Origin of the sequence: Stenotrophomonas sp. GD03958 (assembly GCF_029839005.1) — a bacterium.
GTDB lineage: Bacteria > Pseudomonadota > Gammaproteobacteria > Xanthomonadales > Xanthomonadaceae > Stenotrophomonas > Stenotrophomonas hibiscicola.
Map to the genome: position 1 here is coordinate 1 of NZ_JAOBZT010000033.1, position 42,291 is coordinate 42,291.

Annotated in this window: 47 protein-coding genes and 4 tRNA genes; 29 read left to right on the top strand and 22 right to left on the bottom strand. The window is 66.3% G+C overall.

Translation table 11 applies throughout. The annotated features are described in order from the left end of the window. The 5 genes from rbfA to N5C25_RS11335 form a co-directional block, all read left to right on the top strand. A partial coding sequence (gene rbfA, locus N5C25_RS11315; RefSeq protein WP_279936951.1) for a 30S ribosome-binding factor RbfA occupies nt 1–362 on the top strand: 362 nt, incomplete at its 5' end. 108 nt (nt 363–470) lie between these two features. Continuing rightward, complete coding sequence (truB, locus tag N5C25_RS11320) at nt 471–1,379, top strand: tRNA pseudouridine(55) synthase TruB (protein WP_021202194.1); 909 nt, start codon at nt 471–473, stop codon at nt 1,377–1,379. A 174-nt stretch (nt 1,380–1,553) separates the two neighbouring features. Then, nucleotides 1,554–1,814 (top strand): 30S ribosomal protein S15, encoded by a 261-nt coding sequence (gene rpsO, locus N5C25_RS11325; protein ID WP_005417886.1) that lies wholly within the window; start codon nt 1,554–1,556, stop codon nt 1,812–1,814. Between the two features lie 151 nt (nt 1,815–1,965). Then, nucleotides 1,966–4,074, top strand: coding sequence for a polyribonucleotide nucleotidyltransferase (gene pnp / locus N5C25_RS11330; RefSeq protein WP_005417884.1), 2,109 nt, complete (start codon nt 1,966–1,968; stop codon nt 4,072–4,074). Nucleotides 4,075–4,355: 281 nt separating this feature from the next. After that, on the top strand, nt 4,356–5,546 hold the full coding sequence (locus tag N5C25_RS11335) for a glycoside hydrolase family 18 protein (protein ID WP_279936952.1): 1,191 nt from the start codon (nt 4,356–4,358) through the stop codon (nt 5,544–5,546). Between the two features lie 36 nt (nt 5,547–5,582). On the opposite strand, the gene N5C25_RS11340 is transcribed toward N5C25_RS11335, so the two are convergent. Genes N5C25_RS11340 through N5C25_RS11350 form a run of 3 tightly spaced genes read right to left on the bottom strand, consistent with a single transcriptional unit; the run spans nt 5,583 to nt 7,712 of the window. After that, nucleotides 5,583–7,142 (bottom strand): PepSY-associated TM helix domain-containing protein, encoded by a 1,560-nt coding sequence (locus N5C25_RS11340; RefSeq protein ID WP_279936953.1) that lies wholly within the window; start codon nt 7,140–7,142, stop codon nt 5,583–5,585. 10 nt (nt 7,143–7,152) lie between these two features. Next, complete coding sequence (locus tag N5C25_RS11345; protein ID WP_111097927.1) at nt 7,153–7,416, bottom strand: hypothetical protein; 264 nt, start codon at nt 7,414–7,416, stop codon at nt 7,153–7,155. Then, nucleotides 7,416–7,712, bottom strand: a complete 297-nt coding sequence (locus N5C25_RS11350) for a hypothetical protein (protein WP_233653904.1) — start codon at nt 7,710–7,712, stop codon at nt 7,416–7,418. The genes N5C25_RS11345 and N5C25_RS11350 overlap by 1 nt, the downstream gene beginning before the upstream one ends. Before the next feature lie 429 nt (nt 7,713–8,141). Here N5C25_RS11350 and thrS point away from each other — a divergent pair, with 429 nt between their 5' ends. The 9 genes from thrS (at nt 8,142) to N5C25_RS11395 (ending at nt 15,985) form a co-directional block, all read left to right on the top strand. Then, a complete protein-coding gene (thrS, locus tag N5C25_RS11355) occupies nt 8,142–10,043 on the top strand; it encodes a threonine--tRNA ligase (RefSeq protein ID WP_019660569.1) in 1,902 nt (633 codons plus the stop codon). A 48-nt stretch (nt 10,044–10,091) separates the two neighbouring features. Then, nucleotides 10,092–10,634, top strand: a complete 543-nt coding sequence (gene infC, locus N5C25_RS11360; protein ID WP_019660568.1) for a translation initiation factor IF-3 — start codon at nt 10,092–10,094, stop codon at nt 10,632–10,634. Between the two features lie 266 nt (nt 10,635–10,900). Beyond that, nucleotides 10,901–11,098, top strand: a complete 198-nt coding sequence (gene rpmI / locus N5C25_RS11365; RefSeq protein WP_005410436.1) for a 50S ribosomal protein L35 — start codon at nt 10,901–10,903, stop codon at nt 11,096–11,098. An 11-nt stretch (nt 11,099–11,109) separates the two neighbouring features. Then, entirely contained in the window at nt 11,110–11,469 is a 360-nt protein-coding gene (gene rplT / locus N5C25_RS11370) for a 50S ribosomal protein L20 (protein WP_005410435.1), read from the top strand. Between the two features lie 193 nt (nt 11,470–11,662). Next, nucleotides 11,663–12,658, top strand: coding sequence for a phenylalanine--tRNA ligase subunit alpha (gene pheS / locus N5C25_RS11375; RefSeq protein ID WP_164145054.1), 996 nt, complete (start codon nt 11,663–11,665; stop codon nt 12,656–12,658). A 121-nt stretch (nt 12,659–12,779) separates the two neighbouring features. After that, complete coding sequence (gene pheT / locus N5C25_RS11380) at nt 12,780–15,176, top strand: phenylalanine--tRNA ligase subunit beta (RefSeq protein WP_279936954.1); 2,397 nt, start codon at nt 12,780–12,782, stop codon at nt 15,174–15,176. A gap of 27 nt (nt 15,177–15,203) precedes the next feature. Beyond that, nucleotides 15,204–15,503, top strand: coding sequence for an integration host factor subunit alpha (locus N5C25_RS11385; RefSeq protein WP_005410432.1), 300 nt, complete (start codon nt 15,204–15,206; stop codon nt 15,501–15,503). Then, a complete protein-coding gene (locus N5C25_RS11390) occupies nt 15,484–15,840 on the top strand; it encodes a MerR family transcriptional regulator (RefSeq protein WP_005410431.1) in 357 nt (118 codons plus the stop codon). The genes N5C25_RS11385 and N5C25_RS11390 overlap by 20 nt, the downstream gene beginning before the upstream one ends. Before the next feature lie 68 nt (nt 15,841–15,908). Beyond that, nucleotides 15,909–15,985: transfer RNA gene (locus N5C25_RS11395), tRNA-Pro, on the top strand. A gap of 68 nt (nt 15,986–16,053) precedes the next feature. Here the strand turns inward: N5C25_RS11395 and N5C25_RS11400 are convergent. The 3 genes from N5C25_RS11400 to N5C25_RS11410 form a co-directional block, all read right to left on the bottom strand. Next, nucleotides 16,054–16,494, bottom strand: coding sequence for a GNAT family N-acetyltransferase (locus N5C25_RS11400; protein ID WP_227845068.1), 441 nt, complete (start codon nt 16,492–16,494; stop codon nt 16,054–16,056). Beyond that, a complete protein-coding gene (locus N5C25_RS11405; protein ID WP_134735697.1) occupies nt 16,491–16,844 on the bottom strand; it encodes a DUF6713 family protein in 354 nt (117 codons plus the stop codon). Before N5C25_RS11405 ends, N5C25_RS11400 begins: the two co-directional genes overlap by 4 nt. An 86-nt stretch (nt 16,845–16,930) precedes the next feature. Beyond that, the gene (locus N5C25_RS11410; protein ID WP_279936955.1) at nt 16,931–17,440 is read right to left on the bottom strand and encodes a DUF3011 domain-containing protein; all 510 of its coding nucleotides are present in this window, start codon (nt 17,438–17,440) and stop codon (nt 16,931–16,933) included. Nucleotides 17,441–17,683: 243 nt separating this feature from the next. Between N5C25_RS11410 and N5C25_RS11415 the strand changes: the two genes are divergently transcribed. Further along, complete coding sequence (locus N5C25_RS11415) at nt 17,684–18,079, top strand: hypothetical protein (protein ID WP_019660558.1); 396 nt, start codon at nt 17,684–17,686, stop codon at nt 18,077–18,079. Between the two features lie 24 nt (nt 18,080–18,103). Here the strand turns inward: N5C25_RS11415 and N5C25_RS11420 are convergent, their stop codons facing one another. Next, entirely contained in the window at nt 18,104–18,796 is a 693-nt protein-coding gene (locus tag N5C25_RS11420; protein WP_279936956.1) for an aspartate/glutamate racemase family protein, read from the bottom strand. A gap of 86 nt (nt 18,797–18,882) precedes the next feature. On the opposite strand from N5C25_RS11420, the gene N5C25_RS11425 reads away from it, so the two are divergent. The 5 genes from N5C25_RS11425 (at nt 18,883) to N5C25_RS11445 (ending at nt 21,198) form a co-directional block, all read left to right on the top strand. Further along, on the top strand, nt 18,883–19,194 hold the full coding sequence (locus N5C25_RS11425) for a metalloregulator ArsR/SmtB family transcription factor (RefSeq protein ID WP_019660556.1): 312 nt from the start codon (nt 18,883–18,885) through the stop codon (nt 19,192–19,194). Continuing rightward, a complete protein-coding gene (locus tag N5C25_RS11430; protein WP_262213249.1) occupies nt 19,194–19,544 on the top strand; it encodes a polyketide cyclase in 351 nt (116 codons plus the stop codon). Before N5C25_RS11425 ends, N5C25_RS11430 begins: the two co-directional genes overlap by 1 nt. Nucleotides 19,545–19,581: 37 nt before the next feature. Further along, nucleotides 19,582–20,190 (top strand): ATP-dependent Clp protease proteolytic subunit, encoded by a 609-nt coding sequence (locus tag N5C25_RS11435; protein WP_021202179.1) that lies wholly within the window; start codon nt 19,582–19,584, stop codon nt 20,188–20,190. A gap of 98 nt (nt 20,191–20,288) precedes the next feature. Further along, nucleotides 20,289–20,930, top strand: coding sequence for a LysE family translocator (locus N5C25_RS11440; protein WP_279936957.1), 642 nt, complete (start codon nt 20,289–20,291; stop codon nt 20,928–20,930). 94 nt (nt 20,931–21,024) lie between these two features. Continuing rightward, nucleotides 21,025–21,198, top strand: coding sequence for a DUF1328 domain-containing protein (locus tag N5C25_RS11445; RefSeq protein WP_021202178.1), 174 nt, complete (start codon nt 21,025–21,027; stop codon nt 21,196–21,198). Nucleotides 21,199–21,220: 22 nt separating this feature from the next. Here the strand turns inward: N5C25_RS11445 and N5C25_RS11450 are convergent, their stop codons facing one another. The 3 genes from N5C25_RS11450 to N5C25_RS11460 all read right to left on the bottom strand — a co-directional run bounded on the left by N5C25_RS11450 (nt 21,221) and on the right by N5C25_RS11460 (nt 22,395). Further along, a complete protein-coding gene (locus tag N5C25_RS11450) occupies nt 21,221–21,553 on the bottom strand; it encodes an SMR family transporter (RefSeq protein ID WP_019660551.1) in 333 nt (110 codons plus the stop codon). Between the two features lie 311 nt (nt 21,554–21,864). Further along, nucleotides 21,865–22,098, bottom strand: coding sequence for a DUF1653 domain-containing protein (locus tag N5C25_RS11455; RefSeq protein ID WP_019660549.1), 234 nt, complete (start codon nt 22,096–22,098; stop codon nt 21,865–21,867). Nucleotides 22,099–22,110: 12 nt separating this feature from the next. Beyond that, entirely contained in the window at nt 22,111–22,395 is a 285-nt protein-coding gene (locus N5C25_RS11460; RefSeq protein WP_005410420.1) for a hypothetical protein, read from the bottom strand. A gap of 401 nt (nt 22,396–22,796) precedes the next feature. On the opposite strand from N5C25_RS11460, the gene N5C25_RS11465 reads away from it, so the two are divergent. From N5C25_RS11465 to N5C25_RS11475, 3 genes are all read left to right on the top strand, one after another. Next, nucleotides 22,797–23,003: a hypothetical protein gene (locus N5C25_RS11465; RefSeq protein WP_058979621.1), complete on the top strand. Its 207-nt coding sequence runs from the start codon at nt 22,797–22,799 to the stop codon at nt 23,001–23,003. Nucleotides 23,004–23,136: 133 nt separating this feature from the next. Continuing rightward, nucleotides 23,137–23,700 (top strand): DUF3011 domain-containing protein, encoded by a 564-nt coding sequence (locus N5C25_RS11470; protein WP_197575166.1) that lies wholly within the window; start codon nt 23,137–23,139, stop codon nt 23,698–23,700. A gap of 168 nt (nt 23,701–23,868) precedes the next feature. After that, on the top strand, nt 23,869–24,072 hold the full coding sequence (locus N5C25_RS11475) for a hypothetical protein (RefSeq protein WP_005417823.1): 204 nt from the start codon (nt 23,869–23,871) through the stop codon (nt 24,070–24,072). Nucleotides 24,073–24,215: 143 nt separating this feature from the next. Here the strand turns inward: N5C25_RS11475 and dxs are convergent, their stop codons facing one another. The 8 genes from dxs to N5C25_RS11515 all read right to left on the bottom strand — a co-directional run bounded on the left by dxs (nt 24,216) and on the right by N5C25_RS11515 (nt 31,348). Further along, complete coding sequence (dxs, locus tag N5C25_RS11480) at nt 24,216–26,123, bottom strand: 1-deoxy-D-xylulose-5-phosphate synthase (protein WP_032953273.1); 1,908 nt, start codon at nt 26,121–26,123, stop codon at nt 24,216–24,218. A 105-nt stretch (nt 26,124–26,228) separates the two neighbouring features. Then, the gene (locus N5C25_RS11485) at nt 26,229–26,894 is read right to left on the bottom strand and encodes an HNH endonuclease (RefSeq protein ID WP_019660544.1); all 666 of its coding nucleotides are present in this window, start codon (nt 26,892–26,894) and stop codon (nt 26,229–26,231) included. Between the two features lie 411 nt (nt 26,895–27,305). Further along, nucleotides 27,306–29,096: an acyl-CoA dehydrogenase C-terminal domain-containing protein gene (locus N5C25_RS11490; RefSeq protein WP_279936958.1), complete on the bottom strand. Its 1,791-nt coding sequence runs from the start codon at nt 29,094–29,096 to the stop codon at nt 27,306–27,308. Nucleotides 29,097–29,161: 65 nt separating this feature from the next. Next, entirely contained in the window at nt 29,162–29,638 is a 477-nt protein-coding gene (locus tag N5C25_RS11495) for an LEA type 2 family protein (RefSeq protein WP_010486516.1), read from the bottom strand. Nucleotides 29,639–29,800: 162 nt separating this feature from the next. Beyond that, the gene (locus N5C25_RS11500) at nt 29,801–30,352 is read right to left on the bottom strand and encodes a lipocalin family protein (protein WP_279936959.1); all 552 of its coding nucleotides are present in this window, start codon (nt 30,350–30,352) and stop codon (nt 29,801–29,803) included. 97 nt (nt 30,353–30,449) lie between these two features. After that, a complete protein-coding gene (locus N5C25_RS11505) occupies nt 30,450–31,025 on the bottom strand; it encodes a hypothetical protein (RefSeq protein WP_058979630.1) in 576 nt (191 codons plus the stop codon). Between the two features lie 100 nt (nt 31,026–31,125). Next, a tRNA-Phe gene (locus tag N5C25_RS11510) sits at nt 31,126–31,201 on the bottom strand. 71 nt (nt 31,202–31,272) lie between these two features. Then, nucleotides 31,273–31,348, bottom strand: a tRNA-Phe gene (locus tag N5C25_RS11515). Nucleotides 31,349–31,713: 365 nt separating this feature from the next. Between N5C25_RS11515 and N5C25_RS11520 the strand changes: the two genes are divergently transcribed. Then, nucleotides 31,714–32,739, top strand: coding sequence for an NADP-dependent oxidoreductase (locus N5C25_RS11520; protein ID WP_279936960.1), 1,026 nt, complete (start codon nt 31,714–31,716; stop codon nt 32,737–32,739). A 37-nt stretch (nt 32,740–32,776) separates the two neighbouring features. Here the strand turns inward: N5C25_RS11520 and N5C25_RS11525 are convergent, their stop codons facing one another. After that, nucleotides 32,777–33,616 (bottom strand): methylated-DNA--[protein]-cysteine S-methyltransferase, encoded by an 840-nt coding sequence (locus N5C25_RS11525; protein ID WP_279936961.1) that lies wholly within the window; start codon nt 33,614–33,616, stop codon nt 32,777–32,779. Between the two features lie 132 nt (nt 33,617–33,748). On the opposite strand from N5C25_RS11525, the gene N5C25_RS11530 reads away from it, so the two are divergent. Next, nucleotides 33,749–34,510, top strand: a complete 762-nt coding sequence (locus N5C25_RS11530) for an SDR family oxidoreductase (RefSeq protein ID WP_279936962.1) — start codon at nt 33,749–33,751, stop codon at nt 34,508–34,510. 6 nt (nt 34,511–34,516) lie between these two features. On the opposite strand, the gene N5C25_RS11535 is transcribed toward N5C25_RS11530, so the two are convergent. Then, nucleotides 34,517–35,002 carry a hypothetical protein gene (locus N5C25_RS11535; protein WP_251102668.1) on the bottom strand — a complete coding sequence of 162 codons (486 nt, stop codon included), beginning with the start codon at nt 35,000–35,002 and terminating at the stop codon, nt 34,517–34,519. A gap of 160 nt (nt 35,003–35,162) precedes the next feature. On the opposite strand from N5C25_RS11535, the gene N5C25_RS11540 reads away from it, so the two are divergent. After that, nucleotides 35,163–35,333, top strand: coding sequence for a hypothetical protein (locus N5C25_RS11540; protein WP_251102669.1), 171 nt, complete (start codon nt 35,163–35,165; stop codon nt 35,331–35,333). A gap of 62 nt (nt 35,334–35,395) precedes the next feature. On the opposite strand, the gene N5C25_RS11545 is transcribed toward N5C25_RS11540, so the two are convergent. After that, a tRNA-Ala gene (locus N5C25_RS11545) sits at nt 35,396–35,471 on the bottom strand. 229 nt (nt 35,472–35,700) lie between these two features. On the opposite strand from N5C25_RS11545, the gene N5C25_RS11550 reads away from it, so the two are divergent. Then, nucleotides 35,701–38,031: a TonB-dependent receptor gene (locus N5C25_RS11550; RefSeq protein WP_279936963.1), complete on the top strand. Its 2,331-nt coding sequence runs from the start codon at nt 35,701–35,703 to the stop codon at nt 38,029–38,031. Between the two features lie 132 nt (nt 38,032–38,163). Here the strand turns inward: N5C25_RS11550 and rnd are convergent, their stop codons facing one another. Beyond that, a complete protein-coding gene (gene rnd / locus N5C25_RS11555; protein ID WP_019660532.1) occupies nt 38,164–39,243 on the bottom strand; it encodes a ribonuclease D in 1,080 nt (359 codons plus the stop codon). 84 nt (nt 39,244–39,327) lie between these two features. Here rnd and N5C25_RS11560 point away from each other — a divergent pair, with 84 nt between their 5' ends. Next, the gene (locus N5C25_RS11560) at nt 39,328–41,214 is read left to right on the top strand and encodes a formylglycine-generating enzyme family protein (RefSeq protein ID WP_279936964.1); all 1,887 of its coding nucleotides are present in this window, start codon (nt 39,328–39,330) and stop codon (nt 41,212–41,214) included. Between the two features lie 88 nt (nt 41,215–41,302). After that, nucleotides 41,303–42,199: a M48 family metallopeptidase gene (locus tag N5C25_RS11565; protein ID WP_279936965.1), complete on the top strand. Its 897-nt coding sequence runs from the start codon at nt 41,303–41,305 to the stop codon at nt 42,197–42,199. Nucleotides 42,200–42,291 lie beyond the last annotated feature (92 nt).

Genomic DNA, 42,291 nt, shown 5'->3' on the forward strand with positions numbered 1-42,291 from the left:
CCGACCGTGTCTCTGCCCAGCTGCGCCGCGAACTCGGCACCCTGGTGCACAACGCCGTGCGCGAGCACGGGTTGCCCTCGGTGAGCGTGTCCGACGTGGAAATCACCCGCGACATGGCTCATGCCAAGGTCTTCGTCACCGCGCTGATGCCGGAGCGTTCGGCGGAAGCGGTGGCCGGCCTGAAGGAACTGGGCTACCGCCTGCGCATGGACCTGGCCCGGGCGATGAAGCTGCGCCATGTGCCGGAGCTGCATTTCCACTACGACGACTCGGTCGATCGTGGCGAGCATATCGACAACCTCCTGCGCGACCTGCCCGATACGCTGGCCGCGGAGAAGCGTCGCGAGAGCGACGAAGAATAAGCCAGCGCCGGGCCCATGCCCGGCGTCTTTTCATTCTGACCGTGCGAGGCCGGACGCTGGCCGCGCTTCGCGCTCGCCGGGCATGGCCCGGCGCTACCCGTATCTGTCATGACCCGAATTCAGTTCCGCCGCCTGGATGGCATCCTGCTGCTCGACAAGTCGACCGGCATGAGCTCCAACGCCGCCCTGCAGGTGGCCCGTCGCCTGTTCCGTGCCGAGAAGGGCGGCCACACCGGCAGCCTCGACCCGCTGGCCACCGGTCTGCTGCCGCTGTGCTTCGGCGAGGCGACCAAGATCGCTGGGCTGCTGCTGGGGTCGGCCAAGGCCTACGATGCCGAGATCGTGCTCGGCCAGACGACCGATACCGACGATTCCGAGGGCCAGGTGCTGCTGCAGCGCCCGGTACCGGCGATCGGTGCCGAGGCCCTGCAGGCCGCGTTGGCGCCGCTGACCGGCAACATCCGCCAGCGTGCCCCGGTCTATTCGGCACTGAAGCAGGGTGGTGAGCCGCTGTATGTGAAGGCCCGCCGCGGTGACGTCATCGAGGCGCCGGAACGCGAGGTGCAGGTGCACGCCATCGACGTGCTGGAGCAGCAGCCTGAGCGCTTGCGGCTGCGCGTGACCTGCGGTTCGGGCACCTACATCCGCAGCCTGGCCCGCGACCTGGGCGAGGCGCTGGGATGTGGCGCACACATCAGTGCGCTGCGCCGGCTCTGGGTGGAGCCGTTCCGCGAACCGGCGATGGTCACCCTGGACCAGCTGCGGGCGATGGCCGAGGCCGGCGACGAGGCGGCCATGGATGCGCTGCTGCTGCCGCTGGCGGCCGGCCTGGCTGAATACCCGCGGGTCGATCTCGATGCCGACCAGACCCATCGCTTCTGCGTCGGCCAGCGCCAGCGCGACCCGTCCTGGCCCCACGGCCTGGTGGCGGTGTTCGGTCCGGGCGATACTGTCCAGGGGCTGGGCCAGGTCGATGACAGTGGCCTGCTGGCTCCGCAGCGTCGTTTCAACCTCTGACCGGGGCCAGGGCGGTTCAGCCCCGGTCCTTGTCCCGGAAGCCCCTGGCCGTTACAATTTCGCGGCCGTTTTCCGGCAGCCTGCCTCGTGCAGGTTTCATCCTCGTAGTCCACGGCGAGCCTGGCGGTGCGCGAAGCGCGTTCCTGCCGGCCACGCATCACAGAGAAAAAAGAAATGTCGATCGACACCCAGAAGGTCATTGAAGACAACAAGCGCAGCGCCGCTGACACCGGCTCCCCGGAAGTCCAGGTGGCCCTGCTGACCGCCCGCATCGAACTGCTGACCGGCCACTTCAAGACCCACAAGAAGGACCACCACAGCCGCCGCGGCCTGCTGCAGATGGTCAACCGCCGTCGCAGCCTGCTCGACTACCTGAAGAAGAAGGACGTCGAGCGTTACAAGGCCCTGATCGAGAAGCTTGGCCTGCGTCGCTAAGCAACGAATTCCCCGCGGCGCAGCGATGCGCCGCGGTTTTGTTTTGTAGTACCGCAATCCCCGATTCAGGCCGGAACGATCCGGTCACCCGCTGGCGGCAAGGGTCGCCGACGGTCCAAATTCGCAGACAGCATCCCCAAGGACACCCTCCGTGGCAAAAATCACCAAAACCTTCCAGTACGGCAAGCACACCGTCACGCTTGAGACCGGCGAAGTCGCCCGCCAGGCCAGCGGTGCCGTCATCGTCAAGATGGACGACACCGTACTGCTGGTCACCGCCGTCGCCGCCAAGAGCGCGCGCGAAGGCCAGGACTTCTTCCCGCTGACCGTCGATTATCAGGAAAAGTTCTACGCCGGCGGCCGTATCCCGGGTGGTTTCTTCAAGCGTGAAGGCCGTGCGACCGAGAAGGAAACGCTGATCTCGCGCCTGATCGACCGTCCGATCCGCCCGCTGTTCCCGGAGGACTACAAGAACGAAGTGCAGATCATCGCCACGGTGATGTCGCTGAACCCGGACGTGGACGGTGACATCCCGGCCCTGATCGGTGCCTCGGCTGCCCTGGCCCTGGCCGGTACCCCGTTCATGGGTCCGATCGGCGCTGCCAAGGTCGGTTACAAGAACGGCGAGTACATCCTGAACCCGACCGTCAGCGAACTGGCTGACTCGCAGCTGGAACTGGTCGTCGCCGGTACCTCCAACGCCGTGCTGATGGTCGAATCCGAAGCCGCGCTGCTGTCCGAAGAAGTGATGCTGGGCGCCGTGACCTTCGGTCACCGCGAAATGCAGAAGGTCATCAACGCGATCAACGAGCTGACCGTCGAAGCCGGCACCAAGCCGTCGACCTGGGAAGCCCCGGCCAAGAACGACGCGCTGATCTCCGCCCTGAAGGAAGCCATCGGCCCGCGCCTGGGCGAAGCCTTCCAGGTGCGTGACAAGCTGCAGCGCCGCGACGCCATCTCGGCGATCAAGAAGGACGTATTCGAAGCCCTGGCGGGCCGCGTGGCCGCCGAAGGCTGGAACCCGGCCGAGCTGTCGAAGGAATTCGGCGAGCTGGAATACCGCACCATGCGTGACTCGGTGCTGGACACCAAGGTCCGCATCGACGGCCGTGCGCTGGACACCGTCCGCCCGATCACCGTGAAGACCGGCGTGCTGCCGCGTACCCACGGTTCCTCGCTGTTCACCCGCGGCGAAACCCAGGCCATCGTGACCATCACCCTGGGCACCGCCCGTGATGGCCAGGTCATCGACGCCGTTGCCGGTGAGTACAAGGAAAACTTCCTGTTCCACTACAACTTCCCTCCGTTCTCGGTGGGCGAGTGCGGCCGCATGATGGGCCCGAAGCGCCGCGAAATCGGCCACGGTCGTCTGGCCAAGCGCGGCGTGCTGGCTGTCATGCCGTCGCTGGAAGCCTTCCCGTACACCATCCGCGTCGTTTCGGAAATCACCGAGTCGAACGGTTCCTCGTCGATGGCCTCGGTCTGCGGCTCGTCGCTGGCCCTGATGGACGCCGGCGTGCCGGTGAAGGCCCCGGTGGCCGGTATCGCCATGGGTCTGGTCAAGGAAGGCGATCGTTTCGTGGTCCTGTCCGACATCCTGGGTGACGAAGATCACCTGGGCGACATGGACTTCAAGGTGGCCGGTACCGCTGAGGGCATCTCCGCCCTGCAGATGGACATCAAGATCGAAGGCATCACCGAAGAAATCATGAAGCAGGCCCTGCAGCAGGCCAAGGCTGGCCGCCTGCACATCCTGGGCGAGATGGCCCACGGCCTGACCGCTCCGCGTGAAGAGCTGTCGGACTACGCGCCGCGCCTGCTGACCATCAAGATCCACCCGGACAAGATCCGCGAAGTGATCGGCAAGGGCGGCTCGACCATCCAGGCCATCACCAAGGAAACCGGCACCCAGATCGACATCCAGGACGACGGCACCATCGTCATCGCGTCGGTCAACGCCATCGCTGCCCAGGCTGCCAAGGCCCGCATCGAGCAGATCACCTCGGACGTCGAGCCGGGCCGCATCTACGAAGGCAAGGTCGCCAAGATCATGGACTTCGGTGCGTTCGTCACCATCCTGCCGGGCAAGGATGGCCTGGTCCACGTCTCGCAGATCTCCAGCGAGCGCGTCGAGAAGGTCGGCGACAAGCTGAAGGAAGGCGATGTGGTCAAGGTCAAGGTGCTGGAAGTCGACAAGCAGGGCCGTATCCGCCTGTCGATGAAGGCCGTCGAAGAAGGCGAAGGCGCCAGCGCCGAATAATCGGTATTGCTGATCGTGCGGTGGGTGAGGACCGTTGGTCCTCACGCTTTCGCAAATGAAAAAGCGGGCTTCGGCCCGCTTTTTCTTTGCCTCGATGTTGCGAAGAGAAGCTCATCCAGGTCGCTGCATGTCCTGCTGCAGTGCATGAGGGCCGCCACGCGGCCATCGTTCTGTCTCGGTTGCACGGATCGCGCCTGTCCATGGGACGACATGCCGCGACACCCGTACCGCAGCCCCATCGGTTTGCTAACGTGGCGGCGCCTTCGAACCGGGAGATCTCCATGTTCCGCCAGACCGTGGCCGTCCTTGCCGTGCTGATTGCCGGTGTCTTGCCCATCGCCGCGCACGCGGCGCCCGCACAGCCGCCGATCTTCGGTGCCTACTATCCCGGTGGATCGGCCGAGCGCTACCCGGTGTCGAGCATTCCGGCCGAGCGCCTCACCCACCTGTTCTACGCGTTCTCGACCATCGAGGACGGGCGGTGCACGATCGGTGCGGAAGCACCGAAGAACTTCGCCGCCCTGGCCGAGCTGAAGAAGGCACACCCGCACCTGCGCACGCTGATTTCGATCGGTGGCTGGGGTGCGGGTGGGTTCTCCGATGCAGCGCTGACCGAGGCCAGCCGCAAGCGCTTGGTCGATTCGTGCATGGCGCTGTTCTTCGATCGCCATGCCGGCAGCTTCGACGGCGTGGACATCGATTGGGAGTTCCCGGTCAGTGGCGGACCGAAGGAGCTGGCGCATCGCCCGCAGGATCGCGTCAATCTGACCCGGCTTGCCCAGGCCTTCCGCGCGGCACTCGATGCGCGCGGCCGCAGGACGGGGCAGTCGATGCTGCTGACTGCCGCGCTGGCCGCCGGTCGCCTGCAGACCGATGGCCCCTACGATCCAGCAGCGAGCTATGACCTGCCGGCGCTGGCCAAGGTGTTCGATTTCATCAACCTCATGAGCTACGACATGGGCACCGGCTTCTCCTCGGTGTCGACCTTCAATGCGCCTCTGCATGAAGTGCCGGCCGATCCGCTGGCGCCGGAGCTGCGGCGCTGGAACAACGTGGCCGGCGCGGTGCAGTTCTACCGCGAGCACGGCGTGCCGGCCGGGAAGCTGGTGCTGGGCGTACCGTTCTACGGGCGCGGCTTCAAGGTCACCGGCGACGCCCCGGATGGGCTGTACCAGGCCTACAGTGCGCCGGCTGATGCCGGCGACTGGCGGGTGATAAAGGCGCGCTATCTCGACCAGCCGGGTTGGACGAAACACTGGCAGCCGCAGGCGCAGAGCCCGTGGCTGTACAACGCCGCGCAGAAGGTCTTCATCAGCTATGAAGACCCGCGCTCGATCGGGCTGCGTGCGCAGTTCGCCCGTGAGCAGGGCCTGGCCGGGGTGTTCATGTGGGAACTGACCGGCGATGACGAACAGGCCAGCCTGCTCAACGCCATGCTCGCCCCGTGGCAGAAGGCGCGCATCGGCGATTGAGTCGCCTGCTGGCGCCGGGCCATGCTCGGCGACGCTTCAGTTCGCCCAGACGCTGTTCGGATCGCCGTTGCTGGCGCGGCGTTGGCTGGCCACGGCCAGACGCGCGAAGCCGAAGGCCATCGCCAGCGCGATGGCATCGACCCAGAACAGCGGCCAGTGCCCCCCTGCGGCGGCGCGCCACAGCCAGTCACCATTGAGTGCGCCGTGCAGCACCGGCACCAGTGCAGTGCTGAGCGCAGCGGCCCACAGCAGTTCGCGTGCCGCCTGCGCCGGGCGGCGCAGCGCGGCCCATAGCGCGCAGGCCGCCCAACTGCCGAAGCAGGCCCAGCGGATGCCGTGGTCGATCGCCGACGGTGCCAGCCGCTCAAGCACCAGTGCGGTGCCGAACGCGATCGAGATCGCCACGCACAGGCCGATGCACACGCCGACCGTGGCCCGCGCCATGTTCACACCGGCACGTGGCTGTTGCGGCTGGCGACGCTTGCGCCGTGACTCGATCCACAGCAGGTTGCCGGAGTAGAACAGGAACGCACCGCCGAGTCCGAGCAGGAAGTACAGCCAGACCACCACGCCATTGCCGAATTCGCCGAAGTGCAACGCGTAGGCGGCGCTGAGCGTGGCGTGGTTGGCGTCGCGCTGGCCCGGCAGCTGCGACGCGAGCAGATTGCCGGTGGCGACGTCCAATGCCACGGCACCAAGCGGGCCGAGGGTGCCACTGGCCTCGCCGGTGATCTCGATCGTCGCGTTGGCATCGCCGCCATTGGCCAGCTTCAGATAGGCCGGTTCGAAGTTGGCCACGCCCTGTGCGCGGGCCACTTCAAGTGCGCGCGCATGCAGCACGCGCAGGCTGCCCGGCGGCGCTGGAATGCCACTGGCATTGCGCACCGGCGCGGTGTCCATCGCAGTCGGTACTGCCTGTAGCGCTTTGCCGTCGTAGATCAGCGGATTGAGCAGGGCCATCTGCACGAACACCAGGCAGAGCAGGGCGCCGGTGACCGCGAACATCAGGTGGAAGGGCAGGCTGAGCACACCGACCACGTTGTGCGCGTCCTGCCACAGCTGCTTCAGGTTGCGCCCCGGCCGCAGTGCGAACAGGTCGCCGAGCAGCCTGGGCAGGTGGATCACCAGGCCGCTCAGCAACGCCATGCCATACAGCAGGCTGACGATGCCCATCACGTAGATGCCGGCCACCGGCAGGCCGAGACTGTAGTGCAGTTCGTTGACCAGTTCGGCCAGTCCGGACTGCGGCGGCGCGGGGCTGCCGGCGATCTGCCCCGGCCACGCATAGCGCCAGCTGCCGTCATCGGCCTGCCAGTAGGCCAGAGGCTGCGGGTGTTCGGTGCCGGGGAAGGTCATGCCGACGTGGCGGCGCGCTTCCGGATGCGCCGCCAGCACGTCCTCCAGCAGGTACTGGGCGTCATCCAGGCTGGCCGGGAGTGCCGTGGCGGCGCCCGGTGTCTGCCACCGCGGCAGGTCATGGTGGAACAGGGTCAGCGAGCCTGCGTAGAAAGCCACGAACAGGCCGAAGCCGGCCACCAGGCCGACCCAGGTGTGCAGGGTGGTGAACGTGCGCAGGGTCTGCGAACTGAACTTCATGGCGTGGATCTCATTGCACCGCGCCGGTCAGGCGCAGCAGCCCGAGCACGACGAAGCCGGTGGCGGCGCTGCCGCCCAGCACCAGCCAGGCGCGCAGCGCGCTGCGGAAGCTGAACGCCCACAGGGCGGCCAGCATCCACAGCGGGATGAAGGCGATCAGGGTAGGTACCAGCGCTCGCTGCCAAGGGCCCGGCGGAAGCCAGGCCAGCAGGCCGGTAACGGCGGCTGCAAGCAGGAAGCCGACGATGATGCCGGCGAAGGCGCGCGCCCACATCAGGGCAACTCCGTGCCCGGTCGGTGCCAGGCGGCCAGCGCCGGCAGCAGCATCGCCGCGAGCATCCAGGTGCACAGCATCGCCACCAGGCCGGCGGCGAAGCCGAGTTCGGCCATCCACAGCCACAGCGCGGCCGCAGCGGCGACCAGGCCGATCTGGTGGCCAAGACGCCCGGCGCGGCGCAGGCGCGGCCAGCGGCAGTGGGGCGAGGCCGCATAGAAGGCCAGTGCCGAGAACATCGCCGCCAGCATGCCCAGGCTGCAGAAACCCAGCGTGGAGAGGCCGACGGTGATCATCGCGGGCAGCCTGCGCGGCGGCGGGTCGGCGAACGCGGGGCACGGGCGGGGCCGGCGGCAGCCGGTCGAAGCGGGTGGCGCATCACGAGGTCCTGGCGGAAAGCGGGCAGGCTGGCACGGGGCGGGCTGCGCGCACATGGTAATCATTGCGTTTTCACGCCGCCAGCGCGGCTCATTCAGCGGGCCGTACGGTGGCCCTTGGGCTTTCCGGTGCGCTGGTTTAAGATCATCGCAGAACCCCTGACTGGAACAAGGTGGCCCGCGCCCTGCGCCGGCCGAGCGTGCGACATGAGCACTACCACCGCCCACTGTTGACCTGCCCCCGAAGGCCCTGCGTTCCAGGCGCCCTCGCGGCGCTTTTTTATTGCCCGGGCAACGGCCCGGGAACGCTTTCCAGCCCGCCCGGCGGGCCCGCACGAAGCCACTGCGATGATCAACATTACCCTTCCCGACGGCAGCCGCCGCGAATTCGAAAACCCTGTGAGCGTCATGGAGGTTGCCCAGTCGATCGGCGCCGGCCTGGCCAAGGCCACCATCGCCGGTGCCGTGGATGGCGTGCTGGTCGATGCCAGCGACGTCATCGACCACGACGCCAGCCTGCGCATCATCACCGCCAAGGACGAGGAGGGCGTGGAGATCATCCGCCACTCCTGCGCCCACCTGGTCGGCCACGCCGTCAAGCAGCTGTACCCGGATGTGAAGATGGTGATCGGTCCGGTGATCGCCGAAGGCTTCTACTACGACATCTACTCCGAGCGCCCGTTCACCCCGGACGACATGGCCGCGATCGAGAAGCGCATGGGTGAACTGATCGCCCAGGACTACGACGTCATCAAGAAGATGACGCCGCGCGCCGAAGTGATCGAGATCTTCAAGGCCCGTGGCGAGGACTACAAGCTGCGCCTGATCGAGGACATGGCCGACGACATCCAGGCGATGGGCATGTACTACCACCAGGAATACGTGGACATGTGCCGCGGCCCGCACGTGCCGAACACGCGCTTCCTGAAGGCCTTCAAGCTGACCCGCATCTCCGGCGCCTACTGGCGCGGTGACGCGCAGAACGAGCAGCTGCAGCGCATCTACGGCACCGCCTGGGCCGACAAGAAGCAGCTGGAGGCGTACATCAAGCGCATCGAAGAAGCCGAAATGCGCGACCACCGCCGCATCGGCAAGCAGCAGGACCTGTTCCACCTGCAGGAAGAAGCCCCTGGCCTGGTGTTCTGGCACCCGAAGGGCTGGGCGCTGTGGCAGGTGGTGGAGCAGTACATGCGCAAGGTCTACCGCAACAGTGGCTATGGCGAAGTGCGTTGCCCGCAGATTCTGGACGTGAGCCTGTGGAAGAAGTCCGGCCACTGGGACAACTACCAGGACAACATGTTCTTCACCGAATCGGAGAAACGCACTTACGCGGTCAAGCCGATGAACTGCCCGGGCCACATCCAGGTGTTCAACCAGGGCCTGCACAGCTACCGCGACCTGCCGATCCGCTACGGCGAGTTCGGGTCGTGCCACCGCAACGAGCCGTCCGGCGCGCTGCACGGCATCCTGCGCGTGCGTGGCTTCACCCAGGACGACGGCCACGTGTTCTGCACGGAAAACCAGATCGAGTCGGAAGTGACTGCCTTCCACCAGCAGGCGCTGGCGGTCTACCAGCACTTCGGCTTCGACGAGATCCAGATCAAGATCGCGCTGCGCCCGGAATCGCGCCTGGGTGACGACGCCACCTGGGACAAGGCCGAAGGCGCGCTGCGCTCGGCACTGACCGCCTGTGGCGTGGAATGGCAGGAGCTGCCGGGCGAGGGCGCCTTCTACGGCCCGAAGATCGAGTACCACCTGAAGGATGCCATCGGCCGTACCTGGCAGCTGGGCACGATGCAGGTCGACTTCATGATGCCCGGCCGCCTGGGCGCCGAGTACGTGGACGAGAACAGCCAGAAGAAGCACCCGGTGATGCTGCACCGGGCCATCGTCGGCTCGATGGAGCGTTTCCTGGGCATCCTGATAGAGCACCATGCCGGCCAGTTCCCGGCCTGGCTGGCGCCGACCCAGGTGGTGGTGGCCAACATCACCGACGCCCAGGCCGACTATGTCTCGGGCGTGACCAAAACCCTTGCGGAGCAAGGCTTCCGCGTCAGCTCGGATTTGCGTAACGAGAAGATCGGCTATAAAATCCGCGAGCATACGTTGCAGCGCGTGCCCTACCTGCTGGTCATCGGTGACCGCGAGAAGGAAAATGGGGCTGTGGCGGTGCGTACGCGTTCTGGCGAAGACCTGGGCAGCATGAGCCTGCAGGCCTTCATCGAGCGGCTCCACGCCGAGGGCGCGTAAGCAAAGGTCCGGTCCGGGGGCACAGGCACCCGGGCCGGTTCGATACCCTTGGGAGAACGTAATATCAGCACCCCTGACAACAAACAGAACCGCAAGAATCAGGAAATCCGTGTGCCGCGCGTCCGCGTGATCGGCAGTGACGGAGAAATGATCGGCGTGTTGTCGCGCGACGAAGCGCTGTCCATGGCCGAAGATGAAGGCCTGGACCTGGTCGAAATCCAGCCGCAGGCCGATCCGCCGGTCTGCAAGATCATGGACTTCGGCAAGTTCAAGTTCGAAGCGCAGAAGAAGGCCAGCGAGGCCAAGAAGAAGACCAAGCAGGTCGAGATCAAGGAAGTGAAGTTCCGTCCGGTCACGGACGAGGGCGACTACCAGATCAAGCTGCGCAAGATGCGCGGGTTCCTCGAAGATGGTGACAAGATCAAGGTCAACATCCGCTTCCGTGGCCGTGAAATGAGCCACCAGGAGCTGGGCCGCGAAATGGCCAACCGGATCGAGGCCGATCTGGGCGAGGACATCGTCATTGAATCCCGTCCGCGCCTGGAAGGGCGTCAGATGGTCATGATGATCGCGCCGAAGAAGAAGACCTGAGGCCTGACGGGCTGCCTTTCGGGGCGCCTGGCTGAATGGTTCAGGGTAAGGGGGCGCCGCTGGCGTCCCTTTGCTTTTGTGGCGGGCCGGCGGGTTGCGGATGAAAGGCGGGCAGGGGCTGGTGGCAGGGCCGTTTTGCCTGTATCATGCCCGGCTCGACCCACCCAGGACGGGTCGTACGCCGATCATGGCAGGACGGAAAGAGCGGCCCAGGCCGCCGCCAGATCAGTCAGAAACCAGGGTCAAATCCCATCAAGGACATTGCAATGCCCAAGATCAAGACCAACCGGGCAGCGGCCAAGCGTTTCCGCAAGACCGCCTCGGGCAAGTACAAGTGCGGCCACGCCAACCGTAGCCACATCCTCACGAAGAAAGCGACCAAGCGTAAGCGTAATCTGCGTCAGACGGGCCATGTCCGTGCAGAAGACGCAGGCCGTCTGGACCGCATGCTCCCTTACCTCTGAGGAACTGAAAAATGGCACGAGTTAAGCGTGGCGTACAGGCGCGTCGCCGCCACAAGAAGATTCTGGATCTCGCCAAGGGCTATTACAACGCCCGTCGCAAGGTCTTCCGCGTTGCCAAGCAGGCGGTCATCAAGGCACAGCAGTACGCCTACATCGGCCGTAAGCAGAAGAAGCGCAACTTCCGTTCGCTGTGGATCACCCGCATCAATGCGGCTGCCCGCATCAACGGCCTGAGCTACAGCCGCTTCATGAACGGCCTGCTGAAGGCCGGCATCACCCTGGATCGCAAGGTCCTGGCTGACATCGCCGTGCACGACGCAGCCGGTTTTGCCGCGCTGGCCGAAAAGGCCAAGGGCGCGCTGGCGGCATAAGTCCTTCCCGATGCCGTAACCGTTCACTCGGAACGGTGTCAGGTCAAGGCAATGCATGGGGAAGGGCGCAAGTCCTTCCCCATTCTTTTTTGGGTCCCGGTGCGGCCACTGCGGCAGCGCGGGGACGGCGGTGGCGACAGGGGTCGGCCCTTCGCGCATCGCGATGGCAGATCGACTGGAGTTCCGGCCCCCCATGAGCGACATCCAATCCCTCACCACCCAGGCGCTGGCCGATGTGGCCGCCGCACAGAGCCCTGACGTGCTGGAACAGCTGCGCGTGGCCCTGCTTGGCAAGAGCGGCAGCATCACCTCGCAGCTCAAGCAGCTCGGTGCCCTGCCGGCCGAGGAGCGCAAGGCCGCCGGTGAAGCGATCAACCAGGCCCGCGACACACTGACCCGTGCGCTGGCCGAGCGCAAGGCGCTGCTGGAAGACGCCGCACTGGACGCGCGGCTGGCTGCCGAAGCCATCGACATCACCCTGCCGGGCCGCAATGGCGACCGCGCTGGCCTGCATCCGATCACCCGTACCTTGGAACGCATCACCGGTATTTTCGGCCGGCTGGGCTACGAGCTGTCGGAAGGGCCGGAGATCGAGGATGACTGGCACAATTTCGAGGCGCTGAATTTCCCGCCGCACCACCCGGCGCGCGCCATGCACGACACCTTCTACTTCGGCGACGGCCGCCTGCTGCGCACGCATACCTCCGGTGTGCAGGTGCGCTACATGGGCGACCACGCGCCGCCGCTGCGCATGATCGCTGCCGGCAAGGTGTACCGCAGCGACAGCGACCAGACCCATTCGCCGATGTTCCATCAGGTCGAAGGCCTGCTGGTGGACGAGCACTCGACCTTCGCCGACCTGAAGGGCACGCTGGCAGAATTCGTGCGCGCGTTCTTCGAGCGCGATTTCGAGATGCGCTTCCGTCCCAGCTACTTCCCGTTCGTCGAACCGGGTGCGGAAGTGGACATCGCCTGGCAGCAGCCCGATGGCAGCACCCGCTGGCTGGAAGTGCTCGGCTGCGGCATGGTGCATCCGAACGTGCTGCGCAATGTCGGCATCGATCCGGAGCGTTACACCGGCTTTGCCTTCGGCATGGGCGTGGAGCGTTTCGCGATGCTGCGCTACGGCGTCAACGACCTGCGCGCGTTCTTCGAGAACGATGTGCGGTTCCTGAAGCAGTTCGCGTAAGCCGCAACCGTGTAGAGCCGGGCCATGCTCGGCTGCCTTTCTGGATGGACGCCTCCTTGCGCATGCGCTGGGCGACCACAAAAACCGCAACGGGAGGCACGCCTCCCACCAGGGTGACACCATGAAATTCTCCGAAAACTGGCTGCGCAGCCACGTCCCGACCTCCGCCTCGCGCGATGAGCTGAGCGCGGTGCTGACCGCCATCGGCCTGGAAGTGGAAGAAGTATCCGCGCTGGGCGAAGGCCTCGATCACGTGGTCGTGGCACGCATCGTCGAGGCCGCGCGCCACCCGGAAGCCGATCGCCTGCAGGTGTGCAAGGTCGATGCCGGGCAGGGCGAGCTGCTGCAGATCGTCTGCGGTGCGCCGAACGCCCGCGCGGGCCTGGTCGCGCCACTGGCGATGGTCGGTGCGCAGATCGGCGAGCTGAAGATCAAGCCGGCCAAGCTGCGTGGCGTCGAGTCCAACGGCATGCTGTGCTCGGCCAAGGAGCTGGGCCTGGACAACGATGCCTCCGGCCTGCTGGAACTGCCCGATGACGCCCCGGTCGGCCAGACCCTGGTCGAGTACCTGGGCCTGCCGGACGCCAGTATCGAAATCAAGCTGACCCCGAACCGCGCCGACTGCTTCAGCCTGCGCGGCATCGCCTACGACGTCGCCGCCGCTACCCGCAGTGAAGTGCTGGATTTCGCCGCCGACGCCATTCCGGCTGCCGGCAGCCGTGAGCTGGCCATCCAGCTCGACGCTGGCGCCGAAGCGCCGCGTTATCTGGGCCGTGTGATCGAGGGCGTCAACGCTGCCGCCAAGACCCCACTGTGGATGGCCGAGCGCCTGCGCCGCAGTGGCGTGCGTCCGGTCTCGCTGCTGGTCGACATCACCCAGTACGTGATGCTGGAACTGGGCCAGCCGATGCATGCCTACGACCTGGCCACCCTGCAGGGCAGCATTGCCGTGCGCCGTTCGCGCGCGGGCGAGACGCTGAAGCTGCTGGACGGCCGCGATGCCGCGCTGGACGACAGCTTCCTGGTGGTCACCGACGCCGATCGTGCGGTCGGCCTGGCCGGCCTGATGGGCGGCTTCGACACCCGTGTCACCGACGCGACCACCGCCGTGTTCCTGGAGGCCGCGCACTTCGCGCCGGCCGCGATCATGGGCCGTGGCCGCAAGCTGGGCCTGCACACCGATGCCGGCCACCGCTTCGAGCGCGGTGTCGATCCGGCACTGCCGCGTACCGCGATCGAGTACGCCACCCGCCTGGTGCTGGACCTGGCCGGCGGTACCCCGGCGCCGGTCACCGAAGCTGTGCGCGAGGCCGATCTGCCGCAGCCGGCCACGATCGTGCTGCGCCGCACGCGCATCACCCGCGTGCTTGGCATCACCATTGACGATGCCGAAGTCGAGCGCATCCTGCGTGCGCTGGGCATGGACGTGGCCGCCACCGCCGACGGCTGGCAGGTCACCGCGCCGAGCCGCCGCTTCGATATCGCCATCGAAGAGGACCTGATCGAAGAACTGGCCCGCATCCACGGTTACGAGCAGATCCCGACCACGCTGCCGGGCGGTGCCTCGCGCGTGGCGATGCCGAGCGAGACCCAGCTGGACGCGCTGAGCGTGCGCCGCCAGCTGATCGCTCGCGACCTGCAGGAAACCGTCAATTTCGCCTTCGTCGACGACGCACTGCTGGCCCAGTGGCAGCTGCGCGACGCCCTGGTGCCGCTGGCCAACCCGCTGTCGGCCGAACTGGCGGTGATGCGCCCGTCGCTGCTGCCGGGCCTGGTTGCCACCCTAGGCCGCAATGCCGCTCGCCAGCTCGGCCGCGTGCGCCTGTTCGAGCTGGGTCGGGTGTTCGCCCAGCAGGCCGGAGATGCGTCGCTTGGCGAAAGCCAGCCGGCACCGCTGGAAACCCCGCGCGTGGCCGCTGCGGTCTGCGGTGATGCGCAGGCGGTGCAGTGGGGCCTGCCGACCCGCAAGGTCGATTTCCATGACCTGAAGGGTGACCTCGAATCGCTGGCGGCTGCCAGTGGCGCGCAGCTGGAGTTCCGTCCGTCGGCCCGCGCCTACGGCCACCCGGCGCGTTCGGCCGAGGTGTTGCGCGATGGCGTGGCGATCGGCTGGATCGGCCAGGTTCACCCGCGCCTGGCCAGGGCGATGGGCATCGAAGCCGACGTCTACGCCTTCGAACTGGACCTGGAACCGCTGACCGCCCGCCGCCTGCCGCGTGCCGGCGAACTGTCGCGCTTCCCGGCGGTGCGCCGCGACCTGGCATTCCTGGTGCCTGAACAGGTGGCCTGGGCCGATCTGGCGGCGACCGTCCGCCAGGCCGCCGGCCCGTTGCTGCGCGACCTGAACCTGTTCGACCGCTATGTCGGCCAGGGCGTCGAGCCGGGATTCAAGAGTCTCGCTATGGGCTTGATTTTGCAGGACAAGTCGCGCACTCTGACGGACCGCGACGTGGAAGCGGTGGTGGCCGAGGCGGTCACTGCCATCGAGCGTGAACACCACGCCCGGATCCGCGGCTGAGCGGGCAGCACTCGGGGGTAGCAGGCAATGGCATTGACCAAGGCGGAGATGGCGGAAAAGCTGTTCGACGAAGTCGGTCTGAACAAGCGGGAAGCCAAGGAATTCGTCGACGCGTTTTTCGATGTGCTGCGTGAAGCATTGGAACAGGGACGTCAGGTGAAGCTGTCGGGCTTCGGTAATTTCGATCTGCGGCGCAAGAACCAGCGCCCGGGTCGCAACCCCAAGACCGGCGAGGAAATTCCGATTTCCGCCCGTACGGTGGTCACCTTCCGTCCGGGCCAGAAGCTCAAGGAGAGGGTGGAAGCTTATGCTGGATCCGGGCAGTAACCGCGAACTACCGCCGATTCCGGCCAAGCGCTACTTCACCATCGGTGAAGTCAGCGAGCTGTGCGACGTCAAGCCGCACGTCCTGCGCTACTGGGAAACCGAGTTTCCCAGCCTTGAGCCGGCCAAGCGCCGAGGCAACCGCCGCTACTACCAGCGCCACGACGTGCTGATGGTGCGGCAGATCCGCAGCCTGCTGTACGAACAGGGCTACACCATCGGTGGTGCACGCCTGCGTCTGGACGGCCCCGATGCCCGCGAGGAATCGGCGCTGAGCAACCAGATCATCAAGCAGGTGCGCATGGAGCTGGAAGAAGTGCTGCAGTTGTTGCGCCGCTGATCCCATTTCCATCGTAATCCGCTATACTTCACGGCCCGCCGCACTGGCGGGCACATCGCAGCATCAGTCGGGGCGTAGCGCAGCCTGGTAGCGCATCTGCCTGGGGGGCAGAGGGTCGTCGGTTCGAATCCGGCCGTCCCGACCACTGTGATGAATCAAGAAGCCTGCGCAGCAATGCGTGGGCTTTTTTGTACGCGCTGCTGATGCCGATGATCAGTCTTCAGCGAAGCGGTAGATCAGCTCCGGGTCGCCGTCATCCAATCCGTGCACGATGCCGCTGTCTATGAATCCCGACGCAACGAGCAGTCGCTGCATGCCGATGTTGGAGGCATGGGTCGAGGTGAACAGCTTGCCGCGACCGCGCCGTGCAACCGCGTGCCGCAGCAGTGCGGTGCCGATGCCTTGGCCGCGCCGCTCGCGCGATACCATCAGCATCTCGACGAAGGCCTCGCCGAAGAAGTGGTGATGCATGACCAGGTAGCCAACGACCCTGCCGTCCTGCTCGGCGACCTGCAGGCCGCCGTGTGCCAGGCAGTTGCCAATCTGCATGATCCGCTCTGGATCAATGGCTGCCACGCTGTCGAGCGCGATCAAGGCATCCGCGTCCTGGGGGCTGCCGTTACGCAGGCACGGAGAACGGGACGTCCGGCTTATCGCGGGCGGAGCTGCAGCAACAGGCCGCCACCCGATACAAAACAGGCGAGCAGGACGATGATCGACAGCGGCAGGTGGAATTCATTGCGACCGAGCAGGGCAAACACCAGGTGGATCAGCGCCGTGCCAATGCCGAGCGCACCACAAACCAGTGCATAGCCGCGCGCCGTGGAGGTGCCCAGCAGGGTATGGCGATATCCCCAAAGCACGGCGCCGACTGCGAACAGGTTGAACAGCAGGAAGCCCTGGATGCCGCCGGGCACATGGAACATGGTCCATTCCTGCCAGAACGCAGCGTCGATCTGATGCAGGATCAACGCCAGCAGCGTCGCCAGATACCATCGTTCCATGTCGTGCTCCCTGCCATGCAGGCCATAGTCTATCGACTCCGCCTTGCACGCACGCCTACGCGCCACAGCCAGCGCGTGGCAGGCAGTCAATACACCCGGAACTCGGCACGGCAGCCGTCGCTGACCCACACGCCGCGACGGTCCCAGCCCCAGTTGCGGTCCTCGATGCAGGTCGTCACCGATTTCTGCTTGACCAGCCGCACCTCGTGGCGGACGCGGATGCGGCACTCCTTGTCCTTGTTCTCGTAGGACTCGCAGACCAGGCGTTCACCCTCGTTGTCGCGATCACGGCCACGGCCACGTCCCGGCCAGCGCCCGTATCCGTCGGCGACGAACTCGGCGCGGCAGCCGTCGGTCACCCATAACGTGCGGCGGCTCTGGCCCCAGTTCTGGTTCTCCGCGCAGCGGGTGACCGACAGTTGCCTGGCCAGGCGCATCGGGCCCTCGATGGGGCATTGCTCGGTCTTGTTGAACTGGGATTCGCAGCGCAGCGCTGGAATGTGATCAGTGTCGTAGTCCTGGGCGGCCACGGCGGTGGCGGCCAGCAGCAGGGCAAGGACGGCACCGGTGATCGGCAGCAGCGGGCGAAGAGTCATGGGGAGCCTCGAGCGGGGGATTCGGGCGGCAAGAATGACCCAGCACGGGGCCGTCGGAACGCATCGTTCCGGAAGTGGCTCAGTAAGGATTTAGTAGTGCGCACCGGCCCATGCAGAGGCTTACATCCCGTATCATCGCTGCACATCCGATCGCATCGGTTTACACCTTCTTACATGTCTTCCACGCCTGTCGGCGCAGCCTGTAGCTGCCGTCACTGGTGTGCGGGCGGCCTGTGCGGGAGGATGCGCGGACCACGACGACCACAGGGGGTTGCGTTGATCAGCAGTACCGTCATTCATCGCTCGGCCGACGCAGGCGGCGCCGAGGTGCGGGTCCTGGACACCACGTTCAAGGGCAAGCACGTGTTCACTGCCTGGGGCCTGCGCGGGCCGGAACTGACCCGCAGCGCGGACCCGGTTGCGACCGTGGCCGCACGCAAGGCGCTGCACGCGGTTGCCGGCCACAGCGAAGGGCCGCGCAGCCCGGAAGTGTTCATCGCCAACCAGTCGGCGGTGGCGATCACGGTCTATCGCCTGCTTACCGAAGCGCGCTCCGGCGATGCCATCTTCTTCCTGTGCGATTCCCAGGCGGTGGTCGAATGGCTGATTACCGCGCTGGAAGTGCAGGGCGCGGACTGATTCCGCGTTCCGGCGCGCATTGATTCACGCCAGCGCCGCGTCCACGGCGGCCCGCGCATGCAGTGCAGTGGTATCGAACAGCGGCACTGTGCTGTCCTCCGACCGTACCAGCAGCATGATCTCGGTACAGCCGAGGATGATGGCCTCGGCGCCGCGCGCGACCAGTCTCTCGATCACGCCGGCGTAGACCTGTCGTGAGTGTTCGCTGACCACGCCGGCGATCAGTTCCTGGTAGATGATGTCGTGCACGCTGCGACGATCATCGGCTTCGGGAACCAGGACCTCCAATCCGAAGCGATCCTGCAGCCGGCCGCGGTAGAAGTCCTGCTCCATGGTGAAGGCGGTGCCGAGCAGGCCCACCTTTCGCGCCCCTGCCTGCACGATGGCCTGGGCGGTGGGGTCGGCGATATGCAGCAGTGGCAGTGGGCAGGCCGCCTCGATGCGGTCGGCCAGCGTGTGCATGGTGTTGGTGCAGACCAGCAGCAGTTCGGCACCACCGGCCTGCAGGCGCCGTGCGGCCTCAACCATGTGGTCGCCCAGTGCATCCCAGTCGCCGTCGTGCTGCAGCTGCTTGATCGGGGCGAAGTCCACCGACCACAGCAGCAGCTGCGCCGAATGTGCGCCACCGAGGCGCTGCCGCACGTCCTCGTTGATGAGCCGGTAATACTGCGCGGAGCTTTCCCAGCTCATGCCGCCGATCAGGCCAAGGGTCTTCATGCACAGCTCCATGCCGGGGAGCCGTCATTGCAGCACAGCCGATGCGGGAGTTGCACAACACATTAGCGATTGCTAATGTGTTGACCATGATCGAGAACGCCCTGTTCAAGGCGCTGGCCGACCCGACCCGCCGCCACATCTTCGAAAAGCTGGCCGAGGGCGGGCAGCATGCCAGCGCGCTGCGCGAGGGCGTGGCGATCAGCCAGTCTGCGATGTCCCAGCACCTGGCAGTGCTGCGCGATGCCGGGCTGGTGAGCGAACAGCGCCAAGGCCGCTTCGTCTACTACGAGGTCGATCCGCGCGGACTGGCCCACATCGGCAACTGGCTGCAGCGCTACCGGGCCTACTGGCCCGCGCGTATGGATGCCTTGCAGGATCTGCTGAAGGAGATGGATTGATGGACGACGTTCTGAACGAAGCGGCTCCTGCGTTGGTGATGGAGCAGTGGCTGCCAGCGCCACCGGAACGGGTCTGGCGCGCACTGTTGGACCCGGCGCTGCGTGAGCGCTGGTTGCCTGCGGCCGATCTTGCCGATCCGCAGCCTTGCCTGCGCGAGGAGGGGCGGGAGCTGGGTTTCCGCTTGCGCGATGCGCAGCCCCCACATCTGCACAGTCTGGTGTGTTTCCGGCTGCGCGCGGATGAGGGTGGAGGGACAGTGCTGACCATCGTGCATCGGCTCACTGACCGGCGTTCTCTGATCCCGCCGGCTTCCAACGATGAGCATCGCACGGTGATGCGCGCGGCTTGAACCAGCGCTTGGATCGAACGCTATAGGGAGCAGGCACATGCGGGACAGGATGCAGCTGGTACCGATGGTGGTGGAACGCAGCGAGCGCGGCGAGCGTTCCTATGACATCTACTCGCGGCTGCTGCGCGAGCGCATCATCTTTCTCAACGGCGAAGTCGATGACACCGTGTCGGCGCTGGTCTGTGCGCAGCTGCTGTTCCTGGAATCGGAAAACCCGGAGAAGCCGATCCATCTGTACATCAACTCGCCAGGCGGAGTCATTTCCAGCGGCTTGGCGATGTACGACACCATGCAATACATCTCGGCCCCGGTGCATACGCTGTGCATGGGCACCGCGCGGTCGATGGGTTCGTTCCTGCTGATGGCCGGCGAGCCCGGTCACCGCGCGGCGTTGGCCAATGCCAGCCTGCACGTGCACCAGCCGCTGGGCGGGGTGCAGGGCCAGGCTTCGGACATCTTCATCCACGCCGAGGAAATGCAGCGCACCAAGCAGCGCATCACCCGGCTGTATGCGCAGCATTGCGGACGCAGTGTCGAGGAGGTCGAGCAGACCCTGGACCGCGATCGTTTCATGAGTGCCGAGCAGGCATGCGAATGGGGCCTGATCGACCAGGTACTGGTACGGCGCGACGAGCACGCGGCCTGAGCCTGCCTCTGTAACCACCACATCCACGCTGTGCTGTATGTGCCGCGAGTTGCAGACGCACTCTATGCTGGTACGGTCTTCTGAAGTGGATCTGCGCCATGGCCCTGCATACCTGGTGGTGGTTCCTCGCCACGGTGTTCGTTCTGTGTGGCACGCCGGGGCCGAACATGCTGCATATCCTCGGCCGCAGCGTCGGACTCGGCTTCCGCGGCAGTGTACCTGCGATGGCCGGCTGCCTGCTGGCGATGCTGCTGGTGCTGGCCGCGTCCGCTGCTGGCCTGAGCGCATTGCTTCATTCCTCGCCGATGCTGTTCGAAGTGCTGCGCTATCTGGGCGTGGCCTACCTGGCCTGGCTGGGCCTGAAGGCATGGCGCGACAGCTGCCGTCCCGCGCCTACGGTGACGGTGGATGCCGCACTGCCGATGATGCCGACGCTTGGTGCCTGGACCGTGTTCCGTGGTGGCCTTCTGGTGGGCATGAGCAATCCCAAGCTGCTGCTGTTCGCGGCGGCGTTCCTGCCGCAGTTCGTTGACCCGTCACGTGGCCAGGCGTTTCAGTACAGCGTGCTGGTGGCCACCTTCGCCGCTTGCGAACTGTTCTGGTACGTGATGTATGCAGCCGGTGGCCATGGCCTGCGCCGCTGGCTGGCCGAACCCTTTGCGCGACGATGGTTCGAGCGGTTGGTCGGTAGCGTGTTCCTGGCGTTTGCCGTCGCGCTGCTGCGCTTTCGTCCGCGCTGATTCACGCCGCGCACGCGGCCTGTTCACGACTGCCGCATCGGTGACGGCCTAGCCTGATCATCCAGTACGCAGTCCCCGCAGGGAAAGGTTTGACATGATCAAGTGGGCCATCATCTTCGCCATCATCGGTGTGATCGCAGGCGTGCTCGGCTTCGGTGGCATCGCCGGTGCCTCGGTCGGCATCGCCAAGTTCCTGTTCTGGGCCGGCATCATCATCGCCGTGGTGCTGTTCCTGCTCGGCATGACCGTGGCCAAGAAGGTCAGCTAGCGTTGATCGCGCAGCAGCGTGCTCAGTGCGCGCTGCTGCGCGAAAACAGGTTGATCACGAGTACACCGGCGCAGATCAGGCCGATGCCGATCAGCGCGGGTGCATCCAGGCGCTGCTTGAACACCACCAGCCCGATCAGCGAGATCAGCACGATGCCGACGCCGGACCAGATCGCGTAGGCGATGCCGGTCGGGATCGACTTCATGGTCATCGACAACAGGTAGAAGCACAGTCCATAGCCGACCAGTGCGCCCAGTGTCGGCGCCAGCCGGCTCATGCCGTCGGACGCCTTCAGCAGTGATGTGGCAATCACTTCCAGCACGATGGCAGCGGCAAGGTAGAGATAGGAATTCATTGACCGCTCCAGCTCATTGCGCTCAGTTTCAGCGCCTGATCGGCCATGGTCAATGCGCTGGCACGTTCCTGCGCGTCGAGCGGGTAGGCCGTGGCCCAGCAGCCATTGGCAGCGCGCCGCGCGCCGCGTACCGTTGGCGTCGCCAGGGAATACGGCCAGCATCGCACGCTTCCAGGTACGCCAAGCGCTGCCTTGCGGCGCGAACAGGAGCGGATACGGGCGTGGCGGGAAGAAACCGACTGGACGGTACGACTGTAGCGCAGGCCCACCGCGTTGCCGCGCGCTGCCGGCCAAGGTCGGCAGCGGAGCCATCATGCGTCGATGCGGGCGAAACGCGGTTGCGGTCCGTGCTCGCCCGGCACCTGCTCGACGAACATGGCGTACGGGCGTACCCACAGGCCACCTTCGCCATACAGCGCGCGGTACAGCACCATCGGTTGCAGGGTCTCACTGCTGCGGACGATGTCGAGCACTTCGTACTCGCCGCCCTTGAAGTGGCGGTAGCGGCCTGGGGCCAGGGTGGGTAGCGGACTCAGCTCAGCCATGGGCGGCGCGACTCACTTGCGCGCCGGGCTGGCCGGCTTCGCGCAGTAGGCATCGATGGCTTCGGCGGTGTTGGCCAGGCCCTGTGCCTGCGCCAGTTCCCACGGACGTTCGCAACGCTGGCTGTGCTCGCACCACTGGTAGCCGGCCGAACCGATGCAACCGTGGGCATCGCGGTCGCCACCGACCTTCGGCGTGGCAGGCGAAGTGGCCGCCGTATCGGCACGCGCAGCGGCCTGATGCTGGTTGGCACAGGCGGACAGCACCAGCAGGGCTGGAATCAGAAGAAGCGCTTTCATCGGGCGGGCTCCGTGCCTAAAGCGACAGTGTCTGCCGCAAATAGCCCTGCAGCAAGCGCTCAGTGCATGGCGGCGCGGATCAGTTCCTCGATGAGCACGAGGTAGCTGGCCACGAAGTAGAACTTCAGCAACGTCCAACGCTGCTGCGAGAAGAAGGTGCGCATGTGGAAGGGGCCCCTGTTGGTGACGGTAGTGTGAAGCTCCGCCAACTCCGTGACAAGGGTCACGAAAGGGGACTCACTAAACGGCCTCAGGGATGTGATGGCGGGGCGCCCTGACAGCGCGGCGCGGCATTTTCGTACAAATCTGATGGGCCATCCCGGAGGCGATCGCTAGCCTGATGGGGTACCGGTGCTCAGGGCCTTCCGTCGCCGGCTTGATCCATTCCGCAGGAGTCTCCAATGGTCATTACCGTTCAATGCAATGCCCGGCACTGGTCCGTACTGGACCCGCAGGCGCATGACGCAACCCGTTATGCACGGGGTGCCGAGGCCTTCGATGTCGCCGCAGCGCGGGCCCAGGAGCACCACCGCCGCACCGGCCAGTGCAGCACGGTACGGGTCGAGGCGCTTGGCAATTTCGTGGACGCACTCCACTTCGGACGTTGACACCACCCAGCCGAGGTGCAGTCAGCCACGGTTGAGCTGTTTGAATGGGGAAAGAACCGCCTTGGGGGCGCCCCCTGTCCGCCGGGCCGCGAATCCCGGATGCTTGCGCCATCGTATTCATGTGGAGATTCCGATGGGCAAGGCACTCACCTGGCGCGCCCTGGCCTGCACGCTGCTGCCGATGTTGGCCGCCGCAGGCGGCGCGCAGGCGCAGAGCTATGGCTACGGTTATGACGACGATCGCTATGGCGGTCGCGACGGCGGCGGCATCGTACGCTGCGAATCGATCAAGAACCGCAGCAATGAATGCCGCCTGGAAGGCCGTGCCCGGATGATCCGCCAGTTGTCCGGCTCGCCGTGCGTGGAAGGCGAGACCTGGGGGCAATCGCGCTACGGCGTCTGGGTCACCCAGGGCTGCCGTGCCGAGTTCGTCGGCGACTACCGCCGCGGCGGTGGCTGGGGTGGTGGCCATGGCAACGGCTGGGGCAATGGTGGCAATGGCTGGGGCGGGGGCGAGGTGATCACCTGCCATTCCAACGGTCACCGCCAGGAATACTGCGATGCCCGCATCCGCCGTGGCGTGCGCCTGGTCCGCCAGGATTCACGCAGTGCCTGCATCGAAGGCCAGACCTGGGGCTGGGACCGCCGTGGCATCTGGGTCAGCGACGGCTGCCGGGCGCAGTTCCAGGTGAATTGAGCGCGCCCCTCGAAAATCAGAATAATCTGATACAGCTCACATTTTGAACGTCGTATCTTCTGCGAATCAGGGCACCCCTGCGTGCCCCTGATCCGTCGCGATGAAGTCTGCCGTAACCGGCACGCCCATCCCGCCACCGTCGATACGCTGCCTCAAGGAGTGAGCTGCATGTTGATCCGCCTGCAATGCGAGCAACGCCAATGGCGCGTGCTGCACCCGGACCGGCCCGAACCGATCGAGTTCCGCGACGGTGCCAGAGCCTATGATTTCGCCGAGACCCTTGCACGTCTCCACTTCGTCGACACCGGGCAGCGCGCTGCGGTGCGGGTGGAAGCCAGCGGCGCCTTCGTGGAAGCGGTCAGCTACGGCTGAGGGTTGGGGCTTCCGGCCAGATCCGGTTCTGGGACCCCGCTATCCACGCATGGCGTCGATCTGCTTTGCATCTGGCGTGGGTCTGCGCCTCTGTTCCGCAGTAGATCCACGCCATGCGTGGATCCACGGATTGGCAATCGGCCTCAGCCGGCCGCGCTGAGCGGCGGTGTGCCGGCGGCCAGCTGCGGCCAGCGCTTGAGTACCGCCGCGCGGATGCCCGCGGCATCGATACCGGCTTCGGCCAGCAGGTCTTCACGGCTGGCGTGGTGCTGGTAGCTGTCGGGCAGGCCCAGGTGCAGGATGGGGCGCAGCACGCCTTCGGCGTTGAGCAGCTCACCGACGCCGGAGCCGGCGCCACCGGCCACCACGTTGTCTTCGATCGTCACCAGGCCCTCGTGCTGGGCGGCCACAGCCAGCAACAGCTCGCGGTCCAGCGGCTTGATGAAACGCATGTTGACCACGCTCAGGCCCAGTTCGCGGCCGACCTGCTCGGCGGCGGCTACCGTGCTGCCGAAGGCCAGCAGGGCGATGCGGCTGCCCTGCAGGCGCAGCTCGCCCTTGCCGATCGGCAGGGTGGACAGGTCAGTGCCGGCAGCCACGCCGGTGCCGGTGCCACGCGGATAACGCACGGCTGCCGGGCCGGGGTGCTGCAGGCCGGTGCTGAGCATCTGCCGGCATTCTGCTTCGTTGGAGGGGGCCATCACCACCATGTTCGGCACGCAACGCAGGAAGCTCAGGTCGAGGTTGCCGGCATGGGTCGCGCCGTCCGGGCCGACCACGCCGGCGCGGTCGATCGCGAACAGCACATCCAGGTCCTGGATGGCCACGTCATGCACCAACTGGTCGTACGCGCGCTGCAGGAAGGTCGAGTAGATCGCCACCACCGGCTTGCCCCCCTGGGTCGCCATGCCGGCGGCGAGGGTGACCGCGTGCTGTTCGGCAATGGCCACGTCGAAGTAGCGCTGCGGGTATTCCTTGCTGAAACGCACCAGGCCGGAGCCTTCGCGCATCGCGGGGGTGATGCCGTACAGGCGCGGTTCGGCGGCGGCGGCATCGCACAGCCAGTCGCTGAACACATCGGTGTAGGTCGGCTTCTTGGCACCGGCCTTGGCCACCAGGCCCTTGTCCGGATCGAACGGACCCACCGCGTGGTAGCCGATCTGATCGCCTTCAGCCGGCTCGTAGCCCTTGCCCTTTGTCGTCATCACGTGCAGCAGCTTCGGGCCCTTGGAGGCGCGCAGCGTCTTCAGCGTGGACAGCAGGGCGGGCATGTCGTGGCCGTCGATCGGGCCGGTGTAGTGGAACCCCATTTCCTCGAACATCGTGGACGGCACGAACATGCCCTTCCAGTGTTCTTCCCAGCGCTTCACGAAGCGCGCCGGGTTGTTCTTCTTGTCACCGAGGATCTTCTTGCCGCCTTCGCGCAGCGCATTGAGCGTGCGGCTGCCGGTAGCACGGCCGAGCATCTTGGTCAGGCCGCCGACCGCCTCGGAGATCGACATGTTGTTGTCGTTGAGGATCACCAGCAGGTTCGGTTCCGGCTCCATGCCGCCGGCATGCATCAGCGCTTCGAACGCCATGCCGGCGGTCATCGCGCCGTCACCGATCACGGCCACGATCTTGCGGTCGTCGCCTTCGGACTGGCGGGCGATGGCCATGCCCAGTGCCGCCGAGATCGAGGTCGAGGAGTGGCCGACGCCGAAGGTGTCGTACTCGCTTTCCTCGCGCTTCGGGAACGGCGCGACGCCGTCCTTCTGCTTGACGGTATGGATCTCGTCGCGGCGGCCAGTCAGGATCTTGTGCGGGTAGGTCTGGTGACCCACGTCCCAGACCAGCTGATCGACCGGAGTCTGGTAGAGGTAGTGCAGGGCCACGGTGAGCTCGATCACGCCCAGGCCGGCGGCGAAGTGGCCGCCGCTCTTGCCCACCGATTCGATGAGGTAGGCGCGCAGTTCGTCGGCGACCGCCCTCAATTCGGATTCGTCGAACGTGCGAAGGTCATCCGGAGTCTGGATGCGCGCGAGGCGGGGATAGCGGGCAGAGTCGATCATCATGTTCGCACTTTTTCTGAACGCCCATTTTCGCCCTCAAACGGGGGTGGGGCAAGCAAACGCCGCCGCCCGTGACAGGACGGTGAGGGTTGCATTTTCGGGCGTTCAGGTGCTCAGTTTCGACCGCTTGGGCAATTGCGCCTTCAGGAAGGCCATCTGGTCGGCCAGGATGTTGCGATTGGACAGGATCAGGTGCTCGATCCAGCTGGGCCGGTAGGGGACTGCCAGCAGGGGCATGCCGGCCTGCTGCGGGGTGCGGTCGCTCTTGCGCGAATTGCAGTGGAAGCAGGCGGTGACCACGTTTTCCCAGCAATCCAGGCCGCCCTTGGACAGCGGCACGACGTGGTCGCGGGTGAGCGTGGGGCGGTTGAACTGCTGGCCGCAGTACATGCACAGATGGGCGTCGCGGGCGAACAGGGCCGGGTTGGTCAGGTTCGGTGTCGGATCGATCGCGCGGGAGCGGGCGTGGCCGCGGGCGGCAATGATCGGGTGCAGGTCCATGCCGCTCTGCAGGCCGCTGAAGCGGTTGGTACCGCCGTGGATGTGCAGGCAGGGATCGCCCAGCGTCCAGGCAACCGCTTCGCGGGCGTAGAGGCAGGCTGCGTCCTGCCAGGTGATCCAGTCCAGTACGCGTCCGTGGGCATCAAGCGAGAGCAGCCGGACCGATCCGGGGCGATGCAGCGTCGTGGCGTTGGGCGATGCTTCGGCGCCCGGAGCAGAAAGGGGAGCTCCGGCTTCGATCAGACCCAAGCGTGTAGTGTCTGTCTCCATCGGGAGAACAGCTTATACCTGAATGTTGACGATTTGTGTATCGCCTGTCGGCGATACGCAAATCGTCAACATTCAGGTCCGCGCATTCTTTCTAATCCCCGCGCCTGTCGGTGCGCCCCCTTTAACAAAAGGGGGCTCTTCTCCAGAGGGATTTCGGGGGTTTCCATCCACGCATGGCGTGGATCTACGGTGTCGACCAAGGTCGACACCTACCAGCAGCAGAAATCTGTCGAGGGCGGGGTGGGTCCGGTTGCGGGGGCGTGAGCGCCATGGATGGCGCGACCGAGGCTACAGGGACGTACTTGCGCCGTCCCCCGCAATTGGACCCACCTCGCCATCCCGCAGGAAGCCGGCTGTTGCGGTTGCCGGCCAGCGGCCGGCACTACCGCGGGTGCCGGGCGGCAGCCCGGCTCAGGCGCCGAAGCGCTCGTCGTCCATCGTCATCAGCGGGGCGGCGCCGGACTGGATCGCGGCGGCGTGGCTGAGCGTGCGCGGCAGCACGCGGGCGAAGTAGAAGCGCGCGGTTTCGCGCTTGCCCTGGGCGAAAGCGGCACCGTGCGCGCTGGCATCGGCGGCGGCCACGCTGCGGGCCCACCAGTAGGCCAGCACCACGTAACCCGAATAGAACAGGTAGTCGTAGCTGGCTGCGCCCAGTTCGTCCGGATTGCCGGCCGCGCGCTGCAGCACGTCCATCGTCAGCTTGCCCCATTCGGCGGCCTTGGCGCGCAGCGGGCCAATGAACTCGGCCAGCGCTTCGTTGCCCTCGTGTTCCTTGGTGAAGGCTTCGATCTCGGCCAGCATCAGCTTCAGGCCGGCGCCCTGGCTGGGGGCGGTCTTGCGGCCGATCAGGTCCAGCGCCTGGATGCCGGTGGTGCCTTCATACAGCGTGGTGATGCGCGCATCGCGGGCCAGCTGTTCCATGCCGTGTTCGCGGATGTAGCCGTGGCCACCGAAGCACTGCAGGGCGTTGTAGGTGTTCTCGATGCCCCACTCGGTCTGGCAGGCCTTCGAGATGGGCGTGAGGAAGCTCACCAGGGTGTCGGCGCGCTCGCGCTCGGCGGCATCCCCGGCATGGTGGGCAATGTCGATCAGGGTGGCAGCGTGCAGCGCCAGCAGGCGGCTGCCTTCGACCAGCGACTTCACCGTCAGCAGCATGCGTCGCACATCCGGGTGGACCAGGATCGGGTCGGCCGGCTTGTCCGGGAACCTGGCACCACTCAGGGCGCGCGACTGCAGGCGCTCACGGCTGTACTTCAGTGCGTTCTGGTAGGCGCGCTCGGACAGACCGATGCCCTGCAGGCCAACGCCCAGGCGCGCGGTGTTCATCATGGTGAACATCGCCTGCAGGCCCTTGTGCGGCTGGCCGACCAGGTAGCCCTGTGCGCCATCGAAGTTCATCACGCAGGTGACCGACCCCTTGATGCCCATCTTGTGCTCGATCGAGCCGCAGCGCAGTGCGTTGCGCTCGCCGACGTTACCTTCGCGGTCGACCTTGAACTTGGGGGTGACGAACAGCGAGATGCCCTTGGCGCCCGGAGGGGCGTCGGGCAGCTTGGCCAGCACCAGGTGCACGATGTTGCCGGTCAGGTCGTGCTCGCCGGCGGTGATGAAGATCTTGGTGCCGGTGATCGCGTAGCTGCCATCGGCATTCGGCTCGGCCTTGGTCTTCAGCAGGCCCAGGTCGGTGCCGCAGTGCGGTTCGGTCAGGCACATGGTGCCGGTCCAGCGGCCTTCGATCAGCGGCTTGAGGAAGGCCTCGTGCTGCCAGGCTTCGCCGTGCTGCTTCAGCGCTTCGATGGCACCGTGCGAGAGCAGCGGGAAGTTGCCCCACGCCAGGTTGGCGGCGTTGATCATTTCGTTGAGCGGCACGCCCAGGGTGTGCGGCAGGCCCTGCCCACCCAGTTCCGGCGAGGCGGTCAGGCCGGTCCAGCCGCCATCGACGAACTGGTCGTAGGCCTGCTTGAAGCCGGGCGGGGTGGTCACTTCACCGGTGGCCTGGTCGAGCACGCAGCCGATCTCGTCGCCGACGCTGTTGAGCGGGGCCAGCACGGTGGCGCTGAAGCGGCCGGCTTCCTCCAGCACGGCATCGACCACGTCGGCGGTGGCGTCGGTGAAGCCCAGGCGGGCGAACAGGGGTTCGACCTTGAGCACATCGTGCAGGGCGAAACGGAGGTCGGAAAGCGGGGCGGTGTAGCTGCTCATCGGTACGTCTCGGTTTGATCAGGGCAGGGGAGAGTGGCGCCAGGCGCCGCGACGGAAGGTGGAAATCAGCGCAGCACGCCCGGCAGGCCGGGCGCCTGGTTGAGGGTGCTGCGGCTGCTGATATCGAAGCTGCGCTGCTTCTTTTCCTGCGGCGTGGCCGCCACCGTTCCCTTCAGGCCGTAAGCCAGGGTGCGGTTGCTGGCCAGCGCGTCGGCCACCACCAGGCGTGCGGCCGAGCTGGGCACGAGGTCAACATTGATGACATCGGCTGAGGTGCCGCCAATGGAGATGCCCGGCTTGGCCTGCAGGGTGCCGGCGTCGCTGTCGCCGACGGTCAGCGCCAGCGCGACGTCATCGAAGGTCATGGGCATGGAGCTGTAGTTCTGCAGGCGCAGGGCCACGGTCCAGTTGCCGTCGGCGCGCACGGTCAGCTGCTGGAGGCTGGCCGCCGGTTCCGAAACACGCTTGACGATGCCGTTGTTGCAGGCAACAAGGGCGAGGGTGCACAGGACGATCAAGGCGATACGGAAACGGTGGAGCATGGGCGCAGTTCCTCTGAAGGGGTGCGTTGGATAAGCATACTACGGCGTATGGTCGTTTGGATCGCCTGTGGCGACCCGTCGCAGAGGGTAGCGCGTGAAGATGGCGGCCGGGCGTGCGCGGCGCCGGATGGCGCGCGCGTGGTGCGCCGGATGCGGGGAGGTTCAGTCGGCGGGTGTATCGCGAATCGGGGCCATCAGGCGCAGCGGGCCGAGGTCGTAGCCCATCGTCTCGGCCTTGGCTTTCAGCTGTTCGAACTGGGCGCGATCCATTTCCGGCAGGCGCGAGAGGATCCACAGGTACTTTCGGTCCGGTTCACCGACCAACGCCCACTGATAGTCCGGGTCCAGTGCCAGGACCCAGTAGTCGGCCCAGACCAGTGGCACCCAGCTCAGCCAGTCCGGAACGAATCGCACCTGCAACTGGCCGGGATGGCCGGCAACCGGGCGCGCCACGCCTTCAGCAACCACGCGTTCTCCGTCGCCGTTGCGGCAGGCATTGGTGACGCTGATGCGGCCATCGCGGCGCAGCCCGTAGTTGGCGGTGATATCGCCCACGCATTGCTTCTGGAACGAAACCGGAAGATGCGCAATCTCGTGCCACTGGCCGGCGTAGCGATCGATGTCCAGGCGCTCGACCGCGCGCACCGGCTCGGCGGCCAAGGCCGGGCAGGTGGCGAGCAGCAGGAATGCGAGCAGGGCAGGGCGCAGAGGCATCGGCGTACTCCGTTCAGGAGTCCTGAGCTTAGGCGAGCGGCCAAGGCCACGTGTAAAGGTTCCATGCGCCGGCAACCATTGCCGCCGACTTTTGCAACTACTGCTCGAACGGGCGTTGACTGCGCTCGTCGCCGTCAAAAGTAAGCGTTCGCGTATGCAGCGTGCCGCTGCTCATATCCCATTTGAAGGTGTCCAGCCCTCCGCCGCCGGTTCCCTTGGAATGCAGGCGTACTGCGCCGCGGGTCAGATTGTCGGTGAGCAGCAGTTGCGCGGAGCCGTCGGCGTCCACACGGAGTCCGGCCCGGTCCCGCCACCGGTCCTCGCCCTGTCCCTTCGGGGCATCCAGGGCAAGAGCGACGCTGTCGTCCTCGAATGTACTCAGGCCGCCTCGCTCGGCGCCGGAAGCATCGAAAATCAGGATGCCCGCGGCGCGGCTTCGTCGCCCGTCTTCTGCGCTGTCCTGGCCAATCTCCACCCGCACCACGCCGTGCTCGTCGAGTACCTGCAGCTGCCGCGTGCTCAAATGATCGACGTGTAATGGGGCATCGCGCTGCGAAAGCAGCCAGGCCGTGACTGCGGCCAGGCCCAGCAACAACATGGACAGCCCGGCAACCAGCCAGTGCAGGCGTCGCAGCGATTGCTGCAGTTGGGGTAGAGAAGGTGCGTCATCCATGTCATCAGTGCTCCATACAGTGGACCAAGGACAGTACTACAGAGCCGGCAGGCACGGTCACGCAAAAAAAAAGACCTGCATTTCTGCAGGTCTCTGAAGATGGTGGCCGAAGACGGAATCGAACCGCCGACACGGGGATTTTCAATCCCCTGCTCTACCAACTGAGCTACTCGGCCAAATTGTGTGGCAATCACGATCAACTGCGATTCCCGAAAAAAAGACCCGCATTTCTGCAGGCTGTCGAACGTGGTGGCCGAGGACGGAATCGAACCGCCGACACGGGGATTTTCAATCCCCTGCTCTACCAACTGAGCTACTCGGCCACGTGTTTCATTGCAGCGAGGTCGCTGCCAAGGACGCGCATATTACGGAGGTCGGCCGCCTACGGCAAGCATTTTGGCAAAAAACCTTCACATTGCCGTCTGCGTGGATGCAAGTGCTTGATCCTCCGTCACGAGGCAGAGGGCAGTGCCCTGAGTGCCGGTTCATCGGCGCCGCGACGCGGTGATCATCGCCTGCGGCAGAAATCAGCGGGCCACGGTGATCGGCAAAGCTGCGCCGGCAAGGGCTGCACGCGGCCAAGGCCAAGCTTGGCGATGGAACGCTGTTTTCGTGGGCGCCATCGGGGATGGCTGCGGCGTAGTGTCGGTACTCCTTTCCCAATGCTGGCAACAGCGGAGACTTGGCCATGTCCGATTCCTCGACCACCTCCCGCATCGTGCTTGCGTCGCGTCCGCAGGGAGCGCCCACTGCGGCCAACTTCCGCCTGGAGCAGGCAGCGCTGCCGGTACCGGCGGACGGCGAGGTACTGCTGCGCAACCGCTATCTGTCGCTTGACCCGTACATGCGTGGACGCATGGATGAGGGACCGTCCTATGCCGCGCCGGTGGCGGTGGGCGCGGTGATGGAAGGGCAGACCGTGGCCGAGGTGCTGCAGTCCAACGCCGAGGGTGTAGCTGCAGGTGAGCTGGTGCTGGCGCCGGGTGGCTGGCAGACCCACGCGGTGCTGCCGGCCACGGCACTGGGGCGCCGCCTGGACCCGGCCGGACTGCCGCTGAGTACGGCGCTGGGGGTATATGGCATGCCCGGCTTCACCGCCTATTCCAGCCTGCATGAAATCGCCCGTCTGAAGCCGGGCGAGACGTTGGTGGTGGCTGCCGCAACGGGGCCGGTCGGCGCGACCGTGGCGCAGCTGGCCAAGCTGCAGGGCGCGCGCGTAGTGGCTATCGCTGGTGGCGAGGCCAAGCGTGCCTATCTGCAGACGCTGGGCGTGGACGTGGCGCTGGATCATCGCGCGGCTGATTTTGCCGAGCAGCTGCGCGCGGCGGTACCTGCCGGCATCGACGTGTACTTCGAGAATGTCGGTGGCCATGTGCTGGATGCAGTGCTGCCGCTGCTCAACAACTTCGCCCGCATTCCGGTGTGCGGCACCATCGCCACCTACAACGAGCGGGGCGTCGAGCAGCCCGGCCCGGACCGGTTGCCGGCACTGTTCAGCCAGATCCTGCGCCAGCGCCTGACCGTGCGTGGCTTCATCGTGCACGACTTCAACCATCTGTGGCCGGACTTCGAACGTGAGATGCGGCAGTGGCTGCGCGAAGGCCGCATCCAGTACCGCGAGGATGTGGTGGAAGGGCTGGAGAATGCGCCGGAGGCGTTCTTCGGGCTGCTGCAGGGACGCAACTTCGGCAAGCTGGTGGTGAAGCTGGATTGAGGGCTTGGCGGTGTGCCGACCAAGGTCGGCACCCACTTCAGGCAGTCGAGGCCTTTTCCCTGCGCAGCAGTTCGCGCTTGCGTGCCACGCCCCAGGCATAGCCGGACAGGTCGCCGTCGTGGCGCACCACGCGGTGGCAGGGGACTGCCACCGCCAGCGGGTTGCTTGCGCATGCACGTGCCACCGCACGACTCGAGCGTGGCGCACCGATACGCGCAGCGACATCCGCATAGGAGGCGGTTTGTCCACGCGGGATCTGTTGCAGCGCCTGCCACACCCGTTGCTGGAATGCGGTGCCGCGGATATCCAGCGGCAACGTGGCGCCCCGCGAAGGATCCTCGACCAGGCCCACGACCTGCGCCACCAGTTGCTCATAGCCCTGGTCGGCGCCAATCAGTTCGGCCTGGCGGAAGCGTTGCTGCAATGACTGCAGCAGCGTCTCCGGATCGTCGCCGAGCAGTATCGCGACCACGCCAGTGGCACTGCTGGCCACCAGCACGCTGCCCAGTGAACTTTCGGCAAGCGCGAAGTGGATGACTTCGCCGCGACCACCTGCGCGCCATTGCTTGGGCGTCATGCCCAGCAACTTCGGTGCGTTCTCGTAGAAGCGCCCACTGGAACCGAAGCCGGCATCATGGAAGGCATCGGTGATGCGTTCCTGCTGTTCAAGCCCGGTGCGCAGGCGGTCGGCGCGCAGCGCGGCAGCGTACTGCTTGGGGGTCAACCCTGTGGCCTGCTTGAACAGGCGGTGCAGCCGGGTCGGGCTGCAGCCGGCGATGTCGGCCAGTTCCTGCAGTGAGGGTTCGTCGAGGCTGGTCTGCAGGTGGCGGCAGACCCGTTCGACGCGGGCATCGAGGGCTGTGGCGGTACTGTCCATGGCCGGATTCTGGCACGCGCCGGTTCTGCGGAAACTCCGTTTCCTGCACCGACGGGCCAGGCCCGGAAACGGAGTGTTGGCAGGCCGAAGGCGCGGCATCGTGGCGGCCACTTCACAACCGGCACCACGACCATGCGCCTGAACAACAAGATCGCTCTCATCACCGGTGCCAGCGCTGGCATTGGCCGCGCCAGCGCGCTGCGCTTCGCCGCCGAAGGGGCGAAGCTGGTGCTCAACGCACGGCGGCCGGAGCCGCTGCAGGCGCTGGTCGAGCAGATTCGCGCCGCCGGTGGCGAAGCCGTGGCGCATGCCGCTGACGTGGCTGACCCGGGCACGGCACAAGCGCTGGTCGATCTGGCCCAGCAGTCCTTCGGCGGCCTGGACATCGCGCTCAACAATGCCGGCATGCTCGGGCCGGGCGTGCCGGCAGCGGAGTTCCCGGTGGACGCCTGGCGTGAAGTGATGGCCACCAATCTGGATGCCGCGTTCCATGCCGCACGCGCGCAGTTGCCGGCATTGCTGGCGCGCGGCGGCGGCTCGCTCGTGTTTGTCGGCACCTTTGTCGGCCATACCGTGGGCTTCCCGGGCATGGCGGCCTATGCGTCGAGCAAGGCGGGGCTGATCGGCCTGAGCCAGGTGATCGCGGCCGAGTACGGAGCGCGCGGCGTACGCAGCAATGTGCTGTTGCCCGGTGGCACCGATACCGAAATGGGCCGGCAGGCCGCACCGACCGGCGATGCCCGCGACTTCGTGCGCTCGCTGCATGCACTCAAGCGCATGGCCGAGCCGGAGGAGATCGCCAATGCGGCGTTGTTCCTGGCCTGCGATGAAAGCAGCTTCGTTACCGGTACCGCGATGCGTGTTGAAGGCGGCGTGTCGATCACCCGTACCTGAGCGGCGTCATGAGCGTGGCGCGTAGCGGATACCGCTGCTGGCCATGAAGCCCTTCGGATCGAAACGGGCCCATGCCTCGCCCCAGTCGAAGCGGGCGTGGCCGCCGGCCAGTTTGCGCCCCAGCGCCGCACCCAGCGTGCGGCGCATGAAGGCGACTTCGGCATCGATTGCCGCTTGGGTCGGCCAGCCGTCTTCCAACGTCGCACCGGGTAGATCGACGCCCATCGTCACCATGTCGAGCTGTTGCCCGAAGAAGCACAGGCTGATGCCAGCGGGCGCGCCGCCCAGGCTGAGCTGGTGCAGGCTGAGCCAGACGTAGCCGGTGCCGACATCGCGTTCGCCATGCATCAGCGTGACGAAGGCGACACGTGCCTCATCCCGTGACAGGGTGGGGCCGATCAGAGTCGGCAGATTGCCGAGCTGGATGCTGCCGTCGGTCGAATCAATGATCATCGGCACGGCGTGTGCTGCGCGCTGGGCAGAAGAGGGCATGGCGTACCGGTGGGCGTTGGCCCTCGGATTCTGGCTGCGCGGGGGCGGTGGCGGCAAGCCGCTTCCTGCACAGGATGTTGGCGCGGGACTGACCTGCGGCTCACCCGGCAACCTCTAGCGTGGTGGCAGCGCTGGCCTGCTGCCGGCGAGGGAGTTTTCGATGAACAAGCAAAGCAGGGATCAGGACCCGAAGCAGGGCATCCAGGAAAGCCGCCAGGACAGGAAGCAGGACGATGTGGCCAAGCAGCGGCCGGGGCAGCGCGATCAACAGGTGCGTGATACGCACTCGCGCGGCCCGCAACGCAAGGATGGAGACCAGGAGCCGGCCTGAGCCGGAGGCGCTGAAAAGAAAAAACCCGCAGATCATGGCAATCTGCGGGTTCTTCTGAAAAGTGGTGGAGCCAAGGAGGATCGAACTCCTGACCTCGTCATTGCGAACGACGCGCTCTCCCAGCTGAGCTATGGCCCCACGGCAGGACTCAAGTGTAGCCAAGTGGCCGCGCCTTGCCAAGCGGATCCGGGACGCCGGACGACGCGGCGTGAGCGCGCGCAATGGTGCCGAAACCGTTCGGTTCGCCGCGGCGGGGTCCGCGCAACGAAATCGTAACAATTTGGGGGATAATGGCCGCTTGCGCAGTTCTCCTCCCTTTTGCCGCCCGGCTCGCGCAGGCCGCACGGACGCCTCCTCAGAGCATTCCATGCCCTCCCATTCCGATTCCCGCCGCCTGTCGGGTCTGTCGTCTTCCTTTGTTTCCTTCCGCCGTCACCCGCTGGCCCTGGCCTGTGCTGGCTTGGCCCTGGCGGGCAGCTTCGGTGCCGCCGCGCAGGACAGCGCGCCGACCCCAACCGGCCTGGACACGATCACCGTGACCGCCGAACACCGTGAGCAGAACCTGCAGGAAGTGCCGGTCTCGGTGGGTGTGGTGCAGGGCGAGCGCATGCGCGACTTCACCGCCGGCGGCGACGACACCCTGCTGGCACTGTCCGGCCGCGTGCCGAGCCTGTATGCGGAAACCACCACCGGCCGCATCTTCCCGCGCTTCTACATCCGCGGCCTGGGCAACATCGACTTCTACCTGGGTGCCTCGCAGCCGGTGTCGATCATCCAGGACGACGTGGTGCTGGAGCACGTGGTGCTGAAGTCCAACCCGGTCTATGACGTAGACCAGGTGGAAGTGCTGCGCGGCCCGCAGGGCTCGCTGTTCGGCCGCAACACCACCGCCGGCATCGTCAAGTTCGACACCCTGAAGCCGACCCAGGACTACACCGGCCGCGTCAGCGCCAGCTACGCCACCTACAACAGCGTGTCGATCGACGGCGGCTTCGGCGGCCCGATCAACGACATCGCCTCGTTCCGCGTGTCGGCGCTGTACCAGCACCGCGATGACTACGTCGACAACACCTACAAGGGCCCGAGCGCCGATGGCACGGTCAGCCCGAAGAAGAACGCCATGGGCGGCTTCGACGACCGCAACGTGCGCGCCCAGCTGCTGCTGACCCCGAGCGACCAGTTCTCGATCCTGGCCTCGGCCCACGCCCGCGACTATGAAGGCACCTCGACCCTGTTCCTGCGCGGTGCGCTGACCAAGGGCTCGAACAAGACCGACGTGCCGCGCGACAAGGTCGCCTACGACGAGGCCGACAACAACCCGCAGGCCTACAAGACCTACGGCGGCTCGGTGAAGGCACGCTACGACTTCGGTGCGATCGACTTCACCTCGATCACCGCCTACGAGACCACTTCCGGTTACAGCCGTGGTGACACCGACGGTGGCGCTGCGGCGAACTTCCCGGTCAACGGCGTGCCGAACGGCTACGGCCAGTCGATGGGCCGCATCCGCGACCTGGACCAGTGGACCCAGGAATTCCGCCTGGCCAGCCATGACGACCGCGCGCTGCAGTGGCAGGCCGGTGCGTTCTACTTCAACGGCAGCGACACCACCGACTTCTACCAGCGCGCGTGGTTCCTGCAGGGCCCGGCACGTAACCCGAACAACTGGGTGCGCCTGCGCAACAAGAACACCTCCTGGGCCGGTTTCGGCCAGCTGAGCTATGCCTTCACCGACAAGTTCACCGTTACCGCCGGCCTGCGCCAGACCCGGGACGAGAAGCACACCCGCCTGCTGAAGACGGCTGACACTGCCGCTGGCGTGGTCATCTACAAGGGCCGCACCGACGTCAAGATGTCCGACACCACCCCGAGCTGGGATCTGAGCGCGATGTATCAGGTCACGCCGGACGTGAGCGTCTATGCCAAGGTCGCCCGCGGCTTCCGCGGCCCGACCATCCAGGGCCGCTCGGCCGTGTTCAATGCCGACTTCACCACTGCCGATTCCGAGACCATCCTGTCCTGGGAAGCGGGCGTGAAGAGCAGCCTGTGGGACAACCGCCTGCGCTTGAACGCCACCGCGTTCACCTACACCGTCAACGACATCCAGCTCAACGGCAACGATTCGGACGGCAACGGCGTGCTGTTCAACGCCGACAAGGCCAGGGCCTATGGTTTCGAAGCGGACATGGAGCTGCGCCCGATCCCGAACCTGACCTTGAGCGCCGGCCTGAGCCTGCTGCACAGCGAAATCAAGGACAAGCGCGTCTACGCACAGGTCTGCGGCCTCAACGGCCAGGTGGTGTGCACGGTGAACGACCCGACCATCAAGGTCGGCGCCAGCACCTTCGCGCAGATCGACGGCAACCCGCTGCCGAATGCACCGAAGTACAACGTGAACCTGGCTGCCCGCTACGACTTCCCGGTCAGCGACGCTGGCACCATGTTCGTGTCCACCGACTGGAACAAGCAGGGTTACACCAGCTTCGTGCTGTACGACAGCAAGGAGTTCAACTCCAAGGGTGACTTCGAAGGTGGCCTGAAGATCGGCTACTCGGGCAATTACGGTGCTTACGAAGTGGCGTTGTTCGCGCGCAACATCACCAACGAGAAGGACCTCAAGGGTGTGATCGAGAACTACATGGCCGCGGTCTACAACGAACCGCGCACCGTCGGTGTCTCGCTGAACATGAACTGGTAAGACGTTGCCACGGTGGCGGGCCTTCCCGCCATCGCACTGCTGGAATACAAAGGGCGGCCCGGTGATCCGGGTCGCCCTTTTTCGTGGCCTTCGACGGTAGCCGGACCGCAATCCGGCGGCGTGGTCGGCGCTTCAGCGTGCCGGCAGCAGCGCCTGCAGCCGCGACTCCAGTTCCTGCTGGCGCCAGCCGGCCAGAGCGGCCGGCCATTGGCGGCGCTCCAGGTAGCTTTCCAGATGCTTGCGCGAGGCCAGCACGCCATCCGGCAGGCCCAGCTCGCGGCTGCGCTCGGCAACGGCGTCCTGCAGCCTCTTCAGTGCCTGCTTGTTGGTGTCGTTGGCGGGCAACGCCAGCGGTGCCTCGGCCTCATCGGCCAGCGGCGTGTCCAGCGCCTGCCACACCGCGCCGGCGAGCTTGCGCGGTGCCTTCGGGAACTGTTCAAACAGCGTGGCCAGCGCGGCGGCATCGGCCGGTGGCGTGCGTGCCAGCGTGGCGGCCAGTTCGTTGTCCAGGATCCAGCTGCGCGGGCGGTCGCTGCTGCGTGCCTGCACATCACGCCAGCGCAGCAGGCGCAGCAGGCGGCGCTGCGCGGGAGCATCGAGAAACTGCGCTGAGCGCATCGCCAGATGTGGCCAGCGGTCCTCGTCATTGGCGACGCTGGCCAGCAGGCGCTCGCCGTCGTCGTGCAGCCACTGCTGGCGGCCCAGCGCCTGCAACTTGGCATCAATGGCGTCATGCAGCGCGAACAGGTGCTCGACGTCGTCGGCGGCGTATTGCAGTTGCGACTCCGAGAGTGGACGGCGCATCCAGTCCGAGCGGGTTTCGCCCTTGGCCAGCGCCACGCCGGTGATTTCCGCGACCAGCTTCTGGTAGCCCATGCCGCCACCAATGCCGGCCAGCGAGGCGCCGATCTGTGTGTCGAACAGCGGTCGCGGCAACACGCCGCAGGTCCACTTGAAGGCAACCAGGTCTTCGCTGGCGCTGTGCATCACCTTGGTGATCGATTCATCGGCCAGCCACGGCGCCAGTGCCTCGGTCATGCCGGGAATCAGCGGATCGATCAGCAGGATGTCCTGCCCGACCGCCATCTGCACCAGAGCCAACTGCGGCCAGAAGGTGCGTTCACGGATGAATTCGGTGTCCAGGCCGATGCGGGCCGGACGCTGCTGGAAGTACGCATCCAGCTCGGCGGGGGTGGTGATCCAGGTTGCCACGGGTCAGGGCCTACTACTCGGGTTTGCTCAGGCAGGGGAGAATAGCCTAACGTCGGTGCGCGTCCCCGCCGAAGGAGATCCTGCTTGCGTTTTCCGCTGTCGTCCGCGCTGTGCACCGCCTTGGCCATGGCCCTGGCAGGCTGCACGCCGTCGCCCCCCACGGCAGTGGACCGGAGTGCCGGGGAGGAGGCGCGCCCGTCCGCGAACGCAGACAGCGACGAGCGCCCGCAGGCCGGGCAGGGCAGCGTGACCATCGCCGGTGAGGATGCCGCCGAGGATGTACAGCAGTGGATGCCGCCGCGGGTGGACCGCCAGGGCCGCAGCCTGGCCCAGTTGCGCCGCGCGGCCGGGCAGGCCTTCACTGAGGGCCGGCTGTATGAGGATGCCGATGCCGCCATTCCGCTGTGGCTGGCAGTACAGGAAGAGGACCCGGATGACCGCCAGGCCCGCCAGGGCCTGCAGCGTGCCCGCCAGCGCCTGCAGCAGCAGGCGGATGCGTTGCTGGTGCGGCCGCTGAAGCAGCGCGAGGCGCTGGCCGAGGCCAGCCGCCAGGCGCTGGTGCTGCTGACCCTGGCGCCCAAGGACGAGAAGGTACGCGCACTGCAGGGTCGGGTGGAGCTTGCCCAGCGGGTGGTCGCTTACAACCGCGCCGGTGAAGAGGACCTGCGCTCGGGCCGGATCGGCGAAGACGGGGACGGGGCTATTGGCAACTTCCGCGAGGCACTGGCACTGGATGGGAATAACAGCCGCGCGCGGCAGGGACTGGCCGCAGCCGAAAGCGGGCTGATCCGCCGCGCAGAAGATGCTGCACGCGCGCGCGATTTCGCCAGCGCGGGCACTTGGTTGGCCGAAGCCAGCAAGGTGCGCGACTCATCGCCGACCATTGCCGACGCGTTCGAGCGCATCGAGCAGATCCGTGCGGCGGTGTTGCTGCAGCTGCGCGATGACGGCCTGCGCGATCTGTCCACGCCGCAGGGCCTGAAGCCGGCACGCGAGAAGCTGGCCGAGGCCCTGCGCATCGCCCTGCCGGGAGACCCGGTGGTGGCCCAGCTGCGTGAGCGCATTGACCTGGCCACGCACTACGGCAGCTTCCGCCCGGGGCAGGTATTCAGCGATGCCATGCGCGATGGCGGGCGCGGGCCGCAGATGGTGGTGGTCCCGCACGGCGGCTTCCAGATGGGGGCCGGTGATGCCGAGCCGGGCGCCAGCGATGCCGAGCGGCCATCGCATTATGTACGCTTTGATCGAGGCTTCGCGATGGCGATCACCGAGGTGACGGTCAGCGATTTCCAGCGCTACGTGAAGGCGACCAATGCGCGCCCGCGTGCGACCCGTCGCGGCCATTCGGTGGTCTATGACGAACGCAGCGGCAACTTCATCCGCCGCAGCGGCGTGGACTGGCGTTCGGACTACGACGGTGGCCTCGCGATGGCCAATTCGCCGGTGATGCATGTCAGTATCCGCGATGCCGAAAACTATGCGGCGTGGTTGTCCGAGCAGACCGGGCGCAGCTACCGGTTGCCCAGCGAGGCCGAGTTCGAATACGCGCTGCGCGCCGGCAGCAGTGGCCGCTATCCGTGGGGCGCCGCCGGCACGCCGCCGCCCGGTGCTGGCAACTTCACTGGCAGCAAGGATGTCTCGCCATCGGGACGGCACTGGCACAACGCCTTCATCGGCTATGGCGATGGCTGGTGGGGGCCCGCGCCGGTGGCCAGTTTCCAGGCCAATGCCTTCGGCCTGCACGACATGGCGGGCAATCTCAGCGAGTGGGTGGCCGATTGCTGGCATGCCAGCTACCGGCGCGCGCCCTCCGATGGCGCGGCCTGGTTCAACCCGGGCTGTCGCGCGCGGGTGATCCGCGGGGGCAACTGGGCCAACGCGCCGGAGCAGACCCGTGCGGCGTGGCGGCAGTCGCAGGATTCGGACACCACCAGCGCGCGCATCGGTTTCCGCCTGGTGCGGGGCATCTGAGCGGCACCGGGCTTCACCCGCTGCTGGCGCCCGCGCACTAAGATTGCGCCGTGCCCGCCGGCCGGCGGGGCCTGCTGGACGACCCCTGATGCGCAATGATCCCTTTTCCCGCTCGCCCCAAGGCCCGCAGCGTCGCGGCCTGTTTGGCAACATCCGCTGGTGGGTGCTGTTGCTGGCCGCCGGCTATGCGCTCTTCTACTGGTTTTCCAATCGCACGGTGGACCCCTACACCGGCGAGAAGGTGATGATTGACAGCAGCCTGGACGCCCGCCAGGAGACCGCCTTGGGCTTGCAGGCCTACCAGCAGATCCTCTCGGAGGAGCCGCCGATGGACTCCAACGCGCCGATCGCGCGCGATGTGCGCGACATCGCCCAGCGCCTGATTGCCAAGGTTGATGTGGTGGAGACTGCACTGGCGCAGGAGCACGGCGTTCAGCCGGCGCATTTCGCGCGTGATTTCCAGTGGGAAGTCAGCGTGATCCCATCTGAACAGGCCAACGCATTCTGCCTGCCTGGTGGCAAGATGGCGGTCTATACCGGCCTGGTGCCGGTGGCGCGCACGCGCGACGCGATGGCGGTGGTGATGGGCCACGAGATTGCCCATGCGCTGCTGCGCCACGGTGCGCAGCGGATGGCGCAGCAGAAGCTGACCCAGATCGGGCAGATGGCCGGCGCCGCCAGCGGCATGGATGCGCAGCAGCAACAGATGATGATGTCGGCGATGGGCTATGGGTATCTGTTGCCGTATGCGCGCAGCCACGAGACCCAGGCCGACGAAGTGGGACTGATGCTGGCCGCAGCGGCGTGCTTCGACCCGCGCGAGGCGGTGCCGCTGTGGCAGCGCATGGGTCAGGCCAGTGGTGGCCAGTCACCGCCGGAGTTCGCGTCGACTCACCCGAACCCGGGTACCCGTATCCAGAACCTGCAGGCGTTGATGCCGAAGGCACTCGAGTACCGGCAGAAGTTCTGCGAGCAGGCAAAGTAGGGGGTTGTTCGGCAGGGCTTGCAGCCCTGCACCTGCCGAAGCAACAGCAACAGCAACAGCGTGCATTCCGTGGGATGGCGGGGTGGGTCCGG

What these genes read in the sequence shown, in the direction of transcription:
- N5C25_RS11455 (WP_019660549.1), bottom strand. Translation starts at nt 22,098, where the DNA reads ATGGCTGAGCTGAGTCCGCTACCCACCCTGGCCCCAGGCCGCTACCGC.
- pheT (WP_279936954.1), top strand. Translation starts at nt 12,780, where the DNA reads ATGAAATTCTCCGAAAACTGGCTGCGCAGCCACGTCCCGACCTCCGCC.
- N5C25_RS11530 (WP_279936962.1), top strand. Translation starts at nt 33,749, where the DNA reads ATGCGCCTGAACAACAAGATCGCTCTCATCACCGGTGCCAGCGCTGGC.
- N5C25_RS11535 (WP_251102668.1), bottom strand. Translation starts at nt 35,002, where the DNA reads ATGCCCTCTTCTGCCCAGCGCGCAGCACACGCCGTGCCGATGATCATT.
- dxs (WP_032953273.1), bottom strand. Translation starts at nt 26,123, where the DNA reads ATGATCGACTCTGCCCGCTATCCCCGCCTCGCGCGCATCCAGACTCCG.
- rpmI (WP_005410436.1), top strand. Translation starts at nt 10,901, where the DNA reads ATGCCCAAGATCAAGACCAACCGGGCAGCGGCCAAGCGTTTCCGCAAG.
- N5C25_RS11440 (WP_279936957.1), top strand. Translation starts at nt 20,289, where the DNA reads ATGGCCCTGCATACCTGGTGGTGGTTCCTCGCCACGGTGTTCGTTCTG.
- N5C25_RS11335 (WP_279936952.1), top strand. Translation starts at nt 4,356, where the DNA reads ATGTTCCGCCAGACCGTGGCCGTCCTTGCCGTGCTGATTGCCGGTGTC.
- N5C25_RS11475 (WP_005417823.1), top strand. Translation starts at nt 23,869, where the DNA reads ATGTTGATCCGCCTGCAATGCGAGCAACGCCAATGGCGCGTGCTGCAC.
- N5C25_RS11460 (WP_005410420.1), bottom strand. Translation starts at nt 22,395, where the DNA reads ATGAAAGCGCTTCTTCTGATTCCAGCCCTGCTGGTGCTGTCCGCCTGT.
- N5C25_RS11420 (WP_279936956.1), bottom strand. Translation starts at nt 18,796, where the DNA reads ATGAAGACCCTTGGCCTGATCGGCGGCATGAGCTGGGAAAGCTCCGCG.
- rpsO (WP_005417886.1), top strand. Translation starts at nt 1,554, where the DNA reads ATGTCGATCGACACCCAGAAGGTCATTGAAGACAACAAGCGCAGCGCC.
- N5C25_RS11340 (WP_279936953.1), bottom strand. Translation starts at nt 7,142, where the DNA reads ATGAAGTTCAGTTCGCAGACCCTGCGCACGTTCACCACCCTGCACACC.
- N5C25_RS11405 (WP_134735697.1), bottom strand. Translation starts at nt 16,844, where the DNA reads ATGGAACGATGGTATCTGGCGACGCTGCTGGCGTTGATCCTGCATCAG.
- N5C25_RS11445 (WP_021202178.1), top strand. Translation starts at nt 21,025, where the DNA reads ATGATCAAGTGGGCCATCATCTTCGCCATCATCGGTGTGATCGCAGGC.
- N5C25_RS11385 (WP_005410432.1), top strand. Translation starts at nt 15,204, where the DNA reads ATGGCATTGACCAAGGCGGAGATGGCGGAAAAGCTGTTCGACGAAGTC.
- N5C25_RS11425 (WP_019660556.1), top strand. Translation starts at nt 18,883, where the DNA reads ATGATCGAGAACGCCCTGTTCAAGGCGCTGGCCGACCCGACCCGCCGC.
- N5C25_RS11525 (WP_279936961.1), bottom strand. Translation starts at nt 33,616, where the DNA reads ATGGACAGTACCGCCACAGCCCTCGATGCCCGCGTCGAACGGGTCTGC.
- N5C25_RS11450 (WP_019660551.1), bottom strand. Translation starts at nt 21,553, where the DNA reads ATGAATTCCTATCTCTACCTTGCCGCTGCCATCGTGCTGGAAGTGATT.
- N5C25_RS11550 (WP_279936963.1), top strand. Translation starts at nt 35,701, where the DNA reads ATGCCCTCCCATTCCGATTCCCGCCGCCTGTCGGGTCTGTCGTCTTCC.
- N5C25_RS11390 (WP_005410431.1), top strand. Translation starts at nt 15,484, where the DNA reads ATGCTGGATCCGGGCAGTAACCGCGAACTACCGCCGATTCCGGCCAAG.
- N5C25_RS11350 (WP_233653904.1), bottom strand. Translation starts at nt 7,712, where the DNA reads ATGATCACCGTCGGCCTCTCCACGCTGGGTTTCTGCAGCCTGGGCATG.
- N5C25_RS11500 (WP_279936959.1), bottom strand. Translation starts at nt 30,352, where the DNA reads ATGCCTCTGCGCCCTGCCCTGCTCGCATTCCTGCTGCTCGCCACCTGC.
- truB (WP_021202194.1), top strand. Translation starts at nt 471, where the DNA reads ATGACCCGAATTCAGTTCCGCCGCCTGGATGGCATCCTGCTGCTCGAC.
- N5C25_RS11345 (WP_111097927.1), bottom strand. Translation starts at nt 7,416, where the DNA reads ATGTGGGCGCGCGCCTTCGCCGGCATCATCGTCGGCTTCCTGCTTGCA.
- N5C25_RS11505 (WP_058979630.1), bottom strand. Translation starts at nt 31,025, where the DNA reads ATGGATGACGCACCTTCTCTACCCCAACTGCAGCAATCGCTGCGACGC.
- rplT (WP_005410435.1), top strand. Translation starts at nt 11,110, where the DNA reads ATGGCACGAGTTAAGCGTGGCGTACAGGCGCGTCGCCGCCACAAGAAG.
- thrS (WP_019660569.1), top strand. Translation starts at nt 8,142, where the DNA reads ATGATCAACATTACCCTTCCCGACGGCAGCCGCCGCGAATTCGAAAAC.
- N5C25_RS11495 (WP_010486516.1), bottom strand. Translation starts at nt 29,638, where the DNA reads ATGCTCCACCGTTTCCGTATCGCCTTGATCGTCCTGTGCACCCTCGCC.
- N5C25_RS11410 (WP_279936955.1), bottom strand. Translation starts at nt 17,440, where the DNA reads ATGACTCTTCGCCCGCTGCTGCCGATCACCGGTGCCGTCCTTGCCCTG.
- N5C25_RS11430 (WP_262213249.1), top strand. Translation starts at nt 19,194, where the DNA reads ATGGACGACGTTCTGAACGAAGCGGCTCCTGCGTTGGTGATGGAGCAG.
- N5C25_RS11565 (WP_279936965.1), top strand. Translation starts at nt 41,303, where the DNA reads ATGCGCAATGATCCCTTTTCCCGCTCGCCCCAAGGCCCGCAGCGTCGC.
- N5C25_RS11470 (WP_197575166.1), top strand. Translation starts at nt 23,137, where the DNA reads ATGGGCAAGGCACTCACCTGGCGCGCCCTGGCCTGCACGCTGCTGCCG.
- N5C25_RS11415 (WP_019660558.1), top strand. Translation starts at nt 17,684, where the DNA reads ATGCGCGGACCACGACGACCACAGGGGGTTGCGTTGATCAGCAGTACC.
- N5C25_RS11520 (WP_279936960.1), top strand. Translation starts at nt 31,714, where the DNA reads ATGTCCGATTCCTCGACCACCTCCCGCATCGTGCTTGCGTCGCGTCCG.
- N5C25_RS11485 (WP_019660544.1), bottom strand. Translation starts at nt 26,894, where the DNA reads ATGGAGACAGACACTACACGCTTGGGTCTGATCGAAGCCGGAGCTCCC.
- pheS (WP_164145054.1), top strand. Translation starts at nt 11,663, where the DNA reads ATGAGCGACATCCAATCCCTCACCACCCAGGCGCTGGCCGATGTGGCC.
- N5C25_RS11465 (WP_058979621.1), top strand. Translation starts at nt 22,797, where the DNA reads ATGGTCATTACCGTTCAATGCAATGCCCGGCACTGGTCCGTACTGGAC.
- N5C25_RS11540 (WP_251102669.1), top strand. Translation starts at nt 35,163, where the DNA reads ATGAACAAGCAAAGCAGGGATCAGGACCCGAAGCAGGGCATCCAGGAA.
- N5C25_RS11435 (WP_021202179.1), top strand. Translation starts at nt 19,582, where the DNA reads ATGCGGGACAGGATGCAGCTGGTACCGATGGTGGTGGAACGCAGCGAG.
- N5C25_RS11490 (WP_279936958.1), bottom strand. Translation starts at nt 29,096, where the DNA reads ATGAGCAGCTACACCGCCCCGCTTTCCGACCTCCGTTTCGCCCTGCAC.